Source organism: Modestobacter sp. SYSU DS0875, assembly GCF_054050915.1.
In genome coordinates this window covers 170,487-228,157 of the sequence record NZ_JBJHAH010000001.1, presented here as the reverse complement: position 1 = coordinate 228,157, position 57,671 = coordinate 170,487, and the positions used below count along the sequence as shown (strand labels likewise).

Sequence of the window (57,671 nt, the reverse complement as noted above, 5' to 3'; positions counted from 1 at the left end):
GTTGTCTGTGGACGTTCTGTTCCGAAACTAGGTCCAGAGGGAGCGCTTTCAGGCAGGCGAACTCCACCAAAGACACCCTGGAAGCTGGCAGATCCCGCTCATCGACGCTTCTTGCGCCTCGCGTGTCACGCCATCCCCAACCAGCCGCCGGCAGCGATCTCGGAGCACCCCGACAGGCCGCTCACCAATCGTCGCGGCAGGTCATGCCGACGGATCTCCAGACACGCGGGAGGGCGGAAGTAAGGGTGCCCCGAAAAGGCAATCAGGTGAGCAGCGGTCCGATGAGGATTTCGCTGCCGTCGGGTCGCCAGGTACGCCATCGGCCGTTGGGTTGTCGCTCCACCCGGAAGCCGTGGTGGACCTTGGTGTGGTGCCGTTCGCACAGCAGTGCGGAGTTGCTCAACGACGTCTCACCACCGTGCAGCCAGTGGATCAGGTGGTGGACGTCGCACCACCAGGTCGGGGCGCCGCAGCCGGTGAACACGCAGCCCTTGTCCCGCCGTTCGACGGCCCGCCGTAGTCCGGGGGTGACCACCCGGTGGTCCCGACCCAGGTCCAACGGGGTTCCGTCGGGGCCCATCACAATCCGGGAGATGCTCCCGTCGCAGGCCAGGTAGCGGGCGCGGGCGGCGGAGATCGTCGCCCCGAACCCCGTCTGCGTAGCCCCCGGGCCGGTCGCGTCCTCGACGAGGTCGTCCAGGTCGATTCCGACCACCACGTGCGGCTTCACCGTCCGCAACGTCGGCAGGTTCCCCGAGGCGAGTTGGTTGTCGCAGAGCTGCACGAGTGCGTCGGCGTTCTGCTGGGCGCGGGTCCGCTCGTCACCCTTGGGGCGGTTGGCCTGCACGATCGACTCGATCGCGGCTTGCACCTTCTCCCCACCCACCGCATCCAGGTCGAACCGACCGGTGACGCTGCCGTCAGCGTGCTTGGCGATCGACAGCCGCCGCCCTTCGGTCGGGTCCGGCTCCGGCCCGTCCGGGTCGAGCGCTTCTTCGAAGGCCCGCACCGCCGCACCGAGCGAGGCGTGCGGCGCCTCCCGCGCCACATCCGCCCACGCCTGATCGAACGCACCCAGGTCGATCCCCTGCTCCGCGGCCTGCTCCCGCTCCCGCTCCCCCACCGCAGACGCCACGACGTCGACCTGGGCGGCGGTGATCGCCCCGTCCGCGAACCCTCCGGCCATCGCGGGGTAGTGCTCCAGCGCCCGCCCGGCCCGCACCACCCGTGACGCCTCCGCCGCCGACAACCGCGCGTGCCCGATCAGCCACGACCGCATCGACGCCAACCCGTCCCGCTCGGCCGCCTGCGCGAGCTCACAGGCGCGCACCGTGCGGGCCAGCTCCGCCGCCGCCCGGTTCTGCAGCTGCACCAGCTCGCCCACCCGGTCCAGCAGCTCACCATCGCCGAACGCGTGCAGGTCCTCGGCCGCTAATGCGTCCAGCGCGGCCGACAACGGCGACCCGAACAACCCCTCCAAATCATCGGCGGGCAACTCCGCGACCACGTTCGGCGCAGGGGCGTCCAGCGTCAGTACGTCGCTCACGACACCCCCTTCGCCATTCGAATCTATGTTCGAACACTAGCGCAGTCAGCGCCTCATCTCCACCCGAACCCGCAGGTCAGACGCCTGTCCACAGGTCAGACAACCCCCCTTGACGGTAGCGGCCCGACCGCTCACGACCGAGCCATCTCCCGAGGGTCGGGCCGTTCGTCAGCTGGTTAGGTTCTGAACACGACGCGTTGTCACGCGCCGCCCCTTCATCAGTTCGCAACTTCCCGAGAAACGCCGGGGCCGGCCTCACGTTTGCCACGGTCACGACGGCGAGTCGCAGTCCGAGACCGTCCGGATCCGGCCGACGACGGCGGCTGCGGACCACCAGATCGCCACCTAGCGTCGTCGCGGCCGACCGGGTCCGACCGTCACCGCACCTGGTGACACCCGGACGGCACCGCCGAACCGGACGTCGGCTGCGCACGCTGCAGCCGCCGCCTGGACCGGGGACCCACCGCAGTTCCGGGGTGAAGCGCGGCCGCACGCACGTGTGGCCGCGCCGGGCGAGTTCCCCGCCCGAACCCGTCAGCTAACTCGGTAGGCGGTTGAGGAGAACAAGGAGAACTCGTCGTTCCATGACGACCCTGCGCACCACCTCTGCTCGTCGTTCCACCCGCTCGGCCAAGGGCGCGCTGATCGCGTTGCTCACCGGCGCCGGCGTGGTGCTCACCCCGCTCGCCGCCCAGGCCAACGCCGGGGGCGCCGCCCCGCCGGCCACGGCTCCGATCGCCGCGCCGGTCGCGGCGACGGCCGCACCGACCTCCGCCGCCCAGGTGGTCATCGACACCGCGATGGCCCAGCTCGGCAAGCCCTACGTGTGGGCCGGGGCCGGTCCGAACGTCTACGACTGCTCGGGCCTCACCCAGTTCGCCTTCCGGGCGGCCGGCGTCGACCTGCCGCACTCGTCGCGGATGCAGTCCACCATGGGCGTGCACGTCGACCGGGCGCACCTGCAGCCCGGTGACCTGGTCTTCTACTACTCCCCCGTCGGGCACGTGGGCATCTACCTGGGCGACGGGCTGATGGTGCACGCGCCGACCAGCGGTGACGTCGTCCGCGTCGCCAGCATCGACATGTGGGGCTACAACACCGCGCGTCGGCTGGTCTGAGTTCCTCCCCTCCGGGTCGCCGGCGTCGCTCCGGCGACCCGGAGGGGCAGCCGGTCGTCAGTGGTGCGCGTTCTCGGTGTGCGTGAGGTCGCCGTAGTCGTCGGGGAGCTGGTCGAGCACGTGCAGGTACTCGGAGCCCACCGCTTCGCGGAGCCCGGCGGTGACCGCACGCGCGTGCTGCCGCGCCTGCTCCGGGGTGCAGCCCTGCCCCTCGAGTTCGGCGACGCGGCCGTAGAACTCGGTCAGGCCGAAGCGCTCGACCGACCCGTCGGTGGGCATCGCCGAGGCGAGCTCGGGCGGCAGCTGGGCGGCCAGGTCCTTCGCCTCGGTCGACAACCGCTGCCCGAGCACGGTCAGGGTGGCCCGGACGGCCTGCTCGGCGTGCTCGTGATCGGGGATCCGAGCCGACTGCTGCACCGCGGACACGAACTCGTGCGTCTTCATCTCGTCCTCCCGTCTGTCGTTCCTGCTGGTCCGGAGCGCGCTCGTCGTGCGTCCGGTGTCGGGTCCGGCGGTCAGCCGACCCGGAGGTCGTCGAGCTCACCGGCGCGCAGGGTCAGCCCCAGGCCGGGTGCGTCCGCGGCCGGGCGGACCCGGCCCGCCATCGGGTCGGGCACCCCGTCGAACAGCCGGTGCTCGAACCGGGCGTGGTCGTGGAACCACTCCAGGTGGCGGAGGTTGGGTGTGGCCAGGGCGAGGTGGGCGTGCAGGGTGGGCACGCAGTGCGCGGACACCTCCAGCGAGTGCCCGGCGGCCAGCGCGCTGGCCCGGAGCCACTCGGTGACCCCGCCGCAGCGGCTGGCGTCGACCTGCAGGCAGTCGACGGCCCCGGCGCCGCACAGCCCGGCGAAGTCGGCCAGGCGGGCGCCGTACTCGCCGGCCGCGACGTCGCAGTCCAGGTCCTCCCGGACCAGCCGGAGACCGGCGAGGTCGTCGGAGGACACCGGTTCCTCGAACCAGACCACCCCGAGGTCGTCGAGCTCCCGGCCGACCCGGACCGCCTGCTTGGCGGTGTAACCACCGTTCGCGTCGACGAGCAGGGCGACGTCGTCCCCCACGACCTCGCGGGTCAGCCGGGTGCGGTGCAGGTCCCGGTCGACCGCGGTGCCCCACGACTCCCCGATCTTGATCTTCACCTGGTCGTGCCCCTGCGCCAGCCACCCGTCCAACTGGTCCCGGGTGACCCCGTCGTCGTAGCTGGTGAACCCGCCGCTGGCGTACACCGCGGCGTCCTCGCGCACCGCCCCGAGCAGGCCGGTGAGGGGGACGTCCAGCACCCGGGCCTTCAGGTCCCACAGCGCGGTGTCGACCGCCGAGATGCCCATCGCGACCAGGCCGGGCACCCCGGCGTTGCGCGCCGCCCGCGCCATGGCGTGCGTCGCCGCCGGTGGGTCGAGCGCGCGGTGGCCGACCGCGACCTCCGCCAGCAGGCCGCGGACGACCTGGGCCACGGTGGCGTCGGCGTACGTCCACCCCACCCCGGTGCGCCCGGCGCCGTGCGCCTGGACGACGACGGCGGTGGTGGCGTCCCAGCTCAGCGTGCCGTCCGCCTCGGGATGGTCGGTTGGCAGCCGGTAGGCGGCGACGTCGAGCGCCTCCACCCGCGCCTCGAGCCCGATCACCACGGCACCAGCCCGACGACCAGCCAGACGATCGCGACCACCAGCACGACCCAGAGGACGTCGGCGAGCAGCCCCCAGCTGCGTTCCTCCACCAGCGTGGGGTCCTCCGCCGGGTCGACCGCCGGGTCCGCGCTCGTGGCGCCGGACGGGCGGCCCCGGTAGTAGGAGGGGTAGGGCGCCCCCCACCCCCGGTAGCCCCAGCCGTAGGCGAGCGGGACCAGGAACAGCAGGACCACGAACAGGAACCAGAGCCAGAGCCAGAGCACGAGAGCACTCCTCTCTCTCGGTGGTCGTCAGGACGAGAGCAGGCGGCGGGTGGTCGCCACGGTGCCGGCCGCCACCGCACCGGCGGCCGCGGCGGCGCCGAGGAGCGCGGATCCCTGCGCGACCCGGCCCGGGGGGCGCGGGCGGCCGGCCAGCACCTGCTCGGGGTGCTCGGTCATCCGTGCCCCCTCGACCAGGCCGGCGAGCGCCTCGGCCAGGTGCACCGCCCGCCGCCCGGTGTCGCCCTGCTCGATCTGGGTGCGGCAGCTGAAGCCGTCCGCCAGCACCACCGACCGGCGGTCGCCGTCGCGCACGGCCGGCAGCAGCACCTGCTCACCGCAGGCCATGGAGACCTCGTGGTGGCCGCGCTCGAACCCGAAGTTCCCGGCGAGCCCGCAGCACCCGGAGTTCAGCACGTCGGCGTCGAACCCGGCCTTGTCCAGCAGCTCGCGGTCGGCGTCGAACCCCATGATCGAGTGCTGGTGGCAGTGGGTCTGCACCATCGCCGCCCGCTCGGCCGGTGGTGGTGACCAGTCCGGCGCCCGCTCGGCGAGCAGCTCGGCGAGAGTCCGGGTGCTCTCGGCGAGCCGGCGCACGTCGTCGTCCCCGGGGAGCAGCTCGGGCGCGTCGGCCCGGAACACCGCGATGCAGCTGGGCTCCAACCCGAGGACCGGGACCCCGTTCCGCACCGCGGGGCCGAGCGCCTGCGCCGTGCGCCGCAGCACCTGGGAGGCGACGTCGAGCTGCCCGGTGGAGATCCAGGTGAGCCCGCAGCAGAGCTCCTGCTCCGGCAGCCGCACCCGGAAGCCGGCGTCCTCCAGCACCGTCACCGCGGCCCGGCCGATGGCCGGGTGGAAGAACTCGGTGAAGGTGTCCGGCCACAGCAGCACCTCACCGCGCCGGCCGTCGCCGCGCGGGCCCCGCGCCCGGTACCAGTGGGTGAACCGCTCGGAGGCGAACAACGGCAGCTCCCGCTCGGGGGTGATCCCGCCGGCGGCCTGCACGAGCCGGCGGAGCCCCGGGGTCTGGGTGGCGGCGTTGACCAGGCCGGGGGCCGCTGCCGCGACGCGGGCCACCAGGGGCAGCCAGCCCAGCGAGTAGTGGGTGCGCGGACGGAGCCGGCCGGCGTAGTGGTGGGAGAGGAACTCCGCCTTGTAGGTGGCCATGTCGACGTCGACCGGGCAGTCGCTCTTGCAGCCCTTGCAGGCCAGGCAGAGGTCGAGGGCGTCCCGGACGGCGGTCGACCGCCAGCGGTCGCGGATGACGTCGCCGCGGAGCATCTCGAACAGCAGCCGCGCCCGGCCCCGGGTGGAGTGCTTCTCGTCGCCGGTCACCTGGTAGCTCGGGCACATCACCGCGCCCTCGGCGCCCTCGCCCAGCGTGGCCCGGCACTTGCCGACGCCGACGCACCGGGCGGCGGCCTGCGCGAACGAGCCGCCGTCCTCGGGGTAGCCGAAGGTCACCTCCGGCTCCCGCGCCGGGTGGTCGTCGGGGAGCCGCAGGTCGGCGTCCAGCGGCCGCGGCGCCACCACCTTGCCCGGGTTCATCCGGTTCTCCGGGTCCAGCAGCGCCTTCATCCGCTCGAAGGCGCCGATCAGCTCCGGAGGGAACATTCGGCTGAGCAGCTCGCCCCGCACCTGGCCGTCACCGTGCTCACCGGACAGCGAGCCGCCGTACCGGGTGACCAGGTCCGCGGCCTCCTCCAGGAACGCCCGGTAGGCCGCGGCACCGCCGGGGGAACCGAACCCGAAGGGGATCCGCAGGTGCACGCAGCCGTGCCCGAAGTGCCCGTACGTGGACGCCGGGGTCAGCCCGTGCCGGTCCAGCAGCTCGCGCAGCTCGGCGAGGTAGGGCCCCAGGTCCTCCGGCGCCACCGCGGAGTCCTCCCAGCCGGGCCAGGTGTCGCGCCCGGTCGGCGGGTGCGCCGTCGCGCCGAGCCCGGCCTCCCGGAAGGCCCAGAGGTCGGCCTGCTCCGCGGGGTCGTCCAGCACCAGGACCGACGGCGGCTCCGGCGCCGCGCAGACGTCGGCCACCAGCCCGTCCATCCGCCGGCCGAGCTCGTCGGGGTCGTCGTCGGCCAGCTCGACGAGCAGCCAGCCGTCGCCCTCGGGCAGCTTCTCCAGCGCCCGCGGGTTCATCCCCTCCTCTGCCTGGTTCCGGCGCAGCACGTCGTCGACGCCCTCCAGCCGGTGCGGCCGCCAGGGCAGCACCCGGGTGACCTCCTCGCCGGCGGTCACCACGTCCGGGTAGCCGAGCACGGCCAACCGCCGGTGCCCCGGCAGCTCGGAGAGCAGCAGCTCGGCACGCAGGACGGTGACCAGCGTGCCCTCGCTGCCGACCAGCGCCCGGGCCACGTCGAAGCCGTGCTCCGGCAGCAGCGCGTCCAGGTTGTAGCCCGACACCCGCCGCGGGATCTGCGGGTACCCGGTGCGGATCTGCGCCAGGTGCTCGTCGCGCAGCCGGCGCAGCCCGACGTAGACCTCGGCCCGCCGGCCGCCGGCGGCCACGATCTCGGCGTGCTCCTCGTCCGAGGTCGGGCCCACCCACATCCGGGTGCCGTCGGCGAGCAGCACCTCCAGCCGGGCCACCTTGTCCACGGCCTTGCCGTAGGTCTGCGCCGAGGCGCCGCAGGCGTTGTTCCCGAGCATCCCGCCGACCGTGCAGGTCCAGTGGGTGGCCGGCTGCGGCCCCCAGGTCAGACCGTGCTCGGCCAGCCGGTCGTCGAGGTGGTCCAGCACCATGCCGGGCTCCACCACGCACCGGCGTCCGTCGACGTCGAGGGACTCCAGCCGGTTGCAGTACCGGCTCCAGTCCAGGACGACGGCGGCGTTCGTCGTCTGCCCGGACAGGCTGGTGCCGCCGCCCCGGGACAGCAACGGGACGCCGTGTTCCCGGCAGACCGCCACGGCCTCGACGGCGGCGTCGACCGTGCGCGGTTCGACCACGCCCAGCGGCGGGATCCGGTAGTTGGACGCGTCGGTCGAGTAGGCGGCGCGGGTGCCGGCGTCGAACCGGACCTCGCCGTCGACGCGCCGGCGCAGGTCAGCGGCGAGCGCCGACACGTCCACCCGGGAGTCGCCCGCCCCGTCCCACGGCCGGACGGTCGGCGATGGGAGGTGTGCGGTCGACATGGTCAGCTCCGGTTGGGCAGGAACTCCTGCATCTTGGTCCTGGTGCCCTGCTTGACCACGCCCCAGGCGTCCTCGTCGCCCTTGAGCAGCGACTTCGCGGTGTCGGTCATCTGCTCGAGCGTCGCGTGCGGCGGGATCGGCGGGACGTCGGCGTCGACGTGCACGTCGAGCAGCGCCGGCCGGCCGGCAGCCAGCGCGCGGTCCCAGGCCGGGCCGATCTGCTCGGGGTCGTCGACCGTGATCGCCTCGAAGCCCAGCCCGGCGGCGAAGTCGGCGTAGGAGACGTCGGGCAGCGTCTGCGAGTCGGCGAACTTCGGCGCCCCGCCCATCGCCCGCATCTCCCAGGTGACCTGGTTGAGGTCGTTGTTGTGCAGCACCGCGACCACCAGGCGCGGGTCGCGCCACTCCCGCCAATAGCGGGCGATCGTGAGCAGCTCGGCCAGGCCGTTCATCTGCATGGCGCCGTCACCGGCGAAGGCGATGACCGGTCGGTCGGGGTGGCCGAACTTGGCGCCGATCCCGTAGGGCACGCCCGGGCCCATGGTGGCCAGGGTGCCCGACAGGGAGCCGCGGTTGTCCGGCCCGAAGCGCAGGTGCCGGGCGTACCAGTTGGCGGCGGAGCCGGAGTCGGCGGTGACGATGGCGTTGCCGGGCAGCCGGCCGTTCAGCTCGGAGAACAACCGCATCGGGTTGACCGGATCGGCGTCGGTGTTCGCCCGCTTCTCCATGATCCCCCACCAGCGGCGGATGCCGTCCTCGATGCCCTCGCGCCAGGACCGGTCCTGCTTGCGCTCCAGCAGTGGGATGAGCGCGCGCAGCGTGGTGGCCGCATCGCCGACGAGGTTGAGCTCGTACGGATACCGCATCCCGATGAACTTGGCGTCGTGGTCGATCTGCACGCCGCGGGCCTGGCCGTACTCCGGGAAGAACTCGCTGTAGGGCAGGTTCGAGCCCACCGTCAGCAGCGTGTCGCAGTCCTTCATCATCTCCCAGGTCGGGCGGGTGCCCAGCAGCCCGATGGAGCCGGTGACGAAGGACAGGTCGTCGGGGAGCACGTCCTTGCCCAGCAGCGCCTTGGCGACGCCGGCGCCGAGCAGGTCGGCGACCTCGACGACCTCGGCCCTGGCGCCACGGGCACCCTGACCGACGAGCACGGCGACCTTGCTGCCGGAGTTCAGCAGGTCGGCCGCCGCCCGCAGCGAGGCGTCGTCCGGCACCACCGTCGGGGACGAGGTGCGCCCGAGGCTGGAGGGCACCATCTTGTGCTCGTGCGTCGGCGGGCTGTACTCCAGCTCCTGCACGTCGGCCGGGATGATCACCGCGGTGGGGGCGTGCTCCGCCAGCGCGGTGCGGATCGCCCGGTCGATGACGTTGGGCAGCTGCTCCGGGACGTTCACCTCGTGCACGTAGTGGTGCGCGACGTCCTTGAACAGCGACAGGAGGTCGACCTCCTGCTGGTACGAGCCACCCATGGCGCTGCGGTCGGTCTGCCCGACGATCGCGACGACCGGGACGTGGTCGAGCTTGGCGTCGTACAGGCCGTTCAGCAGGTGGATGGCACCAGGACCGGAGGTGGCCATGCAGACCCCGACGCGGCCGGTGAACTTGGCGTACCCGACCGCCTCGAAGGCGGACATCTCCTCGTGGCGGGACTGGATGAACTGGAGGTCGTCCTGCTCGCCGAACGACGCGAGGATCCCGTTGATCCCGTCGCCGGGGTAGGCGAAGACCTTGTCCACCTCCCATTCGGAGAGGCGGTTCAACAGGACGTCGGCGACTGTCTGACTCATGGCGAGATCCCCTCGCGTCGACTGCTTCGTCCACCCTGGGGCCTACCCGCCTCTTGCGTGTGACCCAAACCTCGATGGTGCGGGATTCGGGCCAGCGGCGTTCAGGCTGCCTGCGCCAGGCGGCCGACGGTCGGCCAGCCGGGCGGCAGCGCCCGGGTGGCCTCGCCGCCGCGAGGGGCGAGGAAGGGGCGGGTGAGCCGCTCCTTCTCGATCCGGTCCCAGGCGGTCAGCAGCTCGGCCACCCAGCGGGCCAGGGTGAGCGCTTCGCTGGCCAGCGGGTCGCCGGCGGTCTCCGGCCGCGGCCGGGTCGGGATGCGCGGCCAGCGCGGGGTGACCAGGCTCCGCTTGGACGACGGCAGCGACGCGACGTGCGCGGCGAAGGCGGCGTCGAGCGCGCTGGTCTCGGCGACGATCGCGACGGCCAGGGCGGCGGCGTCGGCACCGGGGCCGAACCGCAGCGAGGCCTTCTCGGTGGGCACCAGGATCCGGCCGACGAGCAGCCGGGCGATCCGGTCGTCGTCGGAGGGCAGCACCCAGGCGCCCGCCATCGTCGACTCGAGTCCCTCGCCGACGTTGACGTGCCAGCCGACCACCCGGTCCTCGACCGGCTGGTCGATGACGACGATCCCGCGCATCCCGCTTCTCCTGACTCCGGTGCAGCCGTGTTGCTGCGCAGCATCGAGGACGTTGCTGACAGAAACCGCCGAATCACGGCGCCGTTGCCGAGTCGTCACACCACTCGTCCCGCGAGTCACACGCGACCCGCTGGGGTTGCGGCTACTCGCAGGCGACGCCGTCCTCGTCCCGGTCGAACTTGTCCTGCCACCCCGGCTGACCGCGGTAGATGGGGTCTGCGCCGGCGGCCTTCACCTCGGTGCAGTTCGCGTAGGACGGGCCGGGCGCGGGAGCCGGTGCGGGAGCCGGTGCGGGAACGGGCTGTGGGGCCGGCGCCGGGGCCGGGGAAGGGGCCGGGGCAGGGGCCGGCTTGGGAGCTGCGGTCGTCGCCCGCGGCGCAGGGGCGGGGGCGGGGACGTTGGCGACCACGCCGCCGGGCAGCGGCTCGGCCGGGCAGGTGGCGAGCACGGTGGCGATGGCGTTGCGCTCGGCCTGGGTCATCCAGAGCCCGTAGCTGACCTTCACCGCGACCTGCCGGGCGACGTACGTGCAGCGGTAGGACTTGTTCGGCGGCAGCCAGGTGGCGGCGTCGCCGTCGCCCTTCTGCATGTTCAGCGGCCCGTCGACGGCGAGCAGGTTGAGCGGGTCGTTGGCGAAGGCGGTGCGCTTGGTGGCGTCCCAGCCCTGCGCGCCGGTCTGCCAGCTGTTGGAGAGCGCGACGACGTGGTCGATCTGCACGTCGGAGCTGGTGTCCTGGCCGCGCTGGAAGGCGATGGTCGTCCCCGAGTAGGGGTCGGCGAGCGAGCCGGTGAGGACGACGCAGCTGCGGGTGCCGGGCTTGAACGTCTCGGCGGTGAGGTCGCGGGCGAGGACGTCGTTTCGGGTGTCGCAGCCGTTGCGGTCGACGTCGGTCCAGGCGGAGCCGAAGGCGTCGCGGTCGTAGCCGGTCTTCGGGGCGCGGCCCTTGACCTCGACGGCGGCCAGCGCGGCGAGCGCGGTGGTGGGCTGCGCGGCGGTGACGGCGGCGTTCGCGTCGGCGTCGGTGAGCAGTCCGGTGGTGTTCTCGGCCGCGTTCGCGGCCTCCTGCGTCTCGGCGCGGGCCAACTCGGCCTCGGCGGCGGCGATGGCGGCTTCGTCGTCCGCGGCGGAGCTGGTGGCCGGGGCGGTGGACGGCTGCGTCGAGGTGGCCGCGGCCGGGGTGGTGTCCGGCGCGGTGGCGCCGCCGGCGAGCAGCAGGACGGCACCGAGAGCGGCGACCCCGCCACCCATGGCGCGGGAGGCGATGAGCGCCCAGCGGGCGCGGCCGACCACGAGCGCGCCGAGGCCGAGGACGAGGACGCCCAGGCCGGTGGTCATCAACGCGCCCGAGACGCCTCCGGCGGCGGCGCCGAGGACGAGCAGCAGCAGCACGAAGCTGCCGACCAGCGCGGGCGCGAGGGACCGGCGGTTCGCCGGTGCGGCGGACGGCTCGGGCGCGACGGCCGGCTCGGGCGCGACGGCCGGCTCGGGCGCGGAGACGGCCGGCAACTCGCGGGTGGGCGGGGGCGCCGGCAGCGTGAACTCGGCGGTTCCGGGTGCCGCCGCCGCGACCGGTTCTCCCGTGGCGACGCCGCGGAAGGTCGCCAGGATCCGGGACGGATCGGCGCTGCCGAACGGGAACTGCACGTCGCGCGGCCGGACGACGGCGCCGGGCAGGCTGGTCGCGGTCTCCCGGACGGCGGCGCCGGCGGCGGTGAGCCGCAGGGCGTCGACGTAGAGGGTGACCGGCTGGGCCGTCGGTGCGTCGTGGACCAGGCGGAGGTACCGCGCAGAGCCGGTGGGCTCGGCGACGGTGAACCCGAGGTCGATGGCCTGCTGCACGACCGGGCGGACCGGGGTGCCCGGGTTCCGGGCTTCCCACTGCGCCAGGAGCTGCTCGATGGCGGACTCGGACTGGAACGACATGCGCTGCCCCCCGTGACGCTGCTGTGGCCTCCCATGGTCAGGCGGCGGGCGCACCGTCCAGCGCAGGACAGGCCGGCGCAAGCTCCCCCACCCCACCCGTCCCGCGGACCCCAGCGAGGACGGCGGTTGCGATCAGGGACGACGCGAGTCGATCAGGCGGTTCGGCGTGCCGCCTCGCGGAACGTGTCGGCCAGCAGCAGCCCTTCCGCGTAGGCGAAGCGGTTGCGCACGCCCGGAACGTGGCGCCGGTGAACCTCATCGAGGTCGATCGGACCGCTCACGCGGAGACCATGGGCAGCGGAGCTCGCTGTCAGCCGACTCCGCCACCGCGACGTCGCCCGCGAAGGGCGACGACCAGCGCGGAGACCGGAATGACCGGACCGGCCGCGGGTGCGATGACCACGAGGCGCACGACACCACCCGGGGGACCGGGGCATCGAGGAGCAGTCCCGGATGTTCGGCCCGCCCGTCCCCGGCGAAGCACAGGGACCTGGTCGAGAAGGACGGGCCCCGACCGCGCCACGACGACCGGGGCTCCCCACCGTGACGGCGGGGAGCCCCGGAGCCGAGCGTCAGCTCACTGCGGGTCGACGGTGACTCCGCCGCAGCACGCCGGGTCCGGCGGCTCGATCGCCGTCGGGTCGGTGCCTGCGGTCACCGCTCCTCGAGGACAGCCTTGAGGAACGTGCGCGTGCGGTCGTGGTCGGGGTCATTGAAGATCTTCTCCGGCGGGCCGTCCTCGACGATCACCCCGGAGTCGAACATCATCACGCGGTGGGAGACGTCGCGCGCGAAGTGCATCTCGTGCGTGACGATCAGCATGGTGATGTCCGTGGTCTCCGCGATGTCGCGCAGCACGTTGAGGACGTCGACCACCAGCTCCGGGTCGAGCGCGGACGTCACCTCGTCCAGCAGCAGGATCTCCGGCTCCATCGCCAGTGCCCGCGCGATGGCGACCCGCTGCTGCTGGCCACCGGACAGCTGGGTCGGGTGGGCGTCGGCGCGGTCGACCAGACCGACCTTGCCCAACAGCTCTTCACCCCGCGCCCGCGCCTCGGCCTTGCTGAGCCCGAGGACGGAGACCGGCGCTTCCATGACGTTCTCGATGACCGTCATGTTCGGGAACAGGTTGAACTGCTGGAAGACCATCCCGATCCGCTGCCGGGCCTTGCGGAGGTACTTCTCCGACGCCGGGACCAACCGGTCCCCCTTGCGCTCGTGGGTGAGCGGCTCCCCGTTGACCCAGATGACGCCCTCGGTCACCTCCTCGAGGGTCATCAGCAGGCGCAGGATCGTCGTCTTCCCCGAGCCCGAGGGGCCGATGAGGGTGACCCGCTCCCCCGGTGCGACGGTGAAGTTCATGCCGTCGAGCACGGTGTTGTCGCCGAAACGCTTGACGACGTCCTGGAAGCGGATCATCGCGTCCGACTCCCCTGGGGGGAGCGACGCTGCTGTCTCAGTAGCCAAGGCGGGTCTCCAACCTTCTCAGCACGACCGACGTGGGGTAGCTCGCCGCCAGGAAGATCAGGCCGGCGATGGTGATCGGCTCGATGTAGCGGTACTGCTCCGCCGCGAGCTGGTTGGCGACCGTCACCATCTCGAGCACCCCGATGACGATCAGGAAGGGGGTTTCCTTGAACAGGGCGATGACCTGGTTGCCGGTGGCGGGCAGCACCCGACGGACCACCTGCGGCAGCACCACCGCTCGCCACGTCCGTCGCGGCGGCAGGGACAGCGCGACGCACGCCTCCCACTGGCCCTTGGGCACGGCGTCGATGCCCGCCCGGTAGACCTCGGACATGTAGCAGGCGTAGTGGACGCCCAGCACGAGGACGCCGGTCATCAGGGCGCTGATCCGGATCCCGATCGCCGGCAACGCGTAGTACACGAAGAACAGCTGGATCGGGATCGGCGTGCTGCGGACGAACTCGACCAGTCCGTACACCGGCCAGGAGACCGCCCGGGTCCGCGACCGCCGGCCCAGCGCGAGCACGAGCCCCAGGACGACGGCGATCAGCGACGCGGCCGCGGTGATGCCCAGCGTCAGCTTCAGGAACGCGGTCACGAGCTCCGGGAGGACGTCGAACGCGTACTCCCAGTTCCACAACGATCTCTCGTTCACGAGTTCGCCACCGCCTGCGGATCGGCGGTCACCGTCACGGCTCGGGGTCCCCTGCCGACCTTGGCCGCCGCGCGGTTCTCCCAGAACCGCATACCGGCGAGCAGCAGCTGGGCGAGGATGAAGTACACGACGAGTGCGATCCCGAAGGCCGCGAGGCTGCCGAGTTCGAATCGCAGCTGGTTGACCTCGAAGGTCAGGTCGGTGACACCGACGATGAACAGCAGGGACGAGCTCTTCAGGATCTGCACCAGCAGGTTGCCGAACGGCGGGATCATCTCGGGGATCGCCTGAGGGATGAGGATGCGTCGCATCCGCTGGACCCGCCCCAAGCCCAGGGCGACGGTGGCCTCCCACTGGGCAACGGGTACCGACGTGAGGGCCCCGCGGACGATCTCGGACCCGTAGGCACCGAAGTTGAGGGCGAACGCCAGGGTCGCGGCGGCCATGGCCTCGAAGCGCAGACCCAGCTGGGGCAGCACGAAGAAGATCCACAGCAGCTGCACGACCAGCGACGTGCCGCGGAAGAACTCGACGACGGCCCGGGTCACGCCGCGGACGACCACCGACCGGGACATGGCCAGCAGGCCGAACACGAACGAGACGACCAGCGCGGAGACCGCGGCCAGCAACGTGTAGAGGATGGTGATGCCGACCCCCCGCAGGAACAGGGGGCCGGCATCGATCAGCTCCTGCAGCAAGGGCTCAGCCCTGGCAGAGCTCTTCGGCGGTGAGGTCCGGATCGGGCCGTTCGGCCTCGGTGAACCCGTACGGCTCCACCAGCTCGAGCCACTGGTCGCTCTCGATCAGCTCGGCCAGCTCGGCGTTGAAGGCCTCCCGCAGCTCGTCGTCGCCCTGGCGGAACACCGCCGCGCCGGCGCCGAGCTGCTCCTCGCCGTCCACGACGGGGACGAAGGCCTCGGCGACCTCGACGCCCGCGTCGTTCTCGGCGAGTGCCCGCAGCGAGATGGCCGTCAGCGCGAAGGCGTCGGCACGGCCGGACTTCACCGCGTCCAGGCCCGACTGCTGGTCGGGGACGATCTGCCGCCGGTCGTCGGGGATGCCGTTGGCGCGGGCCTGCTCGACCTCGACCGCACCGTTCATCACCGCCAGCACGGCGTCGCTGTCAGCAACGGACTGGTAGTCGGTGAGGCCCATCGGGTTGCCGGCGGGGACCAGCAGGGCCGTCGTGGCCACGTACACGGGGTTGCTGAACGCCGCCTGCTCGCAGCGCTCCGGGGTGATGAACATCCCGGCGGTGACCACGTCGACCCGCTCGGAGTTCAGCGCCTGGATCAGCGAGCCGAACTCGAACAGGTTCGGTTCGAGCTCGATGCCGCCGATCTGGTCGAAGATGTAGCCGCTGACGGCGGGTGACTGCCCCACCAGCTCGCCGTTCTCGCGGTAGGCGTAGGGGCGCTCGTTGGCGAACCCGACCTGGATGGTGCCTTCGTCCTCGATCCTGTCCAGCGTGCTGCCACCACCGGTCGCCGCGCCGGTACCCGGTTCGGTGGCGGAACAGGCGGTCACGAGGCCCAGACCGAGGACGACACCCGCGGCGCCCAGCTTCCGTCGCTTCGATCCACGCACTGCCTGGCTCGAGTGATTGCTCACGTCTCCCCTTGTCTTCGATTCGGAGTCTTCGACAGGGCCGCGCCACTACGCCAACGTGATCTCGTGCACGCCGGACGCGGCTTGCGGCCGCAGTCACGAGGAACGACGTTATGGAGGGTCCACGGGGGTGTCAAACCAACCGCCGCAGCGCAGGGCCGCTGCGCAGCGGGGGCCGGCTCCCTCGACGTCCAGGGCAGCGCCCCCGCTGATGAACAGCTCCGGGGGGCATTCCCGCGGATGTGACCAGCGCGTTCGGCGCGCTCGTCCTCGAGGCGGCGGCGCACGGCCGGAGTCGCGACTGCGGCCCCGAGCCCTCAACCCCAGCGCGGATCCGCCGGCAACCGCGGGTTGAGCAGGTGCGCCACCAGCGCCGTCCAGCCGGTCTGATGGGTGGCGCCCAGGCCCTCGCCGGTGTCGCCGTCGAAGAACTCGCTGAACGTGGGGTGCTCGCGCCACAGCGGTGAGTCGCTGGACTCGATCCGCTTGCCGTCGGCCGGGCGCTTGCCGTCGACCGGGCGGAACAGCGCGGTGAGCGAGTTGTCGATCAGGTCCGCGGCCTCCACCAACGTGCAGCGATTCCCCGAGCCGGTCGGGATCTCGATGGTGAACGAATCACCGTAGTGCCGGCCCAGCGTGCGCAGCTTGTCCGCCAGCAGCACGTTCACCGGGAACCAGATCGGGCCGCGCCAGTTGGAGTTGCCGCCGAACAGCTTGGTGCGGCTCTCCCCCGGCTCGTACTCGATCGACACGTCCCGCCCGCCGACGTTGGCGAACACCTGTCCGGTCGACTTGGACAGCGACCGGATGCCGAACGGGGAGAGGAACTCCTCGGTGTCGAACATCCGCTGCAGGATCCGCGTCAACCGCTCCTTGCCGACGAGCGAGAGCAGCATCTTGCGGCCCTCGGGCGTCGAGCGGCTGCGCAGCGGGCGCATCAGCTCCGGCCGCCGCTTCTGCAGCCACCGCACCCGGTCGGCGACGTCCGGCAGCTGGCTCACCCACTGCGGGATCTCGGTCGTGCCCAGGATCGGCAGCAGCCCGACCATCGAGCGCACCTGCAGCGGCTCCGTCGTCCCGTCCGGGGCGACCAGGACGTCGTAGAAGAAGCTGTCCTCCTCGTTCCAGAGCTTCGCCTCGTGCGATCCGAAGGCGTTCATCGCCTGCGAGATGGCGAGGAAGTGCTCGAAGAACTTGGTCGCGACGCCGTCCCACGCCTGGTCCGTGCGGGACAGCTCGAGCGCGATCTTCAGCATCTGCTGGCAGTAGAACGCCATCCAGCTGGTGGCGTCGGACTGCTCCAGCTTGTAGCCCGGCGGCAGCGGCGCCGACCGGTCGAACAGCGCGATGTTGTCCATCCCGAGGAAGCCGCCCTCGAAGACGTTCGACCCGTCGGCGTCCTTGCGGTTGACCCACCAGGAGAAGTTCATCAGCAGCTTGGTGAACACCCGGATGAGGAACTGCTGGTCGTGGTAGCCGTCGATCCGGTACACGTGCCAGGCAGCCCAGGCGTGCACCGGCGGGTTGACGTCACCGAACGCCCACTCGTACGCCGGCAGCTGGCCGTTGGGGTGCATCGCCCACTCGCGGCACATGAGCAGCAGCTGCTCCTTGGCGAAGTCGGGGTCGACGTGCGCCAGCGGGATGCAGTGGAAGGCGGTGTCCCACGCGGCGAACCACGGGTACTCCCACTCGTCGGGCATGGAGATGACGTCGGCCAGCGCGAGATGGCGCCAGCCGGTGTTCCGTCCGCCCTTTGCCCGGCGCTTCTCCGGCGCCGGGACGTCGGGGTCGCCGTCGAGCCACTGGGCGACGTCGAAGCGGTAGAGCTGCTTGGTCCACAGCAGGCCGGCGTAGGCCCGGCGGGCGACGTGCCGGTCGTCGGCGGACAAGCTCGGGTGGATGACGTCGGCGTAGAACTCGTCGGCCTCGTGCTTGCGGTTCTGCAGGACGGCGTCGAACTCGGGGCCGAACGTGTCGTCGTCCGGATCGGGCTTGCGCAGCCGCAGCTTGACGCTGACCGTCTCGCCGGGCTGGACGGCGTCCCACTGGTACCAGAAAGCGGCCTTCGTGCCGGTGTCGGCGGGGTTGACGGCGGTCTCGTCACCCTCGACGACGCACCGGTTGATGCCGTCCTTCGTGTACTTGGTGGCGTTGCGGGCGGCACCGAAGAGCTCGACGGCGTTGGTCTCGTTGTCGCAGAACAGCACGTTCGGCGCGCCCTCGGCGGCGAGGACGTAGCGGCCGAGGAAGCCGTGCTCGGCCTCGATCGCCTCCAGGCCGTTGACGCTGAGGGTGGGCGCGAGCAGCTGGGTGAGCACGCCCTGGCGCTTGTCGCCGCCCCACGACCAGGTGTTGCGGAACCAGACCTGCGGCAGCAGGTGCAGCGGCGCGGCGTCCGGCCCGTGGTTGGTGGCGGTGACGACGATGCAGACGTCGTCCGGCGCGTTCTTGGCGTAGGTGACCTGGACGTCGAAGAACCGGTCCTCGTCCAGGACGCCGGTGTCGGCGAGCTCGTACTCGCGCTCCAGCTTGCTGCGGCCGGCGTTCTCGTCCCGGAGCTGCTGGTACGGGAACTCAGCCTGCGGGTAGCGGTAGAGCCACTGCATCCAGGAGTGGGTGGGAGTGCCGTCGACGGCCCACCAGTGCTCCTTGGCGTCCTCGCCGTGGTTGCCCTCGGCGTTGGTCAGCCCGAACAGGCGCTCCTTGAGCACCGGGTCCTTGCCGTTCCACATCGCGACGGAGAAGTTGAGGAAGCCGTAGCGGTCGCAGAGGCCGCCCAGGCCGTCCTCGCCCCAGCGGTAGGCGCGGGCGACGGCGTGGTCGAACGGGAAGGACGCCCAGGCGTCGCCGTCGGCGGAGTAGTCCTCCCGGACGGTGCCCCACTGCCGGCCGGCCAGGTACGGCCCCCACATCCGCCACGGGGCGGACATGTCGGCGGACTCGGCCAGACGCGCGTGCTCGGCGCTACGAGGCTTGTCGTCCTGCTGGGGGGTGGGCTCGTGGATCGGCGCGGCGCCGGGGGTCGCGTCAGTCACGTACCCCACGGTCCCACGGGTTGGTTGCCGGGACGTGTCAGGCGGGACCGTCCGAGACCAGGGTCACCGCTGCGCCGGCTGAGGTGGCCGACGCCACGGCCTGGCACCTCCGGGTGAGTCCGCTTCGGTGGCCGGCGTCCGGCTGGTCTGATGCTCGGGTGAAGCTGGCCACCTGGAACTGCTGCGGGAAGTTCGACACCTACTTGCCGCATCTGCTCGACCTGGACGTCGACGTGGCAGTCGTCTGCGAGGGCACGGCGCCAGCGGCCTGGCCGACCGCTGCGGACGGTCGCGCGGTGTCGGGACTGGGCCAGCGGGTGTGGGCAGACAGTGCGAAAGAACTGGTGGTCGTCGCACGGGAGCCTTGGTCGGTCGCGCTGCATGAGGACGCCGGGTCTGCGCCCGCGTGGGTGCTGCCGGTGCGGGTCAGCGGCCCGACGTCGTTCACGCTGGTGGCGGTCTGGACGGTGGTGTTCCCGGGCACGCCCGGTTACGTTGCACAGCTCGACCGGGCGGTGGACTGGGTCGAGCAGTTCTCCGCAGATGCGCCGACCGTGCTTGCCGGCGACCTCAACGCGCCGATCTCCTCGAGCCAGAAGCAGTACGACCGGGTCGAGCGCCGGCTGGACGGCCTGGGCCTGGTGGACGCCTACCGGGTGAGCCGCGGGCTCGAGATCGGCGAGCAGCCAACCGAGCCGACCTACTTCCACCACCGGCGGCAGGACCAGCCGTTCCACATCGACCACGTCTTTGTGCCCCTGGCCTGGGCTTCGGACGCGACGGCAGAGGTCGGCGACTTCGACGTGTGGATCGCGTCCGGCCAGAGCGACCATGCGCCGGTCACGGTCAGCGTCGAGGGCGAGGCGTAGCCGAGCGCGACCTCGGCCGCTCGACGGAGGCAAGCGAGGGTTCGGCGCGTCTGTCTCAGCGCTGCCCTCAGCAGCAGGAGAAGCCGCACGAGCCGGTGGCCGGGAGCTCGACGTGGCAGTGCGGACAGGCCTGTACCTGCCGTGCCGTCGGACCGCGTCCGCCCGCTTGTGGCATCCCGGGCATCCTCATCAGGACACGGCCACCCCTCGCAGCGTGGTCCCAGCTCGCCGCACAACGCCCTCTCTGCCGCCAACCGACCGCACCGCCGACAAGCAGGCCGGTTGCCCGGGCGCTGCGGTCGGCACGGTTCGCGGAGGTGCGCTCCTCCGCGACCGTGCGTACCCGGTCGCCCCGTCCGCCCTTCACGACCTTGTACAACGGACGGCCGAAGTCGTCGTTGCCCGTCTGAGGGCCTCCGGCAGCTACGAGCAGTGGCCGCAGATGCCAGAGAGCGGCGTTTCCATGTGACAGCTCGGGCAGACCCCACCCCGCCGGGCCGGCTGCCGGGCGGAGCGCGCCTTGTCCCGCCGGGCCTGAACCTGCGGGGTCACTGCGGGAACACCACCGTCCGGCGGCACGTCCGCGCCGAAGTACCGGTAGCAGAGCAGCCGCTGCTCGGCCGCGTGGTCGTCCGGCAGCTCGGGCCGGTACCCGTACACGGTGTCAATGGCCTCGACGTAGCCACCTCCGACAGCACCGCCTTGGGTGACGCACAGCGCGGAGAGCATGGGTTCGCCCCGTTGGGCGCAGTCCTCGGCGACCCGGAACAACACACCGCCGATCCAGTACCGCATCAACTGGTTCGTGTGCACGCCGGATGCGTCCTGTACGTGCTCTGCCAGCTCGCTGTATGTGATGACGGCGTGGTAGCTCCGCGCCGTATCGATGAGTTTTTCGCGTGCCATCCGCGACCACACCGAGATGCGATCGTCGCCGGCCAGCGCCCCTGAGTCACCCATCAGGATCCTGCCTCCTCGAGACGCACGAATTCTGCTTGCCCGACCTCGTCGACGAGCGCCCAGAAGTCAACGGTCGTGAACGGGAACATCAGACACGTCGCGCTCTTCACGCTGCCGACCTCGACGCCGCCCGCTATCCCAAGAACCCACATGTCCGGTTCGCAGTCGCGATCGACGAGTGCGGACAGCTCCCCCACGTCCACACAGCCACTGCCGTCGAGCAGAGCACAAGGCTGACCAAGGGGTCCATCTGCGACGAGCTGTGCCCGGCGGTCACTCGGTTTCCCCGACCGTGGCGAAACGCTCGGGCACGGTGATGAGCTCGACGCCGAAGGCGTCGCAGACCGACTGCAGCCGCTGCCGCCAACGGTCCTGCTTGGGCCGGAAGTCGGGGACCACGACGGCTGGTCCTGCACGCCACCCGGTTCAGACCGAAACGCTCGAACCACGGCTCGAGGTAGGCCGCCTGGCGGATGAAGTGGCCGTACAGCACCGCCTGCGCGACCGCGTGCCGGTAGTACTGCCCGACCCCGGCTCCGCCGCTGACCTTGATTTCCAACGCCCAAGGAGTCGATCCGTTGCGCATGATCGCGTCGAGGTAGCGCGCCGCTCTCGACGTCGGCATTCCCCAGCGGGTGGGAAACTGACTGCCCCAGCTGACCCGCCTCGGCGCTAGAGCCAGCAGGACGTCCAGCGACTCTTGCCCATTATGACTGATCAGCACCACGCCGCGGAGAATCCGCGACTCCAAGGCGTGCTCGTTCTGCCTGTCGCCCAGCTTCACTACGTTTGAGTGCCACCGCTCAGCGAACTGGGTGATCGCTCGAGCCGCACGGTTCACCGAACGCGGATCGTCGATGACGGCCAACCGTCCCGTGGGCTCGACCGTCAGCCACGTGGCCCGCTCAGGCCCCGGTCCACCGTCGCGGTGCTTGCCCACATCGACGGCGCCTCGGCGGGGCCCGATCTGCGCCACCTCGAGGCCTTCCAGACGACGGGACCAGTACCCCTTGCGCGACAGCATCGGGTAGCCGCGGAAGTCGTCGCGCGGAACCCGGAAGTCGTCACGCGGAACCACGGCCAGCACCGCCTGGACCAGCGGCGACGAGCGGTTCTCGACGCGCAAGAGGAGCTCGCGCCACCGGGTGTAGTGGTACTTCCGGTGATCGCCGAGGTCATCGAGGCCACTCGTCGTGATGGGCAGGACTTCGCCGTCGGTCGTCAGCCAGCGGAGGTCGACCCGGAATGTCGTGTCCAGCTGCGCAGCGAGCGTCCGCAGCGCCCCTTCGGCCTCCGTTTCCCAGCGGTTGTCGGCGACGAGGAGGGTCACCTCGTCCGACGCGACCGCCGAGTCGCCGACCGAGTCGTCACCCTGCAGGTGAAGATCGACGAGGTCCAAGAGCGCACCAACCCGCGTCTTGGTGTCCGAGTCGACGGCAACCACGCGCTGACCTCTGAAGACACAACGGACGACGGCGCTACCGAGGCCGTTGGCGAAGTCGGGGGTCGCATCGACGTTCGAGATTTCCGGCGGCCTGCGAAGGAGCTCGGGCAGGGACGTGTGAGCAGACATCTCCACCTTCCTGGTCGCGCGCGTCACGCTTCCCACCACAGGCCGTCGTCCTGAGGAGTCACCCGTGGGAAGTGGCGGTAGTACATGCGCGCCTTCGGTGCTCATCGGCACAACACGTTCGGAGCGGAACGCCTGCACGAGATGCCTGAGGTCGGGGAGGGGCGCGTGTCCGGAGGCGGGGTGACGGTCGGCCAGGTGGTCGCGGAGGGGCTGCCCGACAGCTCGGTCGCCGATGACTTGGACCATGCAGGCGCTTGCCTCCTACTCCTGGTCACTCCAGCCGCAGTAGCCGCATAAGTTCAGGGGCGAGACGGGACTTCGTGGTTCACTCCGCTGCTGAGTAGCTGTACAGCCACGTTGGGCCCTCACCTGCCAACGGGATCACTGGCGGCCCGCCTCCATGACCATCACGCGGTGCCTCTGCACGGCGACCGGACGAAGACGAAGGTGCCTACGTGAGTGACGAGCAGCAGCCCGAAGGCGTCGTCATCCCCCTCCACCCGGAGCACGACGTCATGTCCCGCAGGGACCCCTGGCATCTGCTCGCCGAGGGAGAGGGACTGCTCGTCACGTGGGCCAAGGCTCCTGATCGCACGCCCGACGCCTGGGGGTCTGCTCTCCGCGGTACGAGCGTCCTGTCGCAGCAGCTGGGCACCATTCTCTCGCGCACCGGCGATGCGGCGGCACGGTCCGGCACGACCTTGTTCCGACTGGAACTGCCGACCGGGTCAACACTGCGCGATCTGGTCCCAGCCGTCGGCGGCGGATTCCGGGGCTTGGTTCGCGGCGGTGAAAGTTCCAAGATCGCCGGGCAGGCGCGGCTGATCACCGTGGCAGGCGGTGGTACTGCCGCCGGCGTTGCTTTAGGCCCACTCCTCGGCTTGATGGCGGTGGCCGTCGGCACAGAGATGCTGGCACGTCATCAGCAGGAGCAGAAGCTCCAGCTGATCCAGGAGGGAATCGCCGCCCTTCAGCGCGACAACGACGAGACGCTCGATGCCCAACTCGGCGGCGCCGAGGAGGCGCTCATGCTGAGCAGCGCGGCGCTGATCGATCGCGTCAGCATCCCGGATGCGCTCGGACTCGGTCCGGCCGTGGATAACCTCAGGACCATCAAGAAGCGCGGCCTGACATGGCTCAAGCGATGGGAGTCCGCCGCCGAGGGCCTGCCGTCATCAGGCGGGGTGGCCATGGACGACATGCGAGCCGCCCTGTCCGGGAAGGACACACGAAACGAGTATGTCCGCTTCCCGGAACGCATAGCGCAGCTCTACCGCGCGTTGGCTCTGGACAGCAGGGCGCTGGTCATCGCAGGAGCAGAAACAGCCCTCCGACATCCCGACGAGCCCTTCGGCCACCTCAAGGAGGGGCTCGCTGTCGGCCTCCGATCCAACGCGGACGCGCAAGCTCGTCTCCAGGAGCTCCTCTGGACGTTGGCAGCGCCGCCGATCACGTACAAGTTCCCGTGGCAGGGCGGGGAGGCGATGGAGCTCGACCGCGCCTTGGCGACCATGGCAGCCAACTTCTCACGCTTGCCGGATGCGCTCGGCGTTGTGACGACGGGTAACCGACAGGTTCTCGAAGTCGTTCGCCGACCCGACGGCACCAGCCACATCCTGTCCCCTGCTAGCGCGAGCTGACGGTCTGGTTCTCGGGCCTCGGCGGGAGCGCCTCTCATGCGCGGCCGCCGAGAGCCACCCCTGCATGACGACCGCCTGCCCGCCTCCTGGGCATGCCGGCGCGCTGAGAGGGTGACCGGCGAGGGGGAACTTCTACGGCTCGCCAAAAATGGCCGCAACGAGCAGGCGTCCACACGCTTCTTCCCTATTGACCGACCTTCCATCTCTCTCGCCCCGACGGACCGACCCACGAGCACCACACGACCCACACTCACCAATCGGAACGAATCCGATCACAGGGGCTGGAGTGGAGCGCTCCTCACGCATAGCGTCGTCCGCGGTCGGCTGGACTCAGGTCTGAAGCAACCGGCCGTGTCGGGCGCGCGGCCCCCGACGACTGTCAACGGGGACGAATGAGGCAAGTGTGAGCAGCAAGCGATGGGCCGAGGCCGATGGCGAGGTCGGTCGGGCGGTCATCACGGAGGCCCGCCAGTGTCTCGATGCGTACCGAGCCAAGCCCAATCTGGTCGAGCAGGACGCCGGGATCGAGATCTCGAACGTCGAAGGCGGCTACGGCCGCAAGCAGCTCCACGAACTGCTGCAGAACAGCGCCGACGCGATGATCTCCAGCCCGGGCCGGGTCTCGATCGTCCTGACCTCGACTGCCCTCTACTGCGCGAACGAGGGGCAACCGTTGCGGCCTTCGGGAGTCGCAGCCCTCATGGCGTCCCACCTCTCCACCAAGCGCAGCGATCAGATCGGTCGCTTCGGCCTCGGCTTTAAGTCCGTCCTGGGACTCAGCGACCGCCCAGAGATCCTCTCCACCTCAGGGTCCCTTCGGTGGGACCGGGACCAGTCCCGGCGTCGCATCCTCGAGGTGGTCCCAACCGCGAAACGAACGCCGGTACTCCGGCTCGCCGAGCCGATCGACGCGGAGCAGGCTGCCGCTGACGATGCCGTACTGGCGGAGCTCATGGAGTGGTGCACCACCGTCGTCCGCCTCCCGCTGCGGCCGGACGTCGACTGGCTGTCGGACGAGCTCCAGCGCTTTCCCGCGGAGTTCATGCTCTTCAGCCCGCACGTACGTCAGCTCGACCTGGACGATCGCACCACGGACAAGCGTCGTAGTTGGACGGCCCAGCGGCAGGAGCACCGCGTCGAGCTCATCGGTTCGGGCGGCAGCACCGGGTGGCACGTCTTCCGCGCAGAGCATCGGCCTTCCCCTGCCGCGCGTGCAGATGCCGGGGAGATCGCCGGGCGCGACCGCATCGACGTCGTCTGGGCGGTGCCGGACCGTGGCCGCTCGGTGGCCGGCCAGTTCTGGGCCTTCTTCCCCACGAACTCGCGCACCACGTTGAGCGGCATCGTCAACGCGCCGTTCAAGACGACGGAAGACCGCCACGACATCCTCGACGGGCCGTACAACCGGGAGATCTTCGAGAAGGTCCTGCCGGAGATCGTCGCCTCGCACTTCCATCAGCTGAGCGACCCGGAAGATCCGTGCAGCATCCTCGAGATCCTCCCGGCCCGCGGCAGGGAGATCCGGTCCTGGGCGGACGACGCCCTCAACGAACCTGTCACACGAGCAGTCGCAGCCGCGGCCTGCATTCCCGACATGACCGGGACCCCGCGTCGGCTCGCTGACGTGCAGATGAGCCCGCGCTTCCTGGCTGAGCGCGACCGGTGGACGTCGATGTGGGCAGCCGTCGAGGGCGGTCCGACCGACTGGATCCACCCGTCGGTGGACAAGGGAACCGAACGGCGGGCCAAGGCGACGCGGCTCTACGAGCTGACGCGCACCCCTGAGTCGACGACCGAGCAGTGGCTGGAGGCCCTGGCCGCCTCCGGCACCCGAGGCTCCATGGTCGCCGTGCACCTCGCCGACCAGATCAACGCCAAGGAAGCGGACCAGCTCACCGCCGTCCGACGGGCCCGGTCCGTCCTGTGCTCGGACGGCAGCTACGCCGCTCCCGTCCCGGGCAAGATCTTCATGCCGGAGCCGGACGAGACGACGACGGCTCCGGATCTCGTGCACGGCGATCTGGCTCGGGACGACGAGACGGCCGCGGCCTTGAGCCGCCTGGGCATACGGCCCCTCGACGCACTCGGCCGCTTGACCGGGCACATCGCGCAGATGGTCGAGGGACCGATCTCCGGTCCTGAAGTCGGGCGGCTCTGGTCGTTGACGCGCCGCGTGCCGACCGAGGAGGCCGTGCGTGCGCTCTCCTCGGGGTTCGGTCCAGGTCGTACACCCGTCAGGACCATGGCGGCCAAGCCCGCGCCTCTCAGCGATTGCCTGCTCCCGGGGACCGTCGTCCCGTCGGACGGTTCCCGGGATGCCGATTTGGCGATCGACATGCGGTTCCACGCCGAGGACCACCAGATCCTCACGAGGCTCGGTGCCGTCGCCGGACCACGCTTGGCGAATCGCTCCGTCGAGGAGCCGTGGTTCCTACAGTGGCTTGAGCACGCCAGGTCGACCTTCGTCGCCGCAGCGGAGTCGCGTGCAGTGCGCGTGTCGCCGGGGTCGATCGCCGCTCGCCCAGGCCCGACGGCGGTCCATCTGAATCTACTCCCCCGCCTGTCGACGCCCGGCCGTGTCGCCATGACCCGCGAGATCCTGGCGTTGACGCAGCAGAACTGGACGGTCTTCTCCGAGGCACGAGGCAGCATCGAGCCCCAACTCGTCGTCAATCCCGGCATCTGGTGGGTTCGGCAACACGGGATGGTGGACACACCTCTCGGTCCCTGTCCGGTGTCCGACGCCGTAGCCCCGACGGACGACGTGTCGGCGGACCTCCTGCCGGTCCCCGTCGGGCTGGACTCCTCCGGTCTGGCTGCGCTCGACCTGCGTCGCTCGCTCGACGCGAACTGGTGGGCGCGCTTTCTCGTGGTCGCTCAGGAAGCACTCGGTGTCCCCCGAGCCCATCGCCTGCTCAGTGCCGCCGCCCGCGCCGGCTGTTCACGTCCGCCGACCCTCCGTGTCGAGCGGCCCGGCGGCGGGGTGGTCGATGCACCGTCCGTCGAGGTCGTCGTCACCGACGATCCTGTCGCCTACTCGCTCCTCAAGGAGTCGGTCGACGTCGTCCTGGTCGATTCGGAGAAGGACGCCGAGGTCCTCCGTACGGTCTGGGGACTCGGTGACGCGCGCGCGATGCTGCGCCGGACGGTTCTGGCCGCCCCGTCTGGCGAGCCGCTTCCAGCGGTGGACCGTTTTCCGGGGTTGCGCGTCACCGCTCCGGCGATGTCGTCCTCCTCGACGCTGGTGCCGTGCACGGAGCTGGCGATCGAGGTCGTCGCGGAGGAGGGCTCCACCCGTTCCGTGACGGACCGTCGGTCCGTCAGCGAGAGCGAGGTCCTCTACTTCAGGGACGACATGTCGTCGGCCGAACTGCTCGACGCGGTGAACGTCGGATTCCGCCTGGGCCTGGATCAACGACAGCTCCAACAGACGATCGAGATCGGTCTTCGCCGGGAGCAGAGCGAGATCGCGAAGAAGGTCCGAGCCGCGACGTCTGTGGACGACAAGCTCCTCGCGCTCGCCGGCGAGGACGAGCTGCGCAAGCTCGTGCCGGCGGCGGCGATCGAGGTCGCGGAGGCACGTCAGCACCGCAAGCTGCAGGCGGTCGAGATCGCACGAATGGCGCGGACGGCAGCCGGAACCCAGATCATCCGCAAGCTCAGCACGGCCATCGAGGCGCGCGGCATCACCGTGCCCACCGCGCTCAACGGTGGGAGCAACGCCGCGGCGTTCACGGAGAAGCTCGGGCTTCCCGACGAGTTCGCGGGATCGAGCACCCCGCAGCGAGCGGCCGTGCAGGTCGTCGACGGCCCGGTCCGGCTGCCGGAACTCCACGACTACCAGGCCGACACCGTCGCACGCGTCCGTGAGGTGCTCCGCGCGAAGGGCCTGAGCCGAGGACTCGTCGCGCTGCCGACCGGTTCGGGCAAGACGCGCGTTGCGGTCGAAGCGATCATCGACCACATCCGCGAGGAGGATCCGGACGCCCTCGTCGTCTGGATCGCTCAGAGCGATGAGCTCTGCGAGCAAGCAGTCGAGACCTGGTCGTACGTGTGGCGGGCCGCCGGGGCGCACAGAACGAGTCTCACCGTCAACCGGCTCTGGGCCTCCAACGACGCCGCGCAGGCGAAGGGCGGAGCGCAGGTCGTCGTCGCCACCGACGACAAGCTGAGCTCCGTCTCGACCAAGGAGCGGTACGACTGGCTGAAGCGAGCATCGATCGTCGTGGTCGACGAGGCGCACACCTCCGTGTCGAAGACGTACACGGCACTGTTCAACTGGCTGGAGCGTGGCACTCGGCAACGTGACCGCCCCCTGCTCGGCCTGTCAGCCACCCCGTACCGCGGGACCAACGAGGAGCAGACGAAGCAGCTCGTCAACCGTTACGACGGGAACCTCCTGACCGACGGGCTCTTCGGTGGGGAGGACCCGCACCTCCACCTCCAGCGGCTCGGCATCCTCGCCCGCGTACGGCACGAAGAGCTCGAGGGCATGCGTCTGACGCCACTGCGGTTCTCGAGCAGTACGGACGACGGTGATGGCTCCCACCTGCTCGAGAACCGCATCGACCTGGCACAGGTGGCTCGGGACGAGGACAGGAACCACCGGATCATCGACTCCTTGCTCCAGGTCGGCCGGAAGTCCACGGCGCTCGTCTTCGCCGCCTCCGTACAGCACGCGGAGATCTTGGCCTCGGTCCTGGACGCCGAAGGTCTGCCGGCGGCGGCCATCTCGAGCTACACCACCCCGGCCGAACGCCGTGAGCGGATCCGTCAGTTCCAATCGGGCGACATCAGGGTGTTGACGAACTACAACGTCCTGTCGCAGGGGTTTGACGCACCCAAGGTGGGTGCCGTCTACGTCGTGCGCCCCACGTTCAGCCTGAACCGCTACCAGCAGATGATCGGTCGAGGTCTCCGAGGACCGCGGAACGGCGGATCGGAAGAGGTGCTGATCGTCAACGTGAGAGACAACATCGACGCGTTCGGCGAGCAGCTCGCCTTCCACCACTTCGACGCCCTCTGGCAGGACCACGCGTGAGCGTGGAGTTCGACAGCAGTCAGCTCGCCGTCGTCGAGGCCGAACCGACGGACCGCCTGCTGGTGACCGCCGGTGCCGGCCGCGGCAAGACGGAGGTCATAGCGGGCCGGGTTCGGGAGTTGGTCGACGTCCACGGGCTTCAGCCCTCGGACGAGCTACTGGTCCTCACCTTCTCCCGTGCTGCCGTGGCGGCTGCGCGTCGTCGGCTCGAGGACCGGGGCCACGGGCTGGTCGCGGTGAGCACCTTCGACTCGTTCGCGACCCAGATCCTCCTGGAGGCAGGTGAGGACCCGTCGTCCGTCGGGAGCTTCGACCGACGGATCCGAGCTGCAACGGCCGTCCTGCGGGACGACCCGCCGGATCGGGTGTCGGCCCTCCGCCACGTCCTGCTCGACGAGGTCCAGGATCTCGTCGGGGACCGCGCGGAACTGGCCCTTGCGCTCCTGGGCGAGCTGGAGGCGGACTCCGGCTTCACGGCTCTCGGCGACCCTCTCCAGGCGATCTACGACTGGCAGCTGGACGAGTCGACGTCGAAGGTCTCGTCGGGGCAGCTCATGGCCGGCCTCGTGGACGAGCTGGGTGCTCGTAGGACGGCACTGGACGTCGATTACCGCGCTCGTGGCAAGGACCCCCTGGCGGTGGTCGACCTCGGTGAGGTCGTCCGTCGACTGGGCGATGGCGCGGCGGCACGTGAGCGGGTGACCGACTTCATCGACGAGCTGCTCGACCTGGGACCGCTGCCAGGCGCTACCAACCTCGTCGACCGAAGCCCGCAGACAACGGCTGTGCTGTGTCGCACCAACGGACAGGCGCTGACGGTCTCTCAGAGACTTCGTGAAGCCGGCGTCCGGCACGTCCTGCGACGACCCCTGGAGGACGTCGGAGTTGCCAGCTGGATCGGCGCGGCGTTCGGTGCAGTCGATTCGTCCGTCCTCGACCGGGACGAGGTGACTGCACTCGTAGAAGAGGCCACTGCAGACGTGGACCCCGTCGATGCTTGGGTGACCCTCAAGGAGGCGGAGCGTCGCACGCGGGACCGGGACCACCTCGATCTCGGCGCGCTCCGTCGTGCGCTTCGCGCAGGCGCCGCGCCCCTGGGACTGGCTGCGACGGACGACGCGGCCGTCGTGGTGTCAACCGTCCACCGCGCCAAAGGGCTCCAATTCGATCGCGTATTGATCGTCCCGGCCGACGAGCGGCGAGACCTGGACGACGATCCGGCGGCCGAGATGCGGGTGCGCTACGTCGCCCTGTCCCGGGCGCGTGACGAGATCCTCCTCTGTCACGCGCCGGAGGAAGCGGCGATGGTGTCTCGCCTCCCGTCGGGTCGCTGGGCCGTCCACGCGTGGATGGGACGGGGCAAGCGACGGCCGGCGGCGATGGAGGCCGTCTCACTGGACGTCGACATCATCAAACCCACCGCTGTGCAGGGCGGCTCGGCGGAAGCAACTCAGCATCGGCTGAAGCTCGGCGACGTCACCGGTGCCGCGGTCACGGCGGTGCTCGAGGCGGGCTCCGCCCAGCACATGCCGCGGTTCACCTTGCATCTGGACGAGGACGGGACCCCCGTCGGTCGAACGTCCGAGCACTTCGGCCGCGGACTGTCATCGACCTTCGGCAAACCATGGGGAGGCCAGGGCTGGCCACGGGCCATCCGTGGGATCGCAATTGCGTCCGTCGAGACGGTGGCGGGCGATCCGGATGTGACGAGACATGCCGGTCTCGGCGGCAGCGGCCTCTGGTTGGTGCCTCGATTGACGGGCCTGGCGCGACCGGACTGGAAGAACGAGTGGGAGGGCTGGACCTGATGGGCTTGGCTGAGAAGTACGCATTCCGTGAGGCAATGGTCCGGCGTCTGCACGACGACCTCATCGGGCCTCGTGGCGGCGATCAAGAGGTCATCGATGAGTCACCCCTCGACCGGTACATCGCCGGCGTGCTGTGGCCGTCGGACAGCGGTACGCAGGAGGCGGTGGCGGAAGAGCCTGTGGACGCCCGGGATGACGACACCGCGCCGAGCGACCCGCCGGTTGCCCAGGCACGCATGCGCTTCCCGTCGTCGGCCGGCATCACGTTCACGGTGGACGCGCAGAAGGTCGATGCCGTGGTCGTACGCCCGTCGGCCGCTCAATACGTCCCCGGTGATGAGGTCACCTCCGTGGGCACGGACCAACTCTCCCGCGCGCGGGGTCAACGCCGCGTCTCATGGACACGCGTGCGGCCGGACATGGACGACGTGACCGTCAGGCTGGACGAGGTCGGTCCACGCCGCGTGGAGGTGGCGCCAGGACTGGAGCTCTACGTCCTCGTCCGGAAGCCGGTCGACGGACGAGTCACGGTCACCGCCGCCCTCCTCAACAAGCAAGCGACAACAGGAGGACTGCGCGACGAGAGCAGCTGGTTCCAGGTGTCGATCCAGGTCCTCGCCGACGCTCCGGCGTTCGTGGACCGCGCGATGATCCCGACACCGGGCGACGAGGACCTGGCTACAGGCGCACTGCTCTACCGCAACGCGCGGACGTTCGCCTCAGGACACGGTTGCGCCGCGACGTGGGAGGTCGATGACGCGAACTCCGTCTCTTTCGTGCGGACGACGTTCATGCCCGGCCATGAGCTCAAGCGGGCTCGCCCACGACGGATCCCCGGCGTCGATCTACGGATGTCCCACCTGGCGACTGCTGGCACGCCAGAGGTTCTCGAGACGTTGGGAACGATCGTCTCGGAGTACCGAGCTTGGATCTCGGCCCGCGAGAGCGACACCGCCGACCGCGCAGTGGTGGACGAGAAGCTCGAGGGCGTTGCCGTGCGGCACATGGCGCGCGCCGGCGAGGCTGCCGACCGCATCGAAGCCGGGATCGACGTACTGCGTCGGGACCCCGATGCCATGCGCGCCTTCCGGCTGATGAACGAGGCGATGCAGCTACAACGCGCACGACAGGACTGGGTCCGGAACGGCGCAACGGGCGAGCCCGATGCCGGAGCAGAACAAGCGTGGTATCCCTTCCAGCTGGCCTTCATCCTGCTCAATCTCGCCGGACTCAACGACTCGAGCCACGAAGATCGGGACGTCCTCGATCTGCTCTGGTTCCCGACCGGCGGTGGGAAGACGGAGGCCTATCTCGGGCTCATCGCCTTCACCATCACACGCCGCCGCATCGGCGATCCGTCGGCTACCGGGGTCGCCGTCATCATGCGTTACACCCTGCGACTGCTCACCATCCAACAGTTCGAGCGGGCCACCACGCTCATCTGCGCCCTGGAGTACCTGCGGGGCCAACGTGCCGAGCTCGGGTCTGACCCCTTCTCGATCGGACTCTGGGTCGGTGGGGCCGCGACACCGAACACACTCGACGACGCACGCAAGGCCCTGAACAAGCTGGCACGGGGACATGACGTCGATGAAGGCAACCCTGTCCAGCTGTTGGCATGCCCCTGGTGCGGAGGCGGCCTGGGTGCCGACGAGTACCGCATCGTGAAGCACCCGGAACGACACCTGCGCGTCGCCTGCGGCCGTGCAGGCTGCCATTTCTCGAGCGGCCTCCCGGTTCACCTGGTCGACGAGGACGTCTATCGGGCGCGTCCCGAGCTGGTCATCGGGACAGTGGACAAGTTCGCTCGCATGGCCTGGACAGAGAAGGCCGGAGCGTTGTTCGCCCGGGACGGTCGGGGTCACCGCCCGGAACTGATCATCCAGGACGAGCTGCACCTGATCTCCGGGCCGCTGGGCTCGATGGTCGGGCTGTACGAGACCGCGGTCGATGCGGCTTGCGCGGTGGATGCCGATACGCCGTTCGACCCGCCCACGGGGCGGGCCAAGATCGTGGCCTCCACCGCGACCATCCGTCGCGCGACCGAGCAGGTGCGAGCGGTCTTCAACCGGAGCGCTGCTCAGTTCCCACCGCCGGGCATCGATCCCGATTTGTCGTTCTTCGCGGAGCCTGCTTCGTCCCAAGAACTCGGCGACCGGGCCTACATCGGTGTCATGGCTCCTGGAACCAGTCACCAGACATTGATGATCAGGGTCTACGCGTCGCTGCTGCAGAGTGCGCAGGACATTCCCGCCGCCGTCGATACACGAGACCCCTATTGGACGTTGATGGGCTACTTCGGCAGCTTGCGCGTCTTGGGGTCTGCTCAGCTCCAAGTTCTTGATGACGTGAAGGCGCGCCTCGGACTTCTCGCCCGCCTCAGCGACACGAAGGAACGACGTCTTCGGCCACCCTCGGAATTGACAAGTCGAGTCAATGCGAAGGACATCCCTGGAGCCTTGAAGAACCTCGAGGTCTCGCTGCCGGACCGCGCCGCCGATGACGTTGTGCTCGCGACGAACATGATCTCCGTGGGCCTCGACGTCGACAGGCTCGGCCTCATGGCCGTGATGGGCCAACCCCAGTCCAGCGCCGAGTACATCCAGGCGACCAGCCGCGTGGGTCGTAAGCACCCGGGGCTAGTCGTGACCATGTTCAACTCGTCGCGCTCCCGAGACCGGTCACACTTCGAGAACTTCGTCCCTTTCCACCAAGCGGTCTACAGGTCGGTCGAGGCGACCAGCGCAACGCCTTTTGCGGCCAGGGCTCGGGACCGAGGTCTGCATGGTGTGCTGACCTCCATCGTCCGACTCCTCTTCAACGATCTCGCGCCCAGCAAGGGAGCGGGCTTCGCGGACGGCCAACGGCACAAGCTCGAGCTCGCAGCCGCGATCATCGCCCAGCGCGCGCGGGACTGTTCCGAGGACGGTGACGAGACCGAACAGCAGCTGCAGGGGCTCGTGCAGGAGTGGCTGGACGTAGCTCGCTCCAAGCCCGGCTTGGTCTACTCGCTCCGGGACAACTGGGAGGCCTCGCTGCTGGTGGATCCCGCGGCGATGCTGGTGAACCCGGACATTCCTGACTTCGCCCAGGGACAAGTGCCCTGGCCCACGCTGCAGAGCCTGCGCGACGTGGACGCGGAGAGCAGCCTCTACCAAGTTGTCCACAGGAGAGAGCGATGAGCGCGAATCCCAAGGCCCGCCGGAGTCAGCTGGTCTCTACCTTCGGGGTGGGCGGGTTGTTCCCCTCCGAGAACACCAGCTTCATGATCGCGGGACTCCAGGACTGGGACACCTCACGAGCTGAACCCGCGAGTGAACCTCGTCTGGCGCGGTCGTTGGGTGTCACGTCATTGCTGATGCCTCCTGCAGGCAGTCGGCGGGACGTGCCGGTCGTGCGATTCCCTCAACGGCAGATCTGCCCCGACTGCCGCAGGATCGGCCGTCCGCAGGACTTCGGCTCCCCTTGGGGCGAGGCGGTCTGCAAGCTCTGCAAGCCGTCAGCTCCCCTGACGCCCTCTCGACTCATCGTCGCCTGCCCCAACGGACATGCGGGCGAGTTCCCGTACTTCGAATGGGCGCATGCCGGTCGCGGAGAGACCTCGTCGGGGGACCACGACCTCCGGCTCCGGAGTCGTGGTCGGACGTCGTCGCTCGCCGACCTGGTCGTGGAGTGCACGTGTGGCATCGCACCGGTGGGTCTGGACGGCACCTTCGAGGCCGGCGCCCTCAAGGGGATCACCCGCTGCCGCGGGGAGCGGCCGTGGCTGGGCCCCGACTCGAAGCAGGAGTGCGATCAGACGCCGAGGACGTTGCAGCGCGGCGCGTCCAACGTGTGGTTCCCCGCGGTGAGGTCGGCGATCTCGATCCCCCCGTTCTCCGAGGCGCTAGCGCGCTTCGTGGATCGAGAATGGCAGACCTTGCAGGCCCCGCAGGCCGTCGACGCACCGTGGTTGATCGACGGCCTGGTCAAGAAGAGCCGGGAGCGCTTCTCCGCTGACGAGATCATCCGGGAGACCCGGAGGCGCCATGAGCAGGAGGCCGGGGACGAAGACGTCACCGAGGCGGGCCTCCGCCGCGATGAGTACCGGGCCTTGCTCGACGGGCGCCCGGAGGAGCGGGACGGATCGGATTTCGTGTGTCTTGAGCGCCCTGTTCCTGAGGAGATCTCGTCCCTCGTGACGGCGGTACGGAAGGTGACGAGGCTTCGGGAGGTCCGAGCGCTCTTCGGGTTCTCGCGACTTGCCGCCATCACCGACACCTCCGACCCACGGTTGTGCGAGCTCAGCACGAAGAAGGAGTCGTGGCTGCCGGCGATCGAGGTCATCGGCGAAGGGATCTTCCTCCAGTTCGACACCCAGGCGCTGCGCGAATGGGGCGCGCTGCCCTTCGCCGAGAGGCGCCGCCGGCGGATCCAGGAGGCGTCGGACGCTGCCGACGAAGCTGCTCGCCGCCCGATCACCCGGGAGGTGGACGCCTGCCACGTGCTGCTGCACACCCTGGCGCACGTCCTCATCGACCAACTGGCTCTGGACGCGGGGTATCCCGCTGCGTCCATCCGCGAGCGGCTTTTCGTCGACGAGTCGATGTCCGGCATGCTGATCTACACGGCGACGTCCGACTCGGCCGGCAGCCTGGGAGGCCTGGCCGCCCAGGCGGAGGAGGACAAGATCGGTCGACTCCTCATCGAGGGCATCGAACGCCTCGCCTGGTGTTCCTCCGACCCGGTCTGCATTGAGTCGACGGGCGCAGGCACGGACGGGTTGAACCTGGCTGCCTGCCATGCCTGTGTCCTGGCGCCCGAGACGTCGTGCGAGGAGCAGAACATCCTGCTGGACCGTGGTCTGTTGATCGGCACGCCCGAGGAGCCGGGAGCGGGCTACTTCAGCAGTCTCCGGCCGGACGGCATGTGACTGCGGGCTCCCCGGGCAGCCTCGTGCCCGGGGAGTCAGCCGTTCTGCAGGCGGTCAGCCACCACACCTGCGACCGCCCGCGCCAGCGGGGGCGGCACCGCATTGCCGATCTGCCGGGCGATCTCGGCCTTCGTCCCGTGCCAGACGTGGCGCTCGTCGAAGCCCTGCACGACCGCGGCCTCGGCGTGCGTGAGCGCGCGGTTGACCTGCTCTCCACCGTTCTCCCACTGCGGGTGGAGGAACCGCCCCTTCTCCGGCTTGAAGAACTCGGTTCGGATGGTGACCGCCGGCTGATCCCAACGCAGCCGCCCCAGCACGTCACTGGCACCCGCAGGGTTCTTCCTCCAGCAGGGGTACTGCAGTTCGACAGGGAGCTGCAGTCGACTCCTGCCCGGTGCGATGTGTGCGTACCGGATCTCTGATAGGAGGTCGTACCTCCGTGTCACGTGCAGGTCCCTCAGCTTGAAGGGGCCGGGGACCTGGACGCCCTGGAAGTCTGCCGTCGACTCAGGGAGCCACTCATCGCGTACGCCCGGCTCCAGGACGACAGGACCGGCAAGGAAGGCGTCACGCAGGCTCACCCACCCTGGCCTGCCGCCGGTCGGGTTCCTGGCGTGAGTCTCAGTCGGCTCGACCACAGGTCCGATACGTGAACCGATGATGATGGTGCGGATTCGCTTCTGCGGAGTACCGAAGTCAGCGGCGTTCAGACGAAAAACCTGGGTGCGGAACTCGGCAAGCTCGCCGCCATCGCTCGCTGCAGTGCGCAACAGCTCGAACTCCGGTGTCTTCGCGAACCGGTCGACGTTCTCGAAGACGAACATCTGGGCGTCGGATTCACGGACGACCCGGACGAACTCGCGCCAGAGCTGGTTGCGCACGTCTTCAGGATCACGCTTCCCGAGCGCCGAGAAACCCTGACAGGGAGGCCCGCCGATCACCAGATCGGCATGCGGCACCTCCCGATAGTCGGCGATGTCGCCGGCGAAGGTGTGACCACTCATCGAGCCGAAGTTGGCTGCGTACGTTGCAGCGGCCGCCCGGTCGACCTCGACCGCCCCGACGCTGACGAACGAGCCATCGTCGAGAAACCCCCGCGTCATGCCTCCACAACCTGCGAAGAGGTCCAGCAGCCTGAAGGGACCCACTGCCGTCCTAGTCCGCGAGCGCGCGAGCGAGGTGGGTGGCGATGGCCTTCCCCAGAGGAATCGGGACGGCGTTGCCGATCTGCCGGGCGATGGACACCTTCGACCCCACCCACTTGTGCTTTTCCGGAAAGCCCTGGATCAAGGCGGCTTCGTAATGGGTCAGAGCACGGTGCTCCACCGGATGCAGGTAACGCCCCTTCTCGGGCTTGAAGAACTCGGTGCGAATGGTCACAGACGGCTTGTCCCAGGACAGGCGCCCCATGACGTCGGCAGACCCGGTGGTGTGCTTCTTCCAACAGTCAGGCAGGAGCTCCCATGGGATGTTGAAGCGATTGCCACCACCCTCGATGGAGCGAATGCGCTGCATCGAGATGGGCGAGTACGTACGCCCGATGTGGAGCTCGGACGTGGAAAAGGCACCCGGCAACGAGCGGCCGCCGACCAGCGTGCGACGCTCAGGCAGGTCGATCGTCTGCACGTGTGGATGTACCCCACCCAGGATGTCCAGGAGCGTGACGTGTCGACCTGCATGCGTCGGCGTCGGAAGCCCAGGTGATGGGACGTCTCGCCGATGGCCGATAAGAATGGTCCGACGCCGCGCTTGTGCCGCTCCGTAGTCCGCAGCGTTGAGCAGGCCCGCCTCGAAGTCGTAGTCCGCCAGCAGACCATTGGGCTCGGTCGCCGCTCGGAGGTCTGCGTACTGGCTGGATTTCAAGAAAGCCCCGACGTTCTCGAGCACAAAATACTTGGGCTGGGCTCGGACGATCGTCTGCGCGTAATCGCGCCACAGGACGTTCCGCACGTCCTCCGCGTCCCTCTTCCCCAGAGTTGAGAAGCCCTGGCATGGCGGCCCCCCGATGATCACGTCGACGGACGGGACCTCCCGGGTCCGAAGCCAGTCGCCGATCGGACCGACGTGGACGATGTCCCCGAACGTCGCGGCGTAGCTCGCTGCCGCCTGGGGGTCCATCTCGACCGCCTGGACGGTCCGGAAGGCGCGGGTGGCGTGAAATCCCGCCGTCATCCCGCCGGCACCGCTGAACAGATCCAGTACCGTCGCTTGCGGTTTCGGGGCTTCGCCTTCAGACACGGGAGATGACGGCGAGAGCGCGGACTGCACGACGGAAGACTAGCCGGCCGTTACGACGATCTTGAGGCGACGGACCGACGATGACGGAAGATCACAGCCTCATCGACTCTCCCCGGCCGCTCGACTCGTCCGTGACGCGACGCATGTCCCGACAGCGCCGCCGTGACACCGCCCCTGAGGTCGCCCTGAGGCGGCTGCTGCACCGACGCGGACTGAGGTTCCGCGTCGACTGGCCGCTCCCCGGTATCCCCCGCCGGCGTGCCGACATCGCCTTCACCCGGCGGCGCATCGCGGTGTTCGTCGACGGCTGCTTCTGGCACGCGTGCCCCGAACATCGGACGGCGCCGGCGACGAACGCCGAGTGGTGGGCCACCAAGCTGGAGAAGAACGTGCGCCGGGACCGTGACACCGACGAGCACCTGACGTCGCTGGGTTGGACGGTCCTCCGCTACTGGGAGCACGAGGACCCGGTGAGTGCCGCCGACTCCGTCGAGGCAGCCGTGCGCGAGGCCGCCGGCGATCCTCCGCGTACGGCCGATTGATCAACCGGGCCCGCCCCGACGGCAGCCGCCGCGAGCGACGCGGACCGGACGCCTGTCGCTTTACGAGACAGGATGGACGTCCAACCACCGCCCCCCTCGACGCCTCACATACAGTCGCCGGGCTGAGGCTCAGCGCCACGAGGGAGGGCCATGTCCGTCGGCCAGACACATCCAGCGGGAAGCGTCGTCGTCGTCCGCGACGAGGAGTGGGTCGTCTCCTCCAGCGAGCGCGCCGGTGACGGCTGGAAGGTCCGCTGCGTCGGTCGGACCGAGCTGGTCCGCGGCACCACGGCGACCTTCTTCGACACCCTGGACAAGATCGAGCAGCTCGATCCAGCAAAGGCGGAGCTGGTTCAGGACACCTCCCCCAACTTCCGGCGCAGCCGACTGTGGGTCGAGGCCGTCCGCCGAAAGACGCCGGTTCCGCTGCACGAGCCGGGTCTCACCGTGGCGCAGCACATGCTCCTCGACACCAACGAGTACCAGCGTCAGGCGGTCCAGAAGGCGCTGGATCCGACGCGGCTCCGCCCCCGCCTGCTCATCGCGGACGCCGTCGGGTTGGGGAAGACCCTCGAGATCGGTATGACGCTGGCCGAGCTGCAGCGTCGCGGTCGAGCCGACCGGGTCCTCGTCGTGACACCCCGGCACGTGCTCGAGCAGATGCAGTTCGAGTTGTGGACCCGCTTCGCCATTCCGCTGGTGCGTCTCGACTCCGAGGGCATCGCCAAGGTCCGTCAGCAGCTGCCGGCGAGCCGGAATCCCTTCACCTTCTTCCCGAAGGTGATCGTCTCGATCGACACGCTGAAGTCGGCCAGGTACCGCACCCACCTGGAGCACCATCGCTGGGACGTCGTGGTCATCGACGAGGCCCACAACCTGGCCCGGTCGTCGACGTTGAACAGCCAGCTCGCGCGAACCGTCGCTCCGAACACTGAGGCCCTCATCCTGGCGTCGGCCACTCCGCACAACGGGGACGCCGAGTCCTTCGCCAACCTGGTCAACCTGCTCGACCCCACGGCCATCGTCGACCGGTCCGACTACGACCTGCGCGACATCCAGGACCTCTTCATCCGACGCCACCGCAACTCACCGGAAGTGGCGCGCGAGGTGAACACCACGTGGGCCGCGCGGCCGGTGCCGCAGGTCCTCCCTGTGGTGGCCTCCCCCGCCGAAGACGCGCTCGCCACAGAACTGTCCGAGGTCTGGCTCCATCCCCGCGAGGGGGCAGCGCCCGTGACGGGTCAGGGGCGTCACCTGTTCCCTTGGACTCTGGCGAAGGCATTCCTCTCGTCACCGGCCGCGCTGCTGGAGACGGTGCAGAACCGGCAGAAGACTCTGGCCGACAAGGGAGAGAGCCACACCGCCGAGGGCTCGGCCTTGGCCCGTCTCGCGGAACTGGCGGAGGTGGCGGAGGGCGAGGGCTCGGCCAAGCTCGATGCCCTGCTCGCCCACCTCCGGTCCATCGGCGTCCGGCGTGGCAGCGACATCCGCGTGGTCCTCTTCACCGAGCGGCTCGCGACGCTGCGCTGGCTCAGGCGAACCCTGCCCGCGGCGCTGAAGTTGCCGGACGACGCCTTCGCGGTCCTGCACGGCGGCATGCAGGACACCGAGCAGCTCGAGGTCGTCGACGCGTTCGGTCGCTCCGGTTCTCCCATTCGCGTCCTCCTGACCGGCGACGTTGCCAGTGAGGGCGTGAACCTGCACCAGCAGTGTCATCACCTCGTCCACGTCGACATCCCGTGGAGCCTCATCCGGATCGAACAGCGCAACGGCCGTATCGATCGCTACGGACAGGTCCACCCACCGCAGATCGCGGCCCTGGCCCTCACGACGTCCGACGAGCGTTTCAGCGGCGACGTGCGCGTCATCACCAGGCTTCTCGACAAGGAGCACGCCGCACACACGGCGCTGGGAGACGCAGCGAGCCTGCTCGACCTCCATGACGTCGATCGTGAGGAGGCAGCGATTCGCAAGGCCCTGGCCGAGGGCCTGGATCTGGACGAGGTGGTGCCCGAGCCCGCACAGCTCACCCCTGCGGTCTCGGGGCTCGCGGTGCTCGAGTTCCTCAACGCCGCCGCCGCTGCCACCCCTCCTGCTGTCCCGGAATGGGAGGAGCGGGGGTTGTTCGCCAGCGAGGTCGATTTCCTCCGGGAAGCGCTGCACGAGGCGTTCAAGGCGCCGGCAGCGTCACCGGAGGCGGGCGGCGTCGGATGGCGCGAGCACACCGACGATGGCGTGGCCGAGCTGGTCCCCCCGGCTGACCTGATGACCCGACTCACTGCGCTGCCGCAGAGCTACCTCTCCGAGCGCAAGGTCCGGGATCGACTCCTGCTCGCGACCACGCGTTCGGCGGCCGAGGAGTCGCTACGCCTCGCCCGTGCCGGTGAGACGACCCAGTGGCCGACGGCGCACTACCTCTCGCCGCTGCATCCGGTGCTCGACTGGGCCGTCGACCGCGCACTCTCACAGCTCGGTCGCAATCACGTCCCCGTTGCGCTTGCCGACGTGCAAGTACCGACCGCGATCACGCTCGGCACCCTCAGCAACCACCGAGGCCAGGTCGTCCTCCGCAGCATCGTGGCCCAGGAGTTCCACGACGGCGCCGCCGAACCGATGGTCGTGGAGGACGTCGCCGCGTTGCTGGACGACTCGGGCTTCACGAGAGCGAGCGCCAACACCGGCGCCGAGATCGACCTCCTGCCTCACCAGCCACTGGTTCCGGCCGCCGTGTCGCAGATGCGCCGCTGGATGCAGACGCTGCACGACCTGCGGGTCGCTGCCGTCGTCGAACCGATCGAGCAGGCGAAGGAGCGCATCGCAGGCTGGAGCGAGCAGGCCGAGGCGCTCGCCTCCACGCGGGCCCCGGCGCTGGCAACCAAGTCGCGACGCGACATAGAGCGCATCCGCCGAGATGCGAACCAGCTGGCAGAGAGCCTCGCCGCCCGTCCGGATCCGATGGTCCGCGTGCTGCTCCTCCTGCTCCCCCGGAAGGAAGGCCAGTGATGTCCGGCTTCGACAGCATCGTGGTCGGCAACGACCTCGTCTCCGAGCACTGGCTGGCCGAGCAGTTCCCGGTGACGGTCAGGTCGCTTCGGGCGACGTGGAAGGAGCGCGAGGAGCACAACAAGGCCACACCTCGCTCTGGTCTGCTCGCGCTGGCCAGCAGCTACGGCGTCGACCTGGCACGTCTTCGCGAGCGTGCCGCGATGGATCGTGATGACCCCGACGGCCTGCGCCGGCTGCACGCATCCGTCCGAACTGCGCTTCAGCTGCCGGGCGACGAGGGCGCGTGGGTGGGTGAACGTGGCGGCGCAGAGCTGGCCGTCGCCGCCGTAGAGCCCGGAGCTCCCGAGGGCACTCCTCTCCTGATCCTCCAGGCTTACGACGCCGGCACGGTCGAGGACCTGCTCGACGCCGAGGGCAAGGGTCGGCTGCTCACCCCGGCCCGGCTCGGCTCGGCGACCGTCGAGGCCACGGTCACGGTCATCAGCGAGGTGTTCCAGTGTGAGGAACCGCCCGCCCTGGTGCTGGTGACCGCCGGAGCCTGGCTGCTGTTGGCCGAGCGGGGCAGCTGGCCGGAGGGGCGGTGGTTGGCCGTCGACCTCGCCACCGTGTGCGACCGCCGGGACACGCGAGCAGCCGGGGAGCTGGAGCTGACAGCCGCGCTGTTGTCGGCGGACACCCTCATGCCGGGAGACGACGGATCGACGCTCCTGCTGACCCTCCTCGAGGAGTCGGTCAAGCACGCCGTCGGCGTCTCGCAGGACCTCCGCGACGGCATCCGCGAGTCCATCGAGCTCCTCGCCACCGACGTCCTGCGCCGCCGGCGCCTGGACGGCCTACCCGATGACGTGCCCGACCTGGCCCGCGACCTCACCCGCCAGTGCCTGCGCTACCTCTATCGCGTCCTGTTTCTGCTCTATGCGGAGGCGCGCCCGGAGCTGGGCGTGCTGCCCACCGGAGCGCCCGAGTACTCCGAGGGGTACGGGCTCGACCGCCTGCGCGAACTCGTCCTGACCGAACTCACCACGGAGAGCGCGCAGAACGGACGCCACTTCTACGAGTCGCTCGCCACCCTCTTCCGCCTAGTCAACGAGGGCTACCCACCCGAGATCTTGGACGGGGCGGGCACCCAGACGCTGACGGAGGCGCCGGCGGACGACGGCGGCGAGCTGCGTTTCGAGGCGCTCCGCGCAGACCTCTTCTCGGACGACGCCGTCGCCCTGATCGACGAGGTCGGCCTCGGCAACCGCTGCCTGCAACAGGTGCTGAGCCGGCTGCTCCTGAGCAAGAAGCAGAAGGGGCGCGACCGCGGCTTCGTGTCGTATGCCCAGCTCGGCATCAACCAGCTCGGCGCCGTCTACGAGGGACTGATGTCCTACACGGGGTCGATCGCCACGGTGCCCTCCGTGGAGGTCGCCAAGGACGGCGACCGGAGCAAGGGTTCCTGGGTCGTACCGCAGTCCGCGACCGAGGGCTTCGACGAGTCCTGGTTCGTGCAGGTGACCGATCCGGAGACCGGCGTCCTCCGCCGTGTCACCTACGCCCCCGGCGACTTCGTCTTCCGCCTGTCCGGCTACGACCGCCAGCGCAGCGCCAGCTACTACACGCCGGAATCGCTGACCCAGCTGGTGGTCAGTCACTCACTGGCCGAGCTTCTCGACCAGGACGGCAGGAGGACACCCGCCGCGGACATCCTGTCGCTGACGATCTGCGAGCCGGCGCTGGGCTCCGGTGCCTTCATGGTGGAGGCCGTTCGCCAGCTGGCCGACCAGTACCTCCGCCGACGTCAGGCTGAAGTCGGTACTCGGATCCCCGCTGAGGACTACCCGGCGGAACTGCAAAGGGTCAAGGCGCACATCGCGCTCCACCAGTGCTACGGAGTCGACCTCAACGCCACCGCCGTCGAGCTCGCCGAGATCACCCTGTGGCTCGACGCCATGCACCCGGGGCTCCGGGCGCCGTGGTTCGGCCTCCACCTGCGCCGCGGCAACTCCCTCATCGGTGCCCGCCGGGAGGTCTACACGCAGAAGGAGCTCGACAAGAAGGCGTGGCTCACCACCGTGCCCACTCCCCGACCGTTGAGGACGCAGGTCGCGGCCGGCGAGGTGCACCACTTTCTCCTGCCCGCGGCGGGTTGGGGAGCGGTGGCGGACACCAAGGAGGCGAAGGAGCTGGCCCCCGAGGTGCGGGCCAAGCTGGCGGATTGGCGCAAGAAGGTCACCTCGGTCCTGTCGAAGGACGAGCAGAAGAGGCTGGCCGCACTGACCCAGCGCGTCGAGGTGCTGTGGGGACTGGCGCTGCGTCGTCTGGAGATCGCCGAGGCCGAGGCCCGACGGCACATCGACGTGTGGGGCGCCGACGATTTGCCCGCCGGCACCGGCGCGGTGCAACGCGAGCAGATCGAGGCGGTCCTCACCGACCCGGACGGTGTCTACCAGCGGCTGCACCGGGTGATGGACGCCTGGGCAGCACTATGGAGCTGGCCGGTGACCACGGACCTCGCTCCCCCCACCCGCGAGCACTGGCTGCGTGCGCTGGAGATGCTGCTCGGCACCGTCAGCAAGGCGGAGGCGAAGGCCGGTCGAGGCATGTTCGCCGACGTCGAGAGCTGGGACGATCTGGACACCGCCGAACACGACGACCTCGCCTGGAGCCAAGCCCGCCGGGTCACCCGAGTCTTGGACGAGCACCCGTGGCTGCGCGTGTGCGAGCAGATTGGAGGGCGCGAGGGCTTCTTCCACTGGGAGCTGACCTTCGGCCCGGTCTTCGCCCGCAATGGGGGCTTTGACCTGCAGTTGGGTAACCCGCCGTGGGTGCGTCCGGACTGGGATGACGCCCTCACGTTGGCGGAGGCCGACGCCTGGTTCGGCTTGGCCGAGAAGCCGTCGGTCGCGGCCGTCAGAGACCGCCGGGCGGCTGCGCTGGCCTCCCCCGCCGAGACCGACCGCTACCTGGATGCCCGAGCCGCACTGGCTGGGCTGAGCGAACATCTCGGGAGCAAGGTGGATCGCCCGCTTCTCGCTGGCACGCAACCAGATCTATATCGGTGTTTTATGGACCGCACGTGGCGAACGATGTGCCCGAATGGGATTGTCGGCCTCATTCACCCTGAGTCTCATTTCACCGAGGGTCGCGCCGGTGGCCTCAGGCGACAAACTTATCCGCGACTACGTCGACATTGGCAATTCAGGAACGAGCTCCACCTCTTCGAGATCGACAACAAGAAGACGTACGGCGTGCACATCTATGGAAAAGAGGATGGCGTCCAGTTCAAGCACGCTTCCTGGATCTACCATCCAGCCACGGTCGACCGCTCCTTAGAACACGACGGCACTGGGGAGCACCCTGCTCTGAAAGATACCTCCGGCACATGGGACGTCCGACCTCATGCCGCGCGGATTATCACCGTTACCGAAGATGTACTAAGAAGCTGGGGACTCGTTAACGAGGAGGCAAACACCCCAGTACTCGAGACACGCATGCTCTATCCCGTCACTGACGCCAGCCAAAGCGTTTTACGAAAGATCGCGGAAGCTCCGAGGTTCGGCCTTGTGGACTTCGACTGGTCCACGGGCTGGCATGAGACTTCCGATCGCGAGCGCGGATTCTTCCGCAGTGCGTCCAACGTTCCATCGACACTAGCTGACACCATTCTTCAAGGTCCGCATTTTGGAGTCGCGACCCCTTATGCGAAGGCCTCCAATCCTACAATGCGAAGCAATAAAGACTACACGCCGTGGGATCTGGAACTCCTTCCCGAGGACGCCATTCCGCGGACCAACTACCAAAGGGCAGTAGACGAAGGCGTCTTCGTCGCCGGATACAGGACTTGGCGCGGCAAGCCGTCCAATGAGTTCTTTCGACTTGCGTGGAGAGATATGGCAAAGACATCCAATGCCCGGATGCTGTTCCCGGCGATAATCCCGCCAGGCCCAACTCATGTGCATACCGTTCGATCACTCACAACGCGACCGATTGAGGACACCGTGATCGCCGCAGGCATGTGGGCATCCATAGTCGTGGACTACCTCCCGAAAATCACCGGCACTACGAATATAACTGCAGAGTTCGTATCACGCCTCCCTCATCCCCGTGAGCATCCAGCAATTCCAGGCTTGATGCTAAGGGTGCTTCGACTCAACTGCATGACGAGGGCCTACGCATCTCTCTGGGAGACCCTTTACGAAAGCTCATGGCGAAATGACTCGTGGACCGCAAGCATTTCAGGGTCCGCACTCGGCGCCGTCTCTGCCGAGTGGTCAGCTGTCACGCCATTGCGACTAGCGAGCGAGCGGCGCCAAGCTCTCGTGGAACTAGACGCATTGGCAGCAATAGCCATAGGCATCTCCGCAGAAGAGCTTGCCACCATCTATCGAACGCAGTTTCCGGTGCTTCAGAAGGACGAGCGTGGAGTAAAGATTGACGCCAATGGTCGCCAAGTACCCGCTGACGTCGTCAGGGAGTACGAACAGAAGGGTGAGCGCGCCCGCCTTGGGCGGTATGCCCCCCCCTTCACCGGGCTTGACCGCCAGGCCGAGATGGCCATCGCCCACGCCGAGTTCTCCCGCCGCCTGGCGATGCGCTGAGCCACACCTCGTCAGGCGCGCCAGCGTCGGATCGCCCGGTCGGGTCGTCGAAACCAGCGACTCGACCGGGCGACGGCTACCAGGATGGCGAAGTTCTTACGCATAGTGTGGGCGCCGTGACATGGAACGGGGAAGGCCATGCTGCCGTCGCTGGTCGCTGAGGAGCTGCGCGCCTCGCTCACGAGCTTTCTGGGCACCACGTTCGCGCTCGCAGACGAAGACGTCCGGGCTGAACTGGAGCGATTCATCGCGGACGAGGAGCACGGCGTCTTCCGCGGCCCCTTCGTCCGACTGCGGTTGCCCTTCAGACCGGCAAAGGACGGCTGGCAGAACCTGCTCGGCTTCGTACCGCGTGGCTTCACTCCGCACCGCCACCAGGCCGAGGCCTGGCAACGGCTGTCGTCCCTGCATCACCCGCCGCAGCCGACGCTCGTCACCACGGGCACCGGATCCGGGAAGACCGAGAGCTTCCTCGTCCCGCTGCTCGACCACTGCCGGCGCAACAGCCACGTCCCGGGCATCAAGGCGGTGGTGCTCTACCCCATGAACGCCCTCGCCAACGACCAAGCCCGACGGGTGGCCGGGTTGGTGCACGACCACCCCGACGAGCTCGGCGGTGTCCGGGTGGGGCTCTACACGGGGGACTCCCCCGACTCCTCGGCCATGTCCGAGGGCTCGGTCATCGGCAACCGCCACGAGCTGCGCAGCAACCCGCCGGACATCCTGCTCACCAACTACAAGATGCTGGACATGCTCCTGCTCAGGAGCGAGGACCGACCGCTGTTCGAGGGTGCAGGCCACTCGCTGCGCTACCTGGTGCTGGACGAGTTCCACACCTACGACGGCGCCCAGGGCACCGACGTCGCCATGCTCCTGCGTCGTCTCGGCATGGCGATCGGCACCACCGGGATCGACGGTCCTCTGACGGGCATCGCCCCCGTCGCGACCTCGGCGACTCTCGGGAACAGCGCGGGCAACACCGAGGCACTCCGCGACTTCGCGGAGACGGTTTTCGGGACCACCTTCTCCGCCGAATCGGTGGTGGGTGAGAACCGGCTCACCGCGGAGGAATGGGCAACCGGGCCCCGCGGGTCCGTCCCTCTCCTCGACCAGGTCGCCGAGGCCCTCGCACTCTGCACGTCCCACGAAGAGGTCGTGGAGGCGGCACAGCACGTCTTCCTCGGTGCGGCCGCCGCGGACGAACGCGCGCTGGGCACACTGCTCCGCGCGCACCCCCTGACCCGTCGTCTGGTGACGGCCGCCGCCGACGCCCGGCACCTGGCGGACGTCGCCGCCGAGATCGAGCCCGGCTGGGCCGCACGCCCCCGCGAGGCCCGCGCAGCCGTCGCGGCCTACCTGGCGATGTTGAGCGAGGCCCGGGACGAGAACGGCCGCCCGTTGCTCGCCGTGGACGTGCAGCTGTGGCTCCGAGAGGTACGCCGGGTCCTCCGCCGCCTCGACGTCGCGCCGCGCTTCGAGTGGTTCGAGGGCGTCGCCCCCGTGCACGGCCAGGCCATGGCGGCGCTCTTCTGCCGCCATTGCGGTCGCTCCGGCTGGGGCGCCGCCGCCAAGGCAGCGGGCGGCTACGGCATCAACCCCGACAACGTCTGGCGCAGCTCGATGACCGAGAGGCGGCTCCAGCGGGCGTGGATCTTCGCGCCCGGCGAGGGGGCCGCCGGCGACCCCCGCGTCCAGTGGGTCGACGGCGACACCGGGGAGCTGTCCCGCACCGCGACAGGGCGGCACACCACCGAGGTGCCCGTCATCGTCACCCCGGACGACGACGCCGCGCGAAAGGACCGGTGCCCGCTCTGCGGACTGGACGACGGCATCCGCTTCCTGGGGTCCAGCGTTGCCACGCTTGCCTCCGCGGCGCTCGGGCACGTCTTCGCCAGCCCCGACATCGAGCCCGTCCAGAAGAAGACGCTCGTCTTCACCGACAGCGTCCAGGACGCCTCCCACCGCGCCTCTTTCATCGAGTCACGGGCCTACGTGTTGAACCGGCGCTCGCTGCTACTCCGCGCCATCGGACCGGACGGCTGCACGCTCGATCGCGTGGGCGACAACCTCACGGCAGCAGCGCACACCTCGGAGGAGCGTTACGCCGTCCTGCCCCCGGACCTGAAAGAGCACGCCACCTTCCGCCGCTACTGGCAGGAGGAGCCCGTCGGCGAGATCGTCGCAGCCGTCGCGAAGCTCATGGGTTTCGCCGCGACGCTGGAGTTCGGCCTCTCGGCCCGTGTCGGCCGCACACTCGAACTGACCGGCGCAGCGACGGCTCACGTCCACGTCGAGTCGATGTCCGACCTGGTGGACGCCGTCCTCGAGACCGTCGAGGGGCTCCCCGTGCAGACGGCCCTGGAGGACGCCGCCCTCACCGTCCAGCTGGAACTGGGCGGCCGAGGTGGGCCGGCGACCGTCCGATGGGCCCGCGGAGTCCTCGAGCGCATCCGACTCCAGGGCGGCATCGACCACGCCTGGCTGGACAAGTACGCCGCCTCGGGCGGGGATCGCTACAGCATCTGGGGCGGACGACCCCGTCGAGAGGGCATGCCCGCGTTCCCGCGGGGACGACCGGCACCGAGCTTTCCCACCACGGCCGCCGCGTCCGAGGCCTTCGACACCGTGACCGGCCCGAAGGGCTGGTACTCCCGGTGGACGGCGCGAGCGCTGGGCGTGCCGACCGTCGATGCACCCCGTTACGTGCGAGCCCTCCTCGACGCGTGCACGTCCGCGGGCGTGCTCACCGTCGTCCAGACGGACGGCAAGAACCGGGTGTGGAGGCTCCCCCCGTCACGGGTGCAGGTGCGCCGAACCGAGGGTCGGCGACCGGGAGTCCTCCGTTGCACGGTCTGCTCGAGCGACGTCCCGGCACCGGACGAGGTCCTGGCCGAGCTCGACGGCGCGCCCTGCATGCGCGTGGCCTGCCCGGGGGCTTACGCGGTCGCGACGCTCGAGCCGGACTACTACCGGGACCTGTACCGCGCCGGTCGCGTCCGTCGGATCGTCGCGCAGGAACACACGTCGCTTCTCCAGGCGGACGAGCGGGTCCTGCTGGAGAAGCGCTTCAAGCAGCCGACGCAGGGCGCCAGCGACCCGAACGTGCTCACCTGTACGCCGACACTCGAACTCGGCATCGACATCGGCGACCTGACCATGGTGGCCCTGACGTCGATGCCGCGATCGACCGCCTCGTACCTGCAACGCGTCGGCCGAGCGGGCCGGCTCACCGGCAGCTCGCTCGTCCTGTCCCTGCTCCCTGCTCGCCCGCTCGAGCTCCAGCGACTGGTCGATCCGCTCACCATGATCGCCGGCGACGTCGTCCCACCGGCCTGCTACCTGGACGCCGTGGAGATCCTCCGCCGTCAGTACCTCGCCTCCCTCGTCGACCGACAGGCGCGCTCGGAACAGCCCCGCCCGATCCGGCGGGCGATGGACGTCTTCGCCGGCGGGCTCTCCCCCACGTCCTACCTGGGTCGGCTGATCGCGGACGCGCGGGCACATGCGGAGGACTACGTCACCGAGTTCCTGCAGGGGTTCGGCGACGCAGTCTCCAAGGAGACCGCCGAGGACCTGCGTCGCTGGGCCGGCGTCGACGCGGGAGCCGAGGTCCCCGAGATCGAGCGCGCAGTCGAACTTGCGTGCAAGACCTGGATGGAGGACGTCGCAGAGCTGGACACCAGGAAGAAGGCCCTGCAGGCAGAGGCCGACCGGATGGACCAGCTCCCGTCCCTCGATGACGCGCAGAAGCGCGACCACAAGCGCACGCTCGGGGAGTTGGCCGCGATCCGCCGGACGCTGTCCGAACAGCGGACGTCGTACTGGATCAGCGTCCTGGAGGCAGTCGGGTTGCTGCCCAACTACGCCCTGCTCGACGACTCGACCCACCTGGATGTGGCCCTCTGGTGGACGGACGAGGAGTCCGGAGCCGCGGAACGCAGCGACGACACGTACGTTCGGGGCAGTCGTACCGCCCTCAGTGAACTCGCTCCCGGCTCGACCTTCTACGTCCGCGGGACGTCGGTGGAGATCGACGGGGTGGACTTGGGCAGCAGCCGCAATCCGGCGACCGAGGACCGGCGCTACTGCCCTTCCTGCGGCTGGTCGGCACCGGCCAGCACGGTCGTCACCGCCTGCCCCCGCTGTGACGACCCCGCGGCCGCGGACACCGGCCAGATCGTCCGCACCCTGCCCTTCCGCAAGGCCTCCGCCTATGCGTCCCGGGAGCTCGCTCAGCGGGACGAGGACAGCGACGACCGTCGCCGGACGTCGTTCACGGTGATCACGACCGTGGACGCGGACCCCGCGGACATCGCCGTCGCCTGGGGCCTCGAGGACTTCCAGTTCGGCGCCGAGGTCCTGCGTCGTGCCGACATCCGGTGGATCAACGTGGGGCCGTCGGCCCGCAACGGGGCCTCCCTGCGGATCGCGGGCACCGAGGAGGCCGCACCTCGATTCGAGGCATGCACCTCCTGCGGGGTCGTCTGGGCGGCGCAGCGCGGGGTGAACAGCGCCGCCGAGGCGCGTCACCGTGGGTGGTGCTCCCAGCGTCGGTCGCCTCGCGCCGACGGCTGGACGAACGTCGTCCTGACCCACACACTGCGGACCCAGGCGGTACGCCTCCTGGTCCCCCCGGTCGTCCTGGTGGACCGGACACTCCTCACGTCGTTCCGCGCAGCGCTCCTGCTGGGCCTGCGCGAGGTTCTGGGCGGAGATCCCGACCACCTCGACGTCGTCACGGCCGTGGACCCCGCGCCCGGCTCGGTGGAGCGGTGGGCCATGGTCCTGCACGACACCGTCCCGGGCGGCACCGGTTACCTCGCCCGCTTCGGCGAACCGGAGGAGGTCCAGCGTCTGCTGCAGGCTGCGCTAGACGCGTTGCAGGGATGCTCGTGCCGGGACGACGACGTCGCCGCCTGCCACCGCTGCTTGCTGCCGCATGTTCCCCCTCACATGGCCGAGTTCGCCCGCCGTGACCGCGCCGTCGAGCTGCTCGTCGACGTCCTCCGCGACTGGGTCCCGCGGGAGATCCCGTCACTGCGTGACATCGAGGTCGGCCCGCACGACACGCCCATCGAGCGTCGCTTCCGTCAACTGCTCATCCGTTGGGCGAAGTCCCAGGGCGCGTCGGTGACCACCCAGGCCACCAGCTTCGGGGACCGCGCGGACGTGGTCTTCCCTGCAGCGCTCGGCGGACTGCGTTGGAAGCTCACACCCCAGGTGAACCACGGTTTCGTGAAGCCCGACTTCGACCTCGTGACCGACGACCCCGGCGTGCCGACGATCGCCGTGTTCTGCGACGGGGTGCGGTACCACGCCCACTCCGACTGCAACCGAGTGGCGGACGACGCGGTGAAGCGTCACGAGCTCCGTGAGCAGGGTGTCCTGGTGTGGGCATTGACCCATCGTGACCTCGACGCGTTCGAGGCGGCCCTGGACAGCACCGGGGCTGCGCGCCCGGGTTGGGTGACGCCCGAGGTCGCGACAAAGACGTCCGAGTACGGGGTCCAGCTCTGTCAGGCGGGGGACGTACACGCCACTGCGGTCCTCACCGATCCCGTCTCGGTCCTCTGCGCCTTCCTGCTGCGACCGGCCCCCGCGAGGTGGGCACCTGCGGCGCGGGCCGCTGTGTTCGCGCTGACGACGGGCTTCTGGACCGACGCGGTCCAGACCGAAGGAGCGGCACTCCCGGCGATCCTCCGTGCCGACATGCTCGGTGAGCCTCTGGCCGCCCCGCCGGGACCGCACCAGGTGCTTGTGGGCCGGACCGCCGGAGGCGCAGCGCTGGGGATCGACCTGCGCGGACTGACCGACGTACGAGCCGTCCTGGCCGTCGACGACCGTGATGGCGTCGTCGGAACCGATGGCCACCTCACCGCCTGGCGGGACTGGCTGTCGCTCGGCAACGTCCTGCAGTTCCTCGAGCCGTCGGCCTTCCAGTCGAGGAGCATGGGGGCGCTCCCCGCCGATGCCACCGTTGCCGTCCCGGTGGCCATGAGTCCTGCATGGCGGGAAGTCGCCTCGACCTTCGAGGGCGCCATCGCAGACCTTCTCCGGGAACTGGCCACGACCGGCGTCCCCGTACCGGAAGCAGGCCTGGAGCTGTCGGACGGCGAGTACGTCCTGGACCTCGCCTGGCCGGCGGCCCGGGTGGCCGTCGCGGCCGACGACGAGCCGGATCGTGACGACTGGTTGACCGCGCAGGGGTGGACCGTCGTCCCGGTCGACGCGAAGCAGGTCCTGGCCGCTCTCACCCGTGCAGAAAGGGACTCCTGATGACCGTTGTCATCGCGAAGCAGTACGAGAAGGACCTGCGCGTCGACGGCTCCATGAAGGCCCGTGCCTGGGACTTCATGATGAAGCTGAACAACGACCCCGACGCGGTCGGACTCGACCTCAAGATGCCCCAGAACGTCGTCGACCGACGCGTCCGCACCGCACGGGTGGACCAGAACTTCCGAGCCGTGCTGTTCGCGCTGCCCAACGACATGCTGGTCATGGCAGCCATCAAGCCCCACGACGACGCCTACGAGTACGCCGGCTCCGTCCGTCTGGAGATCAACGCCGCCAACGGCGCGATGGAGCTCATCGCGGAGAAAGCGATCCAGCGCGTCGTCCAGGAGTTCCGGGGAAGGCCGCGCCCCCTCGATGCGCCGCAGGTCCTCCCCTTCACCGCCGCCGAACTGATCGACGTCGGCATCCGCGACGACATCGCCGAACAGGCCGTCCGGGTGGCCAGTGAGGACGAGCTCCTGGCCCTCGTCGTCGACATCCCCGAGTGGCAGCAGCAGGCGCTGCTCGACCTGGCCACGGGCAAGAGCCTCGTGGACGTCCGATCCGACTACGGCATCGGCGACGAGCCGACGGACGACCCCGAGCAGTCGCTACAGCGGCCCGTGACCCGGATGGAGTTCGTGACCATCCAGGACGACGACGAGCTGCGGCGCATGATCGAAGGAGACTTCGAGGAGTGGCGCACCTTCCTCCACCCGCAGCAGCGCGTCCTCGCCGAGCGGCCGGTCTACAACGGGCCTTTCCGTCTGGCCGGCGGCGCGGGTACAGGCAAGACCGTTGTCGCCCTGCACCGGGCCGCCTTCCTGGCGCGGCAGCCGGGTGCCAAAGTGCTGCTCTGCACCTACAACCGGACGTTGGCGGGCGCGCTCGACTCGCAGTTGCGCAGGCTTGCATCCTCCGAGGTCTTGGGACGGATCGACGTCCTGGGCGTCGACCAGGCCGTCAACCGAACGGTGCGGGAGAAGGACCGTGACGTCCCCCGCCTCGCCGACGCCAAGCTGCAGGAGCGCCTCTGGGCCGACGCCGTCGCATCGGCCGACGTGCCGCCGGACCTGGTACCCGTGCTGACGCCGGAGTTCATGGCAGCGGAGTTCCGGGCCGTCATGCTCGGCATGCCGTCGCTCGCGCGGGAGAACTACTTGTCCGCCAAACGGCCGGGCCGTGCTGTTCGGCTCAACCGCGTTCAGCGCACCGCTGTGTGGCGTGTCGTGGAGGAGTTCCAACGCGGTCTCCGAGCCGAGCGCTCGACGACCTTCGAGCTGCTCACCGCCCGCGCCGCCGAGGTGGCGCCAGCTCGTTACGACCACGTCGTCGTCGACGAGGGCCAGGACCTCCACGCGGGCCACTGGCGATTCCTCCGGGCCCTCGTGGCCCCGGGAACGAACGACCTGTTCATCTGTGAAGACGCGCACCAGCGGATCTACGGCGAACGCCTGATCCTCAGCCGGTACGGGATCGAGACCCGCGGACGCTCCCGCCGCCTCACGCTGAACTACAGGTCGTCGCGACAGAACCTCCGCTTCGCCCTGGGTGTGATCTCGGGTGCCGACATCGTCGACTCAGAAGGCGAGACGGAGACGGTGGCCGGCTACCGGGCTGCGTTCGACGGTCCGAGGCCGACCAGCCGCGGTTTTGCCACGCAGGTCGAGGAGGCCGACCACCTCGTGGCGACGGTGAACGGCTGGGTGACGGGAGACGTCGCGCCCAGCTCCATCGGCGTCCTGGTCCGGCGTCAGGCGGATCAGGAGCGCGCACGGCAGGCCCTGCAGTCCGCCGGCCTGCCGGTGGAGGTCCTCGGTAGCACCCAGCAGTCGACCCGATCGGCCGTCGTCATCACGACGATGCACCGGGCGAAGGGCATGGAGTTCTCCCGAGTCGTTGTTTTCGGCGTGGAGTCGACCATCGTCCCGCTGCGCTTTCTGCTGGATCAGGCGCCCGAACCGGAGAAGGAGACGGCGCTGGCCAAGGAGCGGTCTCTGCTCTACGTGGCCTGCAGCCGAGCTCGTGACGAGCTCGTGGTGACCTGGAGCGGCATGCCCTCCCCCTTCCTGCCGGAGACGGCCGTGGCATAGCGGGCCAACCCGTCCACTCGCCTCGAGCAGACCAACAGCGCAGCCGGGAGACCCATCGTGAACGTGCAGCAGATCCTCGACCTGGTCGACTCGGGCGACATTGCCCTGCCGGAGTTCCAACGTGGGTACGTCTGGAACCGCGATCAGGTGCGCGGCCTCTTCTCCTCCCTGTACCGGGGATACCCCATCGGCGCGTTCATGACGTGGAACACCAAGGCCGACGGGGCTGCAGCCCGCGGAGGGCCGGTGGCTGTCGACGGCACGGTCAAGCTGCTCCTCGACGGACAGCAGCGGGTGACGACCCTGTACGGCGTCATGCGGGGCAAAGCGCCGAAGTTCTTCGAAGGTAGCTCCAGCACCTTTTCCGGCTTGCACTTCAACCTCGACGACGAGTCCTTCGAGTTCTACGCGCCGGGCAAGATGAAGGGCAACCCCGCCTGGATCAACGTCACCGACCTCATGATCCAAGGGATTGGCCCCTTCATCACGCGAGCTCAACAGCTTTCCGAACAAGGAAGCACGTCACTTGCGGACTACATCAACCGGCTCAACCGGATCACCCAGGTCTCGAAGATCGAGGTGCACATCGAAGAGGTCACGGGCGCGGACAAGACGCTCGATGTCGTCGTCGACATCTTCAATCGGGTGAACTCCGGCGGCACGAAGCTGTCCAAGGGGGACCTGGCACTCGCCAGGATTTGTGCGTCGTGGCCCGAAGCTCGGCATCAGATGAACGAGGCCCTCGACAGCTGGCGCAAGGCGGGATACAGCTTCCGGCTCGAGTGGCTGCTGCGGAACGTCAATGCTGAGGTGACCGGCGAGGCACTGTTCTCGGCTTTGGCCGAGGTCGAGACGCCGAACGTCAAGGCTGGCCTGACCGAGACAGTCAAGCGGATCTCTCATCTGCTGGACATCGTCGCCGGACGGCTCGGCCTGGACCATGACCGCGTTCTCTTCGGGCGGTACGCGTTCCCGGTGATGACCCGCTATCTGCACCATCACAACGGTAAGGTCCCCAGCGCCGCCGAACGGGACAAGCTCCTCTACTGGTACATCCATGCGGGTATGTGGGGGCGGTTCGCCGGATCGACGGAGACCGTGCTGAATCAGGACTTGGCCGCAGTCGACGGCGGCGGCATCGACGCATTGATCGACAACATGCGCCAGATGCGCGGCGGCGACCTGACGGTGAGGCCTGCCGACTTCTCCGGTTACAGTCTCGGCGCCCGTTTCTATCCCGTGCTCTACCTGCTGACACGCACTCTCGGCGCGCAGGACTTCGGTTCGGGAGTGCCGCTGTCCGCACACATGCTGGGGCATCTCGCGGGTCTACAGGTCCACCACATCTTCCCTAAGGCGAAGCTGTACGCGGCCGGCTACAGGCAGGGCGACGTCAACGCGGTCGCCAACTTCTGCTTCCTGACGCAGAACACCAACCTCGCCATCAGCGCCGCCGACCCCGCTCGGTACCTAGCGGAGATCGAGGAGCAGAACCCTGGCGCGCTGGCGAGCCAGTGGGTGCCTGGCGACCCCTCTCTGTGGCGAGTCGACCGGTACATGGACTTCCTCGAAGCCCGACGCGAACTGCTGGCCGAAGCGGCGAACGGCTTCCTGGACTCACTTCTGTCCGGAACCACCGCACAGTCCGCCGTTACGGACGTCGGCGCTTCGGGATCCGTAGTGCTGGCGCCCGAGTCCGACCCCCAGATTGCCGCGGTCCATGAGCTCATCGAGTGGCTCGCGGACCAGGGCTACGGCCAGCCGGAGGTCGGGGTGGAGGTGACCGACCCGACGTCCGGCACCGTGCTAGCGGTCGCAGAAGCATTCTGGCCCGCGGGGCTCCAGGAAGGCATGGGCTCCCCTGTCGTCCTGGAGCTGGAGCCGGACGAGGCAGACGAGGAGGGCCTTGCGGCTTTGGGTTACCACGTCTTCACGAGCGTCCATGGACTACGGGACTACGTGATCCGTCTCGGACAGGAAGTGCAGACAGCCTCACAGTGAGGCGCTCGTCTACCCTCGTCTCCTGTGGTGCTGACGTGCCGCGCTCATTCGACAGCATGCCGCTCCCCCACGAAGCTCGGACTTGCCGACCTCGCTGCCGTCAGACACCGCCGCGGCTCATCTCGTTGCCATACTCCGTCAGAGCACGTGCTCGGCGCGCCCCTCTCATACACTCGGCCGCCAGGCGAGGATGAATCGATGCTGCCTCAGGACCTAGAAGCGCGCCTCCGAATCGCTCTGACTTCGACGATCGTCGAAGAATTCAGCTTGTTCGTGGCCACCCCGCCCGGAACGCTCCCGAGCGAGCGCGCCTTTGCGGCACAGTTGGCCTTTCGCCTTCGACATGTCCTCGAGAACGACTGGGATATTGACGTCGATCACAATAGCTGGCCCACATCGGGAAACAGATACCCGTCGACCGCTGAAGCGCACACGCCGAACACGTCTAACCTCACGATTCACCGACGGGGTAGGAGTGGACGGGCAGACAACCTACTGCGGCTCCAGCTGAGAATGCAGAACTCGCGACATGACGAAGAGGAGCTGCAGCAGCCCTCTGAGCCGGTGGTCGCGCAAGAGTATCGGTACGACATTGCGCTGAATCTTCACTACGCCCATGTCGCAGGAGGCGGCGAACCGCCCGTCGTACTACTGCCGACGTGGTACTGGGCGGGCGCCGAGGGAAGCAGCTCGGACGTCTACACCGAGCACGCGGCACTGTCGATCTGCCGCCGCGGATACGATCGGCTGTTGTCGACCGATGGCTCCACCGAGAGGGTCACGATACGGTGGCCGAGGTCACTGGATGTGCACGCCGATGATGAGGACCGCCGGGTGGAAGTTCTCCCGCAGCTGAACATCCGATACGGCGACTGGATTCGAGGGGACGTCACCAGCGCGGCCTTAGTGCAGCTTCGGCACTCTGTCTTCTTGGAGACCGTTCACCATAGGCACACGAGGCTCGATGACGGTCTCGTCCGAGTCGATGACCTGAGTCCCTACCTCGATGCCGAAGACCCTGTCGAGTTGAACGCCGCAAGATTCCTCAAGTGGGACGACGTCACCATCATCATGATCACGAACCTCATCGAGGAGGACATTGCACAAATGATCGCCGCGTCCGATCTCACCGAGCAGGAGTATTTCAAGAGCCTCTAGCGGTCAGCACACTCGTTCGCACCGCCGAAGCCGCTTGAGCCAGCGGCTGAAGCGGTCCGACGACCTGTGACATCGGCCGGGTACAGCTCGATGGCCGCAGCCCGAGGATCGAGCGGCATCAGGGTCATCACGCTCGCCGTCCTCAGCTGCGGCATTCGGCCCACCCTAGTCAGCCG

At 69.3% G+C, this 57,671-nt stretch carries 32 protein-coding genes and 1 riboswitch; of the genes, 14 read left to right on the top strand and 18 right to left on the bottom strand.

What is annotated here, in order from left to right:
* Window positions 1–262: 262 nt before the first annotated feature.
* Window positions 263–1,456 carry a DUF222 domain-containing protein gene (locus ACI79Y_RS00965; RefSeq protein ID WP_457156711.1) on the bottom strand — a complete coding sequence of 398 codons (1,194 nt, stop codon included), beginning with the start codon at window positions 1,454–1,456 and terminating at the stop codon, window positions 263–265.
* Window positions 1,457–1,977: 521 nt separating this feature from the next.
* A riboswitch (cyclic di-AMP (ydaO/yuaA leader) is annotated at window positions 1,978–2,113 on the top strand.
* Window positions 2,114–2,130: 17 nt separating this feature from the next.
* Here ACI79Y_RS00965 and ACI79Y_RS00960 point away from each other — a divergent pair.
* Complete coding sequence (locus tag ACI79Y_RS00960) at window positions 2,131–2,664, top strand: C40 family peptidase (protein WP_457156696.1); 534 nt, start codon at window positions 2,131–2,133, stop codon at window positions 2,662–2,664.
* 57 nt (window positions 2,665–2,721) lie between these two features.
* Here the strand turns inward: ACI79Y_RS00960 and ACI79Y_RS00955 are convergent, their stop codons facing one another.
* From ACI79Y_RS00955 to ACI79Y_RS00895, 13 genes are all read right to left on the bottom strand, one after another.
* Complete coding sequence (locus tag ACI79Y_RS00955) at window positions 2,722–3,108, bottom strand: DUF2267 domain-containing protein (RefSeq protein WP_457156695.1); 387 nt, start codon at window positions 3,106–3,108, stop codon at window positions 2,722–2,724.
* A gap of 71 nt (window positions 3,109–3,179) precedes the next feature.
* The gene (locus ACI79Y_RS00950) at window positions 3,180–4,286 is read right to left on the bottom strand and encodes an enolase C-terminal domain-like protein (RefSeq protein ID WP_457156694.1); all 1,107 of its coding nucleotides are present in this window, start codon (window positions 4,284–4,286) and stop codon (window positions 3,180–3,182) included.
* Entirely contained in the window at window positions 4,283–4,552 is a 270-nt protein-coding gene (locus tag ACI79Y_RS00945; protein ID WP_457156693.1) for a hypothetical protein, read from the bottom strand. The genes ACI79Y_RS00950 and ACI79Y_RS00945 overlap by 4 nt, the downstream gene beginning before the upstream one ends.
* 27 nt (window positions 4,553–4,579) lie before the next feature.
* Window positions 4,580–7,681, bottom strand: a complete 3,102-nt coding sequence (locus ACI79Y_RS00940) for an FAD-binding and (Fe-S)-binding domain-containing protein (RefSeq protein ID WP_457156692.1) — start codon at window positions 7,679–7,681, stop codon at window positions 4,580–4,582.
* Window positions 7,682–7,683: 2 nt separating this feature from the next.
* The gene (locus ACI79Y_RS00935) at window positions 7,684–9,471 is read right to left on the bottom strand and encodes a thiamine pyrophosphate-requiring protein (RefSeq protein WP_457156691.1); all 1,788 of its coding nucleotides are present in this window, start codon (window positions 9,469–9,471) and stop codon (window positions 7,684–7,686) included.
* Window positions 9,472–9,572: 101 nt separating this feature from the next.
* Complete coding sequence (locus tag ACI79Y_RS00930; RefSeq protein ID WP_457156690.1) at window positions 9,573–10,106, bottom strand: hypothetical protein; 534 nt, start codon at window positions 10,104–10,106, stop codon at window positions 9,573–9,575.
* A gap of 142 nt (window positions 10,107–10,248) precedes the next feature.
* Window positions 10,249–12,030, bottom strand: coding sequence for a GmrSD restriction endonuclease domain-containing protein (locus tag ACI79Y_RS00925; RefSeq protein WP_457156689.1), 1,782 nt, complete (start codon window positions 12,028–12,030; stop codon window positions 10,249–10,251).
* A 152-nt stretch (window positions 12,031–12,182) separates the two neighbouring features.
* Window positions 12,183–12,311 (bottom strand): hypothetical protein, encoded by a 129-nt coding sequence (locus ACI79Y_RS00920; protein ID WP_457156688.1) that lies wholly within the window; start codon window positions 12,309–12,311, stop codon window positions 12,183–12,185.
* A 373-nt stretch (window positions 12,312–12,684) separates the two neighbouring features.
* Window positions 12,685–13,449: an ectoine/hydroxyectoine ABC transporter ATP-binding protein EhuA gene (ehuA, locus tag ACI79Y_RS00915; protein ID WP_457156687.1), complete on the bottom strand. Its 765-nt coding sequence runs from the start codon at window positions 13,447–13,449 to the stop codon at window positions 12,685–12,687.
* A 37-nt stretch (window positions 13,450–13,486) separates the two neighbouring features.
* On the bottom strand, window positions 13,487–14,152 hold the full coding sequence (gene ehuD / locus ACI79Y_RS00910; RefSeq protein ID WP_457156686.1) for an ectoine/hydroxyectoine ABC transporter permease subunit EhuD: 666 nt from the start codon (window positions 14,150–14,152) through the stop codon (window positions 13,487–13,489).
* Complete coding sequence (ehuC, locus tag ACI79Y_RS00905) at window positions 14,149–14,850, bottom strand: ectoine/hydroxyectoine ABC transporter permease subunit EhuC (RefSeq protein ID WP_457156685.1); 702 nt, start codon at window positions 14,848–14,850, stop codon at window positions 14,149–14,151. Before ehuC ends, ehuD begins: the two co-directional genes overlap by 4 nt.
* 4 nt (window positions 14,851–14,854) lie before the next feature.
* Window positions 14,855–15,679, bottom strand: a complete 825-nt coding sequence (ehuB, locus tag ACI79Y_RS00900) for an ectoine/hydroxyectoine ABC transporter substrate-binding protein EhuB (RefSeq protein ID WP_457156684.1) — start codon at window positions 15,677–15,679, stop codon at window positions 14,855–14,857.
* 398 nt (window positions 15,680–16,077) lie between these two features.
* A complete protein-coding gene (locus tag ACI79Y_RS00895; RefSeq protein ID WP_457156683.1) occupies window positions 16,078–18,798 on the bottom strand; it encodes an MGH1-like glycoside hydrolase domain-containing protein in 2,721 nt (906 codons plus the stop codon).
* A 158-nt stretch (window positions 18,799–18,956) separates the two neighbouring features.
* Between ACI79Y_RS00895 and ACI79Y_RS00890 the strand changes: the two genes are divergently transcribed.
* The gene (locus tag ACI79Y_RS00890; protein ID WP_457156682.1) at window positions 18,957–19,667 is read left to right on the top strand and encodes an endonuclease/exonuclease/phosphatase family protein; all 711 of its coding nucleotides are present in this window, start codon (window positions 18,957–18,959) and stop codon (window positions 19,665–19,667) included.
* Between the two features lie 423 nt (window positions 19,668–20,090).
* Here ACI79Y_RS00890 and ACI79Y_RS00885 read toward each other — a convergent pair whose 3' ends face one another.
* Entirely contained in the window at window positions 20,091–20,627 is a 537-nt protein-coding gene (locus tag ACI79Y_RS00885; protein WP_457156681.1) for a hypothetical protein, read from the bottom strand.
* Between the two features lie 133 nt (window positions 20,628–20,760).
* Entirely contained in the window at window positions 20,761–22,227 is a 1,467-nt protein-coding gene (locus tag ACI79Y_RS00880; protein ID WP_457156680.1) for a hypothetical protein, read from the bottom strand.
* A 428-nt stretch (window positions 22,228–22,655) separates the two neighbouring features.
* On the opposite strand from ACI79Y_RS00880, the gene ACI79Y_RS00875 reads away from it, so the two are divergent.
* The 5 genes from ACI79Y_RS00875 (at window position 22,656) to drmB (ending at window position 35,601) form a co-directional block, all read left to right on the top strand.
* Window positions 22,656–23,840: a hypothetical protein gene (locus ACI79Y_RS00875; protein WP_457156679.1), complete on the top strand. Its 1,185-nt coding sequence runs from the start codon at window positions 22,656–22,658 to the stop codon at window positions 23,838–23,840.
* Between the two features lie 403 nt (window positions 23,841–24,243).
* Window positions 24,244–28,881, top strand: a complete 4,638-nt coding sequence (locus tag ACI79Y_RS00870; RefSeq protein ID WP_457156678.1) for a DEAD/DEAH box helicase — start codon at window positions 24,244–24,246, stop codon at window positions 28,879–28,881.
* On the top strand, window positions 28,878–30,689 hold the full coding sequence (locus ACI79Y_RS00865; protein ID WP_457156677.1) for a UvrD-helicase domain-containing protein: 1,812 nt from the start codon (window positions 28,878–28,880) through the stop codon (window positions 30,687–30,689). Before ACI79Y_RS00870 ends, ACI79Y_RS00865 begins: the two co-directional genes overlap by 4 nt.
* Window positions 30,690–30,694: 5 nt before the next feature.
* Window positions 30,695–33,871, top strand: coding sequence for a helicase-related protein (locus ACI79Y_RS00860; protein ID WP_457156676.1), 3,177 nt, complete (start codon window positions 30,695–30,697; stop codon window positions 33,869–33,871).
* Complete coding sequence (drmB, locus tag ACI79Y_RS00855; protein WP_457156675.1) at window positions 33,868–35,601, top strand: DrmB family protein; 1,734 nt, start codon at window positions 33,868–33,870, stop codon at window positions 35,599–35,601. Before ACI79Y_RS00860 ends, drmB begins: the two co-directional genes overlap by 4 nt.
* 35 nt (window positions 35,602–35,636) lie before the next feature.
* Here the strand turns inward: drmB and ACI79Y_RS00850 are convergent, their stop codons facing one another.
* Together ACI79Y_RS00850 and ACI79Y_RS00845 are read right to left on the bottom strand one after the other, a co-directional pair.
* Window positions 35,637–36,749: a DNA cytosine methyltransferase gene (locus tag ACI79Y_RS00850; RefSeq protein ID WP_457156674.1), complete on the bottom strand. Its 1,113-nt coding sequence runs from the start codon at window positions 36,747–36,749 to the stop codon at window positions 35,637–35,639.
* A gap of 7 nt (window positions 36,750–36,756) precedes the next feature.
* Window positions 36,757–37,869, bottom strand: a complete 1,113-nt coding sequence (locus ACI79Y_RS00845) for a DNA cytosine methyltransferase (RefSeq protein ID WP_457156673.1) — start codon at window positions 37,867–37,869, stop codon at window positions 36,757–36,759.
* A gap of 113 nt (window positions 37,870–37,982) precedes the next feature.
* Here ACI79Y_RS00845 and vsr point away from each other — a divergent pair, with 113 nt between their 5' ends.
* From vsr to ACI79Y_RS00810, 7 genes are all read left to right on the top strand, one after another.
* On the top strand, window positions 37,983–38,381 hold the full coding sequence (gene vsr, locus ACI79Y_RS00840; RefSeq protein ID WP_457156672.1) for a DNA mismatch endonuclease Vsr: 399 nt from the start codon (window positions 37,983–37,985) through the stop codon (window positions 38,379–38,381).
* Window positions 38,382–38,531: 150 nt separating this feature from the next.
* Window positions 38,532–41,384, top strand: a complete 2,853-nt coding sequence (locus ACI79Y_RS00835) for an SNF2-related protein (protein WP_457156671.1) — start codon at window positions 38,532–38,534, stop codon at window positions 41,382–41,384.
* Window positions 41,384–45,970, top strand: a complete 4,587-nt coding sequence (locus ACI79Y_RS00830) for a DNA methyltransferase (protein WP_457156670.1) — start codon at window positions 41,384–41,386, stop codon at window positions 45,968–45,970. The genes ACI79Y_RS00835 and ACI79Y_RS00830 overlap by 1 nt, the downstream gene beginning before the upstream one ends.
* Window positions 45,971–46,108: 138 nt before the next feature.
* Window positions 46,109–52,246 carry a DEAD/DEAH box helicase gene (locus ACI79Y_RS00825; protein ID WP_457156669.1) on the top strand — a complete coding sequence of 2,046 codons (6,138 nt, stop codon included), beginning with the start codon at window positions 46,109–46,111 and terminating at the stop codon, window positions 52,244–52,246.
* Window positions 52,246–54,336 (top strand): 3'-5' exonuclease, encoded by a 2,091-nt coding sequence (locus ACI79Y_RS00820; protein WP_457156668.1) that lies wholly within the window; start codon window positions 52,246–52,248, stop codon window positions 54,334–54,336. Before ACI79Y_RS00825 ends, ACI79Y_RS00820 begins: the two co-directional genes overlap by 1 nt.
* Window positions 54,337–54,393: 57 nt before the next feature.
* On the top strand, window positions 54,394–56,337 hold the full coding sequence (locus ACI79Y_RS00815; RefSeq protein WP_457156667.1) for a GmrSD restriction endonuclease domain-containing protein: 1,944 nt from the start codon (window positions 54,394–54,396) through the stop codon (window positions 56,335–56,337).
* A 198-nt stretch (window positions 56,338–56,535) separates the two neighbouring features.
* Window positions 56,536–57,495, top strand: coding sequence for a hypothetical protein (locus ACI79Y_RS00810; RefSeq protein WP_457156666.1), 960 nt, complete (start codon window positions 56,536–56,538; stop codon window positions 57,493–57,495).
* Window positions 57,496–57,671 lie beyond the last annotated feature (176 nt).

Excerpts from the sequence above, each read along its gene's own strand:
- ACI79Y_RS00960 (WP_457156696.1), top strand. The coding sequence starts at position 2,131 with ATGACGACCCTGCGCACCACCTCTGCTCGTCGTTCCACCCGCTCGGCC.
- ACI79Y_RS00955 (WP_457156695.1), bottom strand. The coding sequence starts at position 3,108 with ATGAAGACGCACGAGTTCGTGTCCGCGGTGCAGCAGTCGGCTCGGATC.
- ACI79Y_RS00940 (WP_457156692.1), bottom strand. The coding sequence starts at position 7,681 with ATGTCGACCGCACACCTCCCATCGCCGACCGTCCGGCCGTGGGACGGG.
- ACI79Y_RS00935 (WP_457156691.1), bottom strand. The coding sequence starts at position 9,471 with ATGAGTCAGACAGTCGCCGACGTCCTGTTGAACCGCCTCTCCGAATGG.
- ACI79Y_RS00930 (WP_457156690.1), bottom strand. The coding sequence starts at position 10,106 with ATGCGCGGGATCGTCGTCATCGACCAGCCGGTCGAGGACCGGGTGGTC.
- ACI79Y_RS00925 (WP_457156689.1), bottom strand. The coding sequence starts at position 12,030 with ATGTCGTTCCAGTCCGAGTCCGCCATCGAGCAGCTCCTGGCGCAGTGG.
- ehuA (WP_457156687.1), bottom strand. The coding sequence starts at position 13,449 with ATGATCCGCTTCCAGGACGTCGTCAAGCGTTTCGGCGACAACACCGTG.
- ACI79Y_RS00885 (WP_457156681.1), bottom strand. The coding sequence starts at position 20,627 with ATGGGTGACTCAGGGGCGCTGGCCGGCGACGATCGCATCTCGGTGTGG.
- drmB (WP_457156675.1), top strand. The coding sequence starts at position 33,868 with ATGAGCGCGAATCCCAAGGCCCGCCGGAGTCAGCTGGTCTCTACCTTC.
- vsr (WP_457156672.1), top strand. The coding sequence starts at position 37,983 with ATGTCCCGACAGCGCCGCCGTGACACCGCCCCTGAGGTCGCCCTGAGG.
- ACI79Y_RS00835 (WP_457156671.1), top strand. The coding sequence starts at position 38,532 with ATGTCCGTCGGCCAGACACATCCAGCGGGAAGCGTCGTCGTCGTCCGC.
- ACI79Y_RS00830 (WP_457156670.1), top strand. The coding sequence starts at position 41,384 with ATGTCCGGCTTCGACAGCATCGTGGTCGGCAACGACCTCGTCTCCGAG.
- ACI79Y_RS00825 (WP_457156669.1), top strand. The coding sequence starts at position 46,109 with ATGCTGCCGTCGCTGGTCGCTGAGGAGCTGCGCGCCTCGCTCACGAGC.
- ACI79Y_RS00820 (WP_457156668.1), top strand. The coding sequence starts at position 52,246 with ATGACCGTTGTCATCGCGAAGCAGTACGAGAAGGACCTGCGCGTCGAC.
- ACI79Y_RS00810 (WP_457156666.1), top strand. The coding sequence starts at position 56,536 with ATGCTGCCTCAGGACCTAGAAGCGCGCCTCCGAATCGCTCTGACTTCG.